Source organism: Neobacillus rhizosphaerae (assembly GCF_050477885.1).
GTDB classification, from domain to species: domain Bacteria; phylum Bacillota; class Bacilli; order Bacillales; family Cytobacillaceae; genus Neobacillus; species Neobacillus rhizosphaerae_A.
In genome coordinates, this window is record NZ_JBCNAC010000165.1 from 1 (window position 1) to 57,671 (window position 57,671).

Here is a 57,671-nt window from a genome sequence, read left to right on the forward strand (position 1 = left end):
GGGGGACTGTCCCCTTCTCTTGTTTGTTTGTGTTACAATCTTACTATTGAATCTGATCCTCATGAGGAGGGGGAAGCACGTGAATATACCTTTAAATCATAAACTTATCAAAGAAATGTGCGGCACTGTCTCCTTCAAACGAGGGGATTATTTTTACCGAACGGACAGAGTGACCTTTGAGCTCTATGAACCTGAACGTTGCCAAGCGACGGTAACAGCTGATGAAGCTTTTCATGTGGTGATTGAAACAGGTACGGATGGAAAACTACAGACGGAATGCAGTTGCCCGAAGCTTGCGTCTTTTAATAAGGATTGCCAGCATATTGCGGCTGTTTTATTGGCAATCTACGAGCATCAACAACATGGAACTACTCCAACCATATCTAGCACTTCAGGTCTAACAGAGGACTTATTCACCCTTTTCTCGGATCGGCATGTGCGCTCTAGTGGTCACCAGAACCATTTTGAAACGAGAGAGGTTCTTGATGTAATGTTTACCTGCAGACCAGTGGATCTTGGGGGTGGTCGTCACCTCTTTGGAATCGAATTAGCGGTCGAATCGACTAGCGTTACAGATATTCGTGCCTTTCTAGAACAAGTAGGAACAGGCAGGTCAGCATCCCTTTCTCAGCACTTTACGTATGACCCTAGTCAGCAATGTTTTTCAAAAGAAACCGATGCCGTCCTTCAACAGCTCATTCAAGTACATCGTGATGAACAGATTTATATGAACAGGGTGCCTGACACCAAAGAGAACCGAATATTGCCAATCCCTTCTTCGTCCTGGGAACAGTTGCTGTTGTTACTTTTAAAAGTACCGCAGGTAAAGCTTGTGTATTCCGGGCAAACCTTTGAAGGGCTAAACGTCACGCATGAATTGCCGCCATTGCAGTTTCAGTTTACAGAAACAAAAGGGAATGGGTATCAATTGTATGTGAAAGGCTTTGAGCAAGTACTTGTCTTAGATGCCTATCATTCCGTTGTGTATGACGGGAAAATCAAACAGTTAGAAGTGCAAGACTGCAAGCGTCTCTCCGAGCTAAAACAAATGCTTGCTAACACAGGAATGGAGCAAATTCCGATTCCGGAAGGCAAGATCTCGTTTTTCCTAGAAAAAGTCGCACCAGGATTAAAAAAGCTAGGACAAGTGACGATTGCGGAATCGATTAGGAAACAGGTCATGAGTACCCCATTGGTAGCTAAATTGTACTTGGACCGTGTAAGTAATCGCCTCCTTGCCGGCCTTGAGTTTCATTATGATCACATGATGATTAACCCACTGGAAAAAAGAGAATTGCCAGCTAACAGCCTAATCGTAAGAGAGGTAGATAAGGAAGAAGAAATTCTACAGCTCATGAGGGATAGCGAGTTTGCTACGACGGATGGGGGTTACTTTTTGCATAATGAGGAGCTGGAGTATGAGTTTCTTGTTCATATGCTTCCAAAACTCCAAAAGCTGGTGCGAATTTATGCAACGACCGCTGTTAGAAATCGGATTTTTAGAGGGACCACCCATCCGCATATAAGGGTGAAGGTCAAAAAAGAACGGACGAACTGGCTTGAATTCAAATTTGAGATGGACGGTATTTCTGAACACCAAATTCGCGAGGTGTTATCTGCGTTGGAGGAAAAACGGAAATATTACCGTTTGCCGAATGGATCTCTTTTTTCATTAGAATCAAGGGAAATGAATGAGATACAACGATTTATTCAATCACCTCAAATGAAGGATAAAGACTTGGCTTCGGGACTGGAGTTACCGGTCGAGCAAAGTCTACAGCTACTTGATGTGGTGGAGGTTAGTGATGCGTTTAAGCTGGAGGAATCCTTCCGCCAGTTCCAGGACCATCTCATGAACCCGGGACAACTTGATTTTGAGGTGCCAACTAGTTTAGCACACATTCTGAAAGAGTATCAAAAGCTCGGATATAAATGGATGAAAACACTGGCACACTATGGCTTCGGTGGGATTTTAGCAGATGATATGGGACTTGGAAAAACCATTCAAAGCTTGGCGTATATTGTGTCCGAGCTGCCTGAGATTCGTAAGAGCAAGGAGCCGGTCCTAATTGTCTGTCCTGCTTCCTTAACCTACAACTGGTTAAGCGAGATCCGAAAATTTGCGCCCGAGTTGGTGGCAATAGTTGTGGACGGAGATAAGGCTGAGAGGTCTGAGCTATTTAAGAGGATTGCTAATGTTGATGTGATGATTATCTCCTACCCTTTATTGCGTCGTGAAATTAGCTGGTTAGAAAAACAGACTTTTCACGCCTTATTTTTTGATGAGGCTCAAGCCTTTAAAAATCCATTAACACAAACAGCCCGAGCGGCTAAGAAGCTGAAGTCACGTCATCGCTTTGCACTAACGGGTACCCCGGTTGAAAACTCACTCGAAGAGCTGTGGTCCATTTTTCATGTGGTCTTTCCAGAGTTGTTCCTAGGATTAAAGGAGTATAGTAAGCTTTCTAGAAAAATGATTGCCCGAAGAATCCGGCCGTTTCTCCTGCGGCGCTTGAAGGAGGATGTTCTTGCAGAGCTTCCTGAAAAATTGGAGTCGCGGGAATCTATAGAGTTGTACCCTGAACAAAAGAAGCTGTATGCTGCCTATCTATCGAAATTAAGACACGATACGCTGAAGCATCTCGATAGGGATACGATTCGGAGAAATCGTATTAAAATATTGGCCGGTTTAACGCGGTTGCGGCAGCTTTGTTGTCACCCGGGATTGTTTGTTGATGACTATAGGGGTGGGTCGGCAAAGCTGGATCAGCTGATGAGGATTGTCGATGAGTCCAAGCTGTCCGGTAGAAGGGTGCTCATCTTTTCGCAGTTTACTAAAATGCTTGAGCTGATTGGCAGAAGGTTGCAAGAGAAGGGAATGCCGTTCTTTTACCTAGACGGTCAAACGCCTGCAGAGGAACGAGTAGAAATCTGCGACCGATTTAATCACGGGGAGCGGGATTTATTTTTGATTTCCTTAAAGGCTGGAGGGACAGGTCTTAATCTGATGAGTGCCGATACCGTCATTCTTTATGACACATGGTGGAATCCTGCTGTCGAGGAGCAAGCGGCGGACCGTGCGCATCGGATGGGCCAGAAAAATGTCGTCCAGGTCATCAAGCTTGTGGCACAAGGCACCATCGAGGAAAAAATGAACGAGCTACAGGATAAGAAGAGAGACTTGATCGATGAAGTGATTGATTCGGATGAAAAAGTGATGGCCACGCTTACGGAAGAGGATATTAGGGAGATTCTGATGATATAAAGGTGGGGTTACTGTCTTAGGAGCAGACTGCGCCAACTGACACTCCATTATCAATCATCCCTAGAAAAAGAACCTTGCTCCCAAGGTTCTTTTTTCTATGCATGTTTCCTAAGGGACTCTTCTAAAAACGAAGTTAAATAGTCAACATTTGTAATCTTTTTATTACATTCATCACTGTTCTGACAGATATAGTTTCCTATGGCTTTGTAGTAGTCTGGGTTATTCGACATTTTAGCTTTAGTGATTGTGGAAATAAAGGCCACTTTCCCAAAGCGATTACAGAATGAGCAGATATTGTCCTTATTTATAATAGAGTATTTACATTCTATCCCCAGCATTTTCTCATCGTGCTCATAGATAATAAACTTTTTGTTGGTGCTGATATCCGTCCAGCTTAGGTAGGTCATTTTCTCGAAATCGATTGCCGATAAATTTGGTACCTTTAATTTCTTCGCTTTTGGAAACATCTTTTTCACTTGTTGCTCGGTCAGTTTCGGGAACGGGATTAAATAGTTTGCCAGCTCTTGAACATACTGGTCAAATTCAGCATCCGTTTTCCAGCTCGATAGATCCAGCTTTTCCATCTGTTCCTTTGTTGCTTGTGGAAATAGCTCAATAATTTGAGCGTTTGCCAGTTCCCTGACTGCCTTAATCACACTTGGGTCAGAATTCTTCCGATTACTATCCTTAATCAAAGCCACTTGTCGTTGTATAAAATTATATTGGTCATTCTTTATGAATTTTTCGTTCATTGTTCATCACCTCATTATCTTTATTTTAAAAAAAGTATCCAATAATTAAAATGTAGAAGATAATTTAGAAACAAATCATACATATGAAAGAATGATTTTAGGAACACTTAATAGGGCGTAAAGTATAAAAGTGAAATGGAAAGGAATGTTGAGGTGAAAAAGCCTAAGATATCTAAGAGGCACTTAGTATTTAATCTTTCTATCATAATAATTCCATGGCTATCATTGTTATTTATCGGAAAGCGGAGTCTCAAACGTTATTCAATATCAGGGGTATTTATTGTGATCTTTGAGATTATCAATCATTTGTATGGACACAGGAGAAATTGGTGGAAGTTTTACGATAGAAGAAAGTCATTTATTAAAGATGAACTCCCTTTTAGTGTGGGGCCATATATGCCTTTTTCCATGTGGTTACTTAAAATCTCGTATGGAAACTTTAAAAAATTTGTATTACTTAATCTCATATCAGATGGCCTCTTTGCATTTTTTTTCATTGATGTCCTAAAAAGATTAAAGATTATAAGTCTAAACCGAATCAATCATATTCAATTTTTTCTTTACTTACACTATAAGGCCTATCTATTATATGGTGTCCAGTATTTAGTTGAGAAAACCAAAAGATTTAGCTAGGTGAAAAACGCTCAGAGCTTTAGACTCTGAGCGTTTTTCAGTGTTTTTTATTCGAGTAAACGATTTTTTTGATCGTTTCGATGGATAAGAAATACTCATCGGCTAAATCAGACATGCTTTTTCCTTTAGTAAAAGCATGCTTGATGGAGGCATTACGGTCATCAATAGACTTTCTTGCCCCAGAACAACTTCCCCATTTCCGGTAGGTTTTCTCCGGTTTAGGAATATAAAGGGTTTCCCCTTGCACATATTTTTGAATTTCTGCAATCAGCTTTTCAGGTAAAATGTTGCTTGCGTTTACATATTTCATATTTGCCAGCCCCTTATTTGTTTTAGAAAAATAAGGTGCAAAGCCGCATATTAGAAATAAAATGAAAGCTTACCTGGGCGATTTTGTTAAATGAATGTCCGCCCCATGCAAAGTATCGCCTTTCCAATAATTGGCTTTGCATGAGTTGTTGGAGTCCCTGGTAATCTATAGTGATTTCCCAAGACTCATCACCTCCTAAAACACATAAGGTTTCGTTCCTACCTTATTTTGGTAAGGGACTACACATAATTATAATTGAAGTTTAACCTATGTGACTAGGGTGAATTTTTACCAGAGAAAATTTTTGTGAAAGTAACCGTCATATTCTCGTCCCTTGCTGCAAATACTATCCTCGTTTGTATGATTTTAGTAAGGGAGGCTTCTTGATTGGTTAAAACTATTAACATCTTACTAGTTTCAATGCTTGTCATCATTGGACAGGTTCTGCCAAATCGTGCTTTTGCGCAAAAGCCAGAAAGTACAGTCCAGCTGCGCTTGCTAGGAACGACCGATCTTCATGTTTTTTTAGCTAATTATGATTATTATCAGACAAAGCAAGACGACAAAGTCGGTTTGGTGAAAACCGCTACCCTCATCAAACAAGCACGAAATGAAGTGAAGAATTCGATGCTGTTTGATAATGGGGACGAGATTCAAGGAAATCCATTAGGTGATTATGTGGCAAAAGTAAAGGGGTTAAAGAAGGGCGAGGTGCACCCTGTTTATCGCTTGTTTAACCTTTTAGGTTACGATGCTACTACAGTAGGCAACCACGAATTTAATTACGGTTTGGACTACCTCAATGAAACACTAAATGATGCCAAAATGCCTCTTGTAAACGCCAATGTGGTGAAAGCAGGCACGAATGAACCCTATTTTGAACCATACGTTATTATTAATAAAACGCTTGTAGATGCACAAGGAAAAAAGCAAACAATAAAGGTAGGAGTAATAGGTTTTGCTCCACCTCAAATTATGGAATGGGATAAAGCTAATTTAGAAGGAAAAGTCGAGGTAAAATCCATTGTTGAGACAGCAAAGAAATATGTTCCAATGATGAAAAAGAAGGGAGCTGACGTTATTGTCGCTCTTGCTCATATGGGAATAAGCGGGGAGCCTTATCAACCTGGAATGGAGAATGCGGGTTACTATTTAACAGAAATTAAGGGTATTGATGCGATTTTTACCGGGCATCAACATAATGTATTCCCTGGCCCACTCTATAAGGTTATTCAAAATGTGAATCTTGAAAAAGGGACGATCAACGGAAAGCCTGTTGTTATGCCAGGGGCTTTTGGCAGTCATCTTGGAGTGATTGACCTCCAACTTGAGAAACAGCGTGGAAAGTGGAATGTGGTTGAAGGTAAAGCGAGTGTACGGCCTATTGTTGACGCAACGGGTAAATCCATTGTCGAAACAGACTCGCAACTCATGCAAGCAATCTTGCCAGAACATGAGGGAACGATTAAATATGTCAATCAACCAGTAGGGGAAACCACCGCTCCGATTTATAGTTATTTTGCGCTGGTCCAGGATGATCCTTCTGTACAAATCGTGAATAATGCACAAACAGAATATTTGGCAGAGAAATTAAAAGATCCAGCGTACAGTAAGTATGCAGGTATCCCTATTCTCTCTGCTGCAGCACCGTTTAAAGCAGGTGGCCGTAACGGCCCGCAATATTACACCGACATTCCTGCGGGCACTTTGGCCATAAAAAATGTAGCGGATTTGTACTTGTATCCAAATACACTTCAAGCGAAATTAGTAACTGGGGCTCAGCTCAAAGAATGGTTGGAAATGAGTGCAGGGCAATTTAATCAGATTGAGCCATCTAATACTGGTGAGCAGCCATTGATTAATCAGAATTTCCAATCCTTCAATTTTGATGTAATTGATGGAGTGCAGTATCAAATCGATGTGACGAAGCCTGCTAAATATGATCCTAATGGGAATGTAATTAATCCGGGTACGGGCAGAGTTGTTAATCTAACCTATCAAGGGAAGCCTGTTGCAGCAGACCAAAAGTTTATTGTTGCAACGAATAACTACCGGGCATCCAGCGCGACCTTCCCTGGAGCCAGTCAGGGTGAGATTGTCCTAAAGTCACCTGATGAGAATCGTCAAATTATCACGAACTATATTCAAGAAAAGAAAACCATTAATCCAACGGCAGACCAAAACTGGTCCTTTGCTAAGTTCAAAGGTACAGTGGTTCCGGTGTTTGATTCTTCACCAAATGCTCAAAAATACCTTGGCCAGTTCCCACCGATTAAGTACATTGGGCCATCGGCTGGTGGATTTGCTAAGTATTCTATTGATTTAACTGAATAAGTGGTTGTTGCTGGTTAGTTCGGCAGGAAAAAAGCTGTCCCTGGATTAGGGACAGCTTTTTCGTTGGAGGGTGGGTGATATGCTATGGATGAAGGACAAAATGAAAGGATCGGTGAAGAGTTTTGTCTTTCATAGGGTGGATGAAGGACAAAATGAAAGGATTCGTGAGGAGTTTTGTCTTTCATAGGGTGGATGAAGGACAAAATGAGAGGGGGCATGAAGGTTTTTGTCTTTCATAGCGTGGATGAAGGACAAAAAGTAAGGATGCACAAAGTGTTTTGTCCTTCATACAGGCAGGGTTTCGCCTCGTATATGTCGAACTTGAGATAAAATTGGATAGATTTAGAAAAAGGGGTACTATATATGCGAAAACTCTTACTGTTAAGCAATATTTCAGACAATATGAATCTATATTTAGAGGAAAGAATTAAAGGAGTGATAGGCAAAGGCCATTTTAGACTAGCATACATTCCCTCCCAATCAGACCCTCAACGAAAATACTTCAACTATATTAAGGAGTATTTCCAGTCCTTAGGGGTTAGCGATTTTTTATATTTTGATGCTGATGAAGAATATGATGAGAGCTTGCTAGAAGAGTTGAAAGACTGTGACGGTATCTTCTTATCAGGAGGAAACACCTTCTATTTTTTAAAAAATCTCCAGGAAAGAAATCTGATCCCAACCATCCAAACCATGGCGGAAAAAGGCAAACTACTTATCGGCCTTAGTGCTGGAAGCATCATGATGTCTAAAACTATTAGGATTGCAGCCTACATAGACGACAATATCGATGATTTGCAAACATTAGAGTCATTGAATCTAATAAACTTTGAGTTCATGCCACATTGGGAAATACAGCAGCCTTGTCTAGAGGAACTATTAGAGTATTCTTTAACCAACCAAAACACGATTTACACCTGTTACGACGGTGATGGCATTGTTTTACAAGGAGATACAATTGAGTTTTTTGGAAAGGTAAATGAAATCCGAAATGGTAATTGGATTGAATCGACTAGAGGTGGAGAAATTGAGTAATTGGGAAAAGGCTCTATTAAAAATATGTGAAATCTATTATAACTCCGAATCCAGAACGGATTGGATATTGGTGGGGTCTGTTGGATCTGTGCTCCAAGGCTGTGACATAACTCCTGGTGACATTGATATATATGTGCAGGATAAAGAAAGTGTCGGTCAGTTTGCGAAACTTTTACTTCCATACACCCTTCATGAAAAACAGGGAGATAACCATGATGAGAATTGGTTATCTTCTGTTGAAGAGCCAACGTTTACTCAGACCTTTCCGTCTGGTTTTACATGGACAAAAGGTCGTTGGAAAATGGAAGGCGTGGATGTTGAAGTCGTCAATATCTCCAATTCAGCAGGGATTCCCGATTCGCAAACTGGAGATGGCATTTGGGAGGGTGGGAAATTTATTTGGGAATTATATAAAAATGTCTCTTTTGGGCCATACACCATCCGCACCGTCCCACTAGAAATACAATTAGAATCCAACTATAGAAGACAAAGACAAGAAAGAATTGATGCCATCATCAAGGCAATGCAAACCTATGGGTACAATAAAGAACTATTAAAGAAAGCTCTTTCTAGCAAACACCTTCTTCAGTTTTACGCAGCAAGTGGAGTTGAGAGTCCTATTTCGTGAAAAGGGGGTTAGAAGCATGAGTTACAAAGCCTTTTGGCCGGGATTAACTCTATTCATTTTTGTTATTTTATCGGCTTGCCAAAGAGAAGAGAATTCCACTCACAAACCTTATAAACCGACTGCTAATGAAATAGTAGAAACGCATGGAGGTATTGAGCATATTGAAAGATTAGACCTTTTTGTTAAAAATATGAACTATGGGAAGAAAGATAAGGTTCGCCTCATTCGATATACAATAGAAGGTGATCCCATTTATTATGACTTAACTTATGATGGGTCCCAATTCACGATTAAAAGAGACACTAGAGAAGACCAGTTTGGCCAAGGAGAAGTAAATACTTACCTTTGTAAAAGTATCCAAAAGCTAGAATCAACTACAAGTACCAAATATATAGTAGAGGAATGCCCAAAACTAGGGGATTTACTGACCATTTCACATGATGTAGACCAAGAGGACCAGTTTGATTTTGAGTTAAAATATGGTGTTGGGTTGAAAAATAAAATCAACACTAAAGACCAAGAGTTGATCAAGGATTTGCAAAATGGGGAAACAGTTGGCGTCAGTGATTTCCAGTTTTCAAAGGATGAATTGAACCAAATCTATAAACTCATGATTCTTTCAAACTATCTTGAGGAAAAAAAGCTATCGACTAAATGCAATATGAAGCCATTTGTCAGTTATGAGCTAACTGTTTGGATAAATGATGCACAGCGACATTTTGCCTGGTCCGAATGTGATAATAGTAAGGATGGAAAACAAATGTCGGCGCTAGTTTCTGATATTAAATCCATCCTAAAACAAAATCCTGTCTACCAATCGCTCCCAGAGGTTAAAGGATCTTATGAATAACAAAAGGTGGGTCAACAAAAAATGATAGATGAACAAGAAATCATTTCGATTATACAAAGTGATCCATGGATGATGGAGATATTAAAATCAGTAAAATCACTGAATTTACCTGATTGGTGGATTTGTGCTGGCTTTGTTCGTTCAAAAATATGGGATACTCTTCAGGGGTTTAGTGAAAGGACACCTATTACAGATATCGATGTCATTTATTTCGACCCAACATCTATTGATGAGTTAGAGGAAAAGAAGCTTGAAAGAAAATTGGGGGCTCTTAAGCCAGATATTCCATGGTCGGTGAAAAATGAAGCTAGAATGCATATTAGAAATAAATTGCTACCTTATACCTCCTCTGTGGATGCAATATCGAAATTCCCAGAAACAGCGACCGCTTTAGGGGTTAAAATAGATGAAAATGAACATGTCATCTTAACTGCTCCTTGGGGGATTATCGATGTAATCCAATTCAAGGTTAGACCAACCCCATTTTTTACAAAGACTGAAGAGCGAATGAAATTGTATGAAGAACGTGTTCAAAAAAAGAATTGGAAAGCAACTTGGAACAGAATAGAAGTTTAATACAATAGAGTATTATCATAATTTATTTTTATAAGAGAGTTCTTGCCTCAATTTTAAAAAGAGGGTAAGCTTTAGAAAAATAGAAAAGAGGAATTTACATGCCATTTGATACGTCAACATTAGGTTTACCGTATTACAGCTTAGATGCTGCAGCAGTCGACAAAAGCCCAAGTGAGTTGGTTATTACAGATAATAATGGAGAAACTTATTACATAGTAACAAGGGATGTATATGAGGACGGTCCGCAACAAGAAGGGTACCAAATCGTGGTAAACGAAGGAGAGTAATGTTGCTCTCTTTTTTTTGATTTTTTATAAAAAATTGTACAGGAGCCAATGTATTGAAAAAGCTAATAGCCATCATTCTACGTGTTCTGGGATTCATTGCCATCATCCTATTGTCTATTGGAATATTTATCTTAATCGCATTCATCCAAGAAGAGTTGTTTGTACCAAAGGAATATATCATTTGGATATTCAGATCACCTTATTCAGGGTTGGTTTTTATTTTTGAAGTCTATCTTTTTGGGGCATATTTTTACGTTTTCAATAAAGAATTTAGAGACGCCTGGAGATATGGAGGATTTTTTAAAAAGTATAGAAAAATACTTCTCGCTTCTATCACAGCTTTCACCATTGTATTGCTTTACACGGTCATAACACCTGTCACTGTAGTTAAAGCGGATAAAATCGTCAATTATGCCTTTTTAGCTCCAATGGGAAAGGAATATAGCTACAATGATATTGTGAAAATCCAAACTGGGGTGTATGGGAAGGGGCGCTCCTCTGTGTTCGGGCATTCAAAAGGTGACTTCTTTTATATTATTGAGCTAAATGACGGGACAAAGATAAATCTAGCTGAGGTGGGAGGGACACCGAAGGATGCAGACGAGCGTTTTATCATTGAAAAGCTTGATATCCGATTGGTGAATATGAACGTTCCAAAAGAAACTAGTATGAAAAACTTTGAGTACACGAAGAAGAGCTTAGGTAAGATATATACGGATAAGATTCGCAACATTTTAGAAAATACGAAATAAAGACGTGTTTGTTAAGACTAAAAACAGTTACGGGTGTGTATTCCTGGAGAATTATACGGTATCCCAATCGCTTAAATGAGTATTTTAATAAAGGTTTTTGACCTGTTGGAAAAAACCAAACCGGTAACGTAGAAGGGATCTACGTGCCCGGAACCCGGTAGAAAAAACCAAACGGGTAACGTAGAAGGGATCTACGTGCCCGGAACCCGGTAGAAAAAATGAAACGGGTAACGTAGAAGGGGTCTACGTGCCCGGAACCCGGTAGAAAAAATCAAACGGGTAACGTAGAAGGGGTCTACGTGCCCGGAACCGGGTAGAAAAAACCAAACGGGTAACGTAGAAGGGATCTACGTGCCCGGAACCCGGTAGAAAAAACCAAACGGGTAACGTAGAAGGGATCTACGTGTCCAAAACCCGGTAGAAAAAACCAAACGGGTAACGTAGAAGGAATCTACGTGCCCGGAACCCGGTAGAAAAAACCAAACGGGTAACGTAGAGGGATCTACGTGCCCAAAACAGGTTTGCCAAATCAAAAACGGTCGCGCAGAACTAAATACCACATTATTTTCATACTACACCAAAAGCTAACACAACTCATTTTGGTACTCTCATCTTCTATGACCCCAAAACTCATTTCAAATAACTAAAACGGATAAACCAAATAAGTCAAATACCCCACAATGATTCCAGTGATAGCTCCGAAAAACACTTCCGCTGGCTGGTGGCCGAGTAATTCCTTAAGCTTTTCACGGGATTCTGTTTTCTTTAAACTTGGATGCTTTAAGGTCTCGATAAGAACATTGAAATCAGCCAACAATGTATTTAACACTTCTGCATGGTAACCCGCATGTCTGCGAACCCCCATCGCATCATGCATCACAATAAGAGACACAATCACCGCTATGGCGAACTCATTTGACTGAACCCCCGAGGTAATCCCAATCGCCGTAGTCAAAGAAATAATGGTCGCTGTATGGGAACTCGGCATTCCGCCAGTACTAAACATTAAGCTCCATTTTAGTTCTCTTGAGGTTAAAAAGTGTATCGGAATTTTTACGAATTGAGCAATTAACATTCCTAAAAGGGCAGCGCAAATGGGAAAGGATAAGAACATGGTAATCCTCCTATGTAGTGGCTTTGTTATTGCTTTTAATATTATATTATCAGAAAAATAAAACAAAGTAATATGTTGGAGATTTTGAATGGAGGATTGAATAGAGTTATAAAGGGGAATTCATAATTAGGTCTCCCAATGTTTTTTTCCTAAATAGGAGGTTATCCATTGAAATTCTCAAGTTCAAATAGAAATGCAGTATTAGAGGAAATGGCTTTAGAAGAATTTGATGTCCTTGTCATTGGTGGAGGGATTACAGGCTGCGGGATTGCACTCGATGCTGTAACCAGGGGATTGAATACCGCGTTGGTGGAAATGCAGGATTTTGCGGCAGGAACATCTAGTCGGTCTACTAAACTAGTCCATGGCGGATTACGTTATCTCAAGCAGTTTGAGGTAAAAATGGTTGCGGAAGTCGGGAAAGAACGCGCCATTGTGTACGAAAATGGTCCGCATGTTACCACACCAGAGCGGATGCTTTTGCCAATTCACAAAGGAGGAACGTTTGGCCGATTTAGTACCTCTATTGGTCTTCGAGTCTATGATTTTTTAGCTGGTGTAAGAAAGGCGGAACGAAGATCGATGCTGTCGCCTGATCAAACCATTGAAAAAGAGCCCCTTATTAAACGAGATGGATTAAAAGGTAGCGGACTCTATGTGGAATACCGTACCGATGATGCCCGATTGACGATGGAAGTAATCAAAGAAGCAGTTTCACGAGGGGTAAAAGCCGTCAATTACACAAAAGTGAGCGAACTACTTTACCGGGACGGAAAAGTAGTCGGTGCAAGGGTGGTTAATCAACTAAGTGGAGAAGTGTTAGATATTTTTGCGAAAAAAATCATTAATGCTACTGGTCCTTGGGTCGATACAATTCGGGATAAAGATCATTCTTTGTCAGGAAAAAAACTGAGGCTCACAAAAGGGGTCCATGTAGTGATTGACCAATCGAAGTTCCCACTAAATCAGGCCATCTACTTTGATACACCTGACGGCAGGATGGTGTTTGCGATTCCTAGAGAAGGAAAAACATATGTTGGTACAACAGATACATTTTTCAATAGCAACCCGGCACATCCCAAAATGACATCTGAGGATAGGAATTACCTTATTGAGGCCATTCATTATATGTTTCCCACCATTCAGATGAAGGAAGAAGATATTGAGTCAAGCTGGGCCGGGGTGAGGCCATTAATTTACGAAGAAGGCAAGGACCCTTCTGAAATTTCCCGTAAGGATGAGATTTGGATATCCGATTCTGGATTAATCACGATTGCAGGTGGCAAACTGACAGGTTACCGAAAGATGGCGGAAACAGTGGTTGATTTAGTAGTGAAGATTCTGCAGGGAGATGTACAGAGGGATCTTAAGGCTTGTCAAACCATGCATATGCCTATCTCTGGTGGGGATTTTGGAGGTTCAAGTAATTTTCAAGCTTTTATTGAAAAATATATTGAGTACGCCATTGGCATCGGATTTACGAAGGAACAATACTTACAGCTGGTACAAAGATATGGATCAAATATTCATCGAATATTTGATATAGCTAAGAATTACGATTCCAATAACAAATACGGTTTGCCATTGGATGTATATGTGCAGCTATTGTATAGCTTGGAAGAGGAAATGACAGTTACGCCTGTGGACTTTTTTATCCGCCGGACAGGGGCCTTATATTTTAATATTCAAGGGGTACAAAAGTGGAAACAAGCTGTAATAGACATGATGGCGAAGTATCTCGAATGGACAGGCGAAGAAAAAGCAAATTACCAGGATGAGTTAGAAATCCAGTTAAACGATGCAGTGAATCCGACGGAGACTAAGTAAAAATACAGGCGGTTGCCTGTATTTTTTATGCTTTTAAGAAAAATCATTGATAATTCATTGGGACGAGGTCTAGATAGACATATTAAGTAAAAAATTACAATTTCTTAGTTGGGTTTAAAGGTTTTATGAGCGAATCGTAGAAAGCAAGGTATTTAAAACGGCAGCTAAAAAAGGCGACCGTTAACTATGTAAACGTTTAATTAAATAACTGGACCGGTGGCTTACTGAAATAAAAATTACATACAAGCGTGTCAATTGCTAAAGAATAACTATGATAAATGCTGGTGAAAGAAGGAAGGAAGAGATGTTATCATTTCGTGGGGATGCCCATAAGATTTACCTTCAACTTAACAAAGCAATACATAATGGTGAATCCATAAAAGACATGAAAGGTTTTAAAGAAATTGAAGCCATTCAAAAACTGTATTATTCACTTGATAGTGAACAGTTGCAATTGATATATTATCGAATGATTAAGGAGAAAAGTGGATCAGGCATTATACCCATTTTTGTTTCCTCCGTGCCGTGGCTATTATTTTTATTTTCCAAGCCCTTAATGGATTTCCTTTTTAAAGATGGAAGTATGCTTTGGGCACTATTTGGGTTTGGGTATTTGCTCATTTTAATAGGAAGTGTCATCCTTCATTTTCGCGAAAAAGCATGGGCTACTTTTCATATGGAAATCATCCGGGATATTCTAAAAGAAAGAAATCAAGGGGAATAGAAATGAAAAGAATGAGTATGTCATTAAGTTCCTATTTCCAAAAGAATTCAACGGCTATTACTTCCATTATCAACCATTCAATAGTTAAAAGTTTGGTGATACGACCGATGTGAAGGCTTATCTGCTAATATTCGATTGATTTTTTTATTATGAAGAAACCTAACCCTTTTGTATTTTTTTTGGATGATATTATATTATTTTACTAAATATCCCTTTTGGTGTATGATGACTAACGGCATATTTTCATAGGCCGCCAATAAAGGGTCGAAGGGGGAACGTGTATGAGAAAAATAACTTTATCTAACGGGAATACAGTAGAGGTTGAATGCTTGAGCTGTGCATTAACGAGCGGAATGATTGAGCCTGATGGGGGAGTTGTCGTGGAAACGGAACATTTCCATGCACATCAGGATGTCGCTTACCCGATAAAAGGGCTAATCATACTAGCGTCTAAGCGCCATATCATATGTTTTGATGAGTTAACGGAAGAAGAAAAGCTAGACTACATAAATCTTCTTACAAAGATTAGAAAAGCACAACGAGAAGTATTAGGGATTGAATATGTTTACTATTTTTATAATGAAGATACTACCCACCATTTCCACACCTGGATGGTCCCCCGCTATGAATGGATGTATGAGTTTGGTCGCTCCGTAGAATCGGTTCGCCCCGTCCTGCTCCATGCTAGAAATAACATGAATGATGAAGAAAATGTAAAAAGCGTAATGGAAGCTATTAAACTGCTAACAGTAGAGTTGAATAAATAGATGTAAAGGGAGGCCGCTAATCGTATAGATTCGCGGCCTGGTTTTTGGGGGAAACAGGAGATTTTTGGTCTAAAACAGAATACTAGTAATGATAAATAGGAGGGAGTTCCACTGTGAAAAAAATACTCTTGCTTTGGTTGCTGCTAGTAAGTGTTGGTTTGACATTATTAGGTTGTGATAGGGGCCACGCGGTGAAAGGAAAGGTCGATCTAAAGGGCGTTATTACACAAGTGGATTATGATAATAAACGCATTTTAATGGAAGATAAAAAAGAAGGGCTCGTCTGGGTCACCTTGCATGAAAATGGAGATATTTCTAAATATGAGGAAGGACAAGAGATAGTCGTTTGGATTAAAGGTGGAATCAAAGAATCCTCGCCAGCACAAGCAGATGCACAAAATATTGAATTTACAGCACCAAAAAATGAATAGAGAGAAGGAAAACGTGTGGATGTTATTGAAAAAGCACTAAAAACGGCTGCAAAGTCCCATGAGAAACAGTATCGGAAAGGTACTGATATTCCATATATTACTCATCCAGTAGCAGTAGGGATGATTCTAATGACGGCGGGCTATAGTGAAGAACTGGTTGCAGCAGGAATATTACACGATACGGTTATGGATACGGATCTTTCCTTACAAGATATCGAGCAATTATTTGGCAGGAATATTGCTCAAATTGTAGAGGGATGTTCAGAGCCTGATAAATCTCTTTCTTGGGAGGATCGGAAAAAGCATACGATTGAGTACCTGAAGACCGCTCCCGAAGAAATCCGAGTTGTTGCCTGTGCGGATAAACTGCATAATATCAGATCAATTGCCCGCGATATAGAACAATTCGGAGAGCAGGTTTGGGGGAAATTTAAACGGGGAAGAGAGCAACAAAAGTGGTACTATACCAATGTAATAGAAAGCATTGGCCAACAGTCTAGTTTTCAGTTGCTTGATGAATTAAAAATCGAGGTAGAACGCTTTTTTAAGAGATAGTAAAGAAACCTTATTAACCTAATCTCGTCTAGCTTATTATATAGACTCCATAAAGAGGTGAACCGAAGTGAAAATTGAAGAACTAACGTTGATTGAAGAACATCTTGATGAGCTTTCAGAGCTTTTAGTAAAAGTAGTAGATGATGGAGCCTCAATAGGCTTTTTGCCACCAATGAGAAAACAAGATGCAGCAAACTATTGGAAAACCGTTCTTAGCCCAGATGTAATTCTATTTGTGGCTAAATTAAACAATCACATTGTTGGAAGTATACAGTTACACTTATCGACGAAACAGAATGGAAGCCATAGGGCGGAAATTGCGAAATTAATGACACACCCTGATTACCGTCGTAACGGTATCGGTCGTTTACTTATGCAAAAGGCCGAGGAAACTGCAAGACAAATGGAGCGATCATTAATTGTTCTCGATACAAGAGAAGGGGATCCGTCTAATAAACTTTATACTTCACTAGAATATATTCAAGCTGGGCGAATTCCGAACTATGCAAAATCTGCTGATGGTGAATTAGCTGCAACCATTTTTTACTATAAAAATTGCTGAAAGAGCACCTCTTAATTTAAATTCCCCCTTATCGTTCGGGTGGGTAGACAAAGCCCTTGCTGCAAATTCAACAAGGGCTTTTTGTATAGAAAATGATTTTTTATGTTACGGATTTTGACTAAGCCCTCTTTTAAATGCAGCTAAATGATTTTGAGATGCGTCGCCTAGTCGTTGCATTACTACTTTTGCATCTTGGGGTAGACTTGCTACTGATGCCAACTTATTATACATTGCGATATTATCTATTTCTCCATCTATCCCTGCTTGAAAAGCTTCTTTTAAGCTGCTTGGTGTTTTTGTGTATTTTTTTGCATCGTCCTCTGGGACTTTAATATTGTACTTTTGAAATAAAGGGAGAAGGGCTGATATATGCCGCTGCTCAGCTGCTTTAATTTGAGTAAAAGGTCGAATGGCACCAAATTTAGCAATAATTGTGTCATATCTAGCTTGAGCGAGATACTCATCCTTAATTGCATAGGTTAAAGCTTCTTCTAAAGTAATCGAGGAATCCTGAAGAGCTCCTTTAGCACCATAATTTTGTGGCGTTTGTATTTCTGCATTTGCTTTCACACCATAGAAAAAAACAAACAATAAACTAATGGTAATTAAGTTAAATATTTTTCTTCCCATCTTTTTGCTCCTTTTTTTAAGACATTCACACATATTATTTTCCAGTTATTATCTTTTAATTCTAAAACTAAATGAATTTCAGCTTCGGACTAAAATTAAAGAAAGAAAACAACAAAAACACCGAAACGAGTTGGTGTTTTTGTTGTTTATATTAATTATTGTTTAATTCGCTTTATATTATTTATTCAAGCTTTCATTTGTAGTGGTGGAATGTCTTTCGACCGTGCTTTTTTTATGCAACCATTCATAAATAACAGGGATGATAATAAAGCTGTTGATGGTTGATGTAACCATCCCGCCAATGACGACAATACCGAGAGTTTGCGAAATAACGGTATCTGCATTATGTGAAAAGGCTAGTGGGATGAGCGTAAGAATCGTTGCCGCGGCGGTCATTAAGATCGGTCGAATTCTTGAAAGACTACCATTTAGGACAGCCTCATTCACAGGCATTCCCTCTTTACGGTTTCGTTCAATTTTATCAATTAGAACAATACCATTTGTAACCACAATACCAGTAAGCATAAGTATTCCAATAAGTGCGGCTAAGTTCCATTGACCGCCAAAAAGGATTAAGGCAATCACCACACCACTTAGGGCAAGCGGAATGCTTAAAAGAACAGCAAGAGGTGCTCTCCAACCTTTGAAAATAGCTGAAGTAATTAATAATACTAATAAAATCGAAAAGGCAACGGCAACAGACATATCAAAAATCATGTCTTTGATTTGTTCAGAGATTCCGCCCATTGAATACGTTACTCCGTTTGGCAACTTCATGCTACTTAAGGTTTTTTCAACTTTGGTTGACACTTTCCCAATATCATTTGATGTAATTTGTGCTGTTACAAGTGAGAACGGTTGCCCATCACGCTCACTAATCGTTGAGGAAGATGGGTCTTTAGCGATTTTTGCTATTTGATCAAATCGGACCAAGGCACCATTATTCCCATGGAAGGTCTCAGCAGCGAGAGATGCTAAAACATCATTAGCAGATGCATTTACCGTAATAGTTGAATTTGTACCTGATGCAATTTGGTCTAAATATTCGTCTACAGGCAGTGCTTTATGGTCAACCGTAATGGTTGCGTCTTTTGATTGAGCCATGTATCGGTTTATAACAGCTAGAATATCAGCGGTTTGCACTCCCTTTTCTTGAATTGCTTTCTGGTCAAAGGTTACTTTGTATTTAGGCAGACCATTGGTTAAATCAACTTTGCCATCTACACTTAAATCCGCCACTTTTGAAAGGCGAATTCTTGCTTGTTGTGCTGTTTTGTCTAAAGTGGCTTGAGCAGCACCTGTAAATAATAGTCGTATTTGTGAGTCATCCCCAGAAATACTCTGGCTTGTAACCGTATAAATGACATTCTTAGCTAATGTCGGAAGTTGGCTTTGTAGTTGCTTAATGACAGAATCTGCATCCTTATCATTTTTCAAAACAACGGAGAGGTTAGCCACATTTGGATATGTGATATATCCTCCACCTTGGTCAAACACATCATCACTTTGAGGTGTCATAGTTGAACCAAAATTAGATGAATATGCCTCAACTTTTGGATTGGTTTTTAATGCTTTTTCAATTTTTTGGACTTCAGAATCTACTTCCTTTAGTGTACTGCCCTTAGGTAATTCTGCTTTAATAGCAATTTGTCCGATTTTACCACTTGGTAATAAGCTTACTGGTAAAAAGGCTGAATAGATACCTGCACATAAGAAGACCAAAATGGACCCTATCACCATTGCTTTTTTATGCTTGAATGCTGCTTGCAATACTGGCTTCATTCGAGAATCTAACTTGACGGTTTGCTTCGTCAAGTTTCCGCCCTTCCATCCCATAAAGGCAAGAGCTGGAATGACAAGCATCGCCACAAAGAACGAAATAATAAGTGCGATAACGACGGACCAGGCAAATCCGCTATAAGAGGCACTAATAACTCCGCCAACAAACGCGATTGGAATATAAACAGCGATTGTTGTTAAGGTTGAACCTAGGATTGCTGGTATCATCTCTGCAACAGCTGAAGAAAGAAGGGATAGGAGCGATTTGTCCTTTGATTCTTCGCGTCTTCTATACATGTTGTCCAAGATAACAATGGAATCATCCACAATCCGACCCATAGCTACAATTAAACCTGACACGGTTAGGATGTTTAGTGTGACGCCCATGGATTTTAAGAAAGCTGTTGTTGCCAGTAAAGAGATCGGCAGTGAAATCGCAATGAGTAATGTTGATCTTACATTTCGGAAAAAGAAGAACACACAGATCATCGAAAATAAAGAGCCCAGTAAACCTTCTCGAACTAGTCCGTAAAGGGAGCTGTTTAATTCTTTTTCTCGGTCAAGTAAAACATGGAACGAAATATCCTTTGGATTGATTGTATCCAAGTGAAGATGAGCGATGCGATCTTTTACTTGATCGGCGACATCCGTAATATTTGCAGATGGTGTTTTGATCACATTTAAGACCACACTTGGCTTACCATTGGTTCTAGAAATGGTTTTAACATCATTTAAAGAATGCGAAATGGTACCAAAGGCTGAAACAGGAATGGCTTTTCCTAGTTTATTTTTTATTGATGCGTTTTCCATTTGCTGTTGGGTTAATGGCAATCCGTCAAAAGATACCGGTATCGATAATAGATTGTTTGCAATATTCCCCTGTGGCATGGATGGGATGGAAAGAGAAAATGCTTTATTTACATCATCCAAGGTTAAACCATTTTTCACTAGGTCTTTCATTCGAACGGTTAATACATAACCATCCTTTGCTCCCCCAAATACGGAAACATCGGCTACACCAGGGACCGATTTTAATTGTTTCACCAGTTCCTGTGTTGCGGTTGAGCGAAGGGTTGGTTCATCTAATTTTGAACTTGTGACACTGTACGTTAGAATTGGAAATGAACTAGTTGTTAATCTTGTCACTGAAGGAGTGCTGGTAATTGTCTGCGGTAAATCTGCATTTGCTAGTGCTTTGTTTACTTGATCTTCCGCAAGTTTCATATCTGTATTCATGGGAAAATAAAGACTCATAAATAATCCGCCATCATAAGAGGTGGTTTCGACATTAGCTAGTCCATCTACCATTTTAACTGCACTAGCCAAATTGTCGGTTACTTGCTGTTTTACTTGTGCGGCTTGATACCCAGGCACTCTCATACTAACCGCCAAGGTCGTATTGTTAATACCTGGCAAATAATCTCGCTGCATTTGGAAAGCTGAAATACCTCCCCAAGCTAAAATAATGACCACACATACAATCATGAGGATCGCTCTTTGCATCGTTGCCTCTACTAATCTTTTCAATCCGTTTCCTCCTTAATGAATAAAATAATAGTTTAAAAAGGCTATCTATCGTATGTCCGCTGTATAAGAATTACAAAATGATGGATACTGCCCGAAACTGGATAACCTAAGTATAGGGAATGAATCTTTTCGTACCCTGAATAAAAGATTAATATTTCATTAAGACGCAAATTTTTCTGATAGATCATGCTAAATTGGAGATAAGACATGCGTTGGAAGTTTTATTGCTATTTAGAAGGGAAGAGTGTGAAGTGAAAACACAGATTCTTGTAATCGAGGATGAAGCTCAGATTGCTCGTGTCTTAAAAATGGAATTGGAGTATGAAGGTTATCAGGTAGTAGTAGAACATGACGGTAAGGCAGGATTAGAAAAAGCGTTACAAACGGACATGGACTTAATTTTATTAGACGTTATGCTACCTGGGTTAAGTGGAATAGAAGTATTAAGGAGATTGCGAAAGGAAAGCGCAACCCCTGTGATTCTTTTAACGGCCAGGAATACAACCTTTGATAAAGTAGCGGGATTGGATCAAGGAGCAAATGACTATGTCACTAAGCCTTTTGAAATAGAAGAACTATTAGCCCGAATTCGTGCTTGTCTTCGAAATCAGCCTAATAATGGAGGCAAAAGGGAAGTAGAATCACTATTGACCGTTAAAGATTTAGTCATCAATACTGATTCAAGAGAGGTAATACGGGATGGAAAAACCATTACGTTGACACCAAAGGAATATGACTTCCTCGTATATTTAGTCACCAATAAAAATAAGGTTGTGACCCGAGAGAATATCATCATGAATGTTTGGGGATATGATTATGAAGGTGAAACCAACGTCATTGATGTTTTTATTAGGCACCTAAGGAAAAAGGTCGATGAAGGCTTTTCTTCTCAATTAATTGCTACCATTAGGGGCATTGGTTTTACGATAAAGGAGAAAACGGATGAAGATTACAACAAAAATTAATCTTATAACAACTGCTTGGATGTTGTGTATTATGATTCCTATTAATGTAGTGGTCTTTATTTTATTTATGAAAACAACGATCAATATGGAAGAAGATATGCAGAATCAAAAGGCAGCTGACATAATAAAAGACCTTGATACACTTTCATCCTCTAGTGATATGGAGAAAAAATTAAAAGATTATTTAACTTTTCATTCATACATCCGCATTATGCAACCAAAGAATAGGGTGATTTTTGAAGTAACGAATGATCGTTTACTCTCCAAAAAAATGAAGGGGAAATACACAGAAAATCCGTATGCAGAAACCCATTTGATTACGGCGGAAAATGGGGAGGAGGAAGTATTAGTTACTCGTTTTCCCATTCCAAAGGGAAACCAACTGAGTGGTAGCTTGGAAATAGGTGAACGATTAATAGGGCTAGAAGCGAGAAAAGAGCTCCTTCGTGCTATCTTAGGGTTTTGTACGGTATTAGGGGCTAGTATCTCATTACTAGGAGGAAGATGGCTGGCTAATCTAATTATGCGGCCAATCTCTAATATGATTCATACCATGGAGGAAATTGAAAAGAGCGGTGTTCCTAAGGGGATCACCATTCAAAATCAAACAAAAGATGAACTCCAAACCATGGCAAGTACTTTTAATCGGATGATAGAAAAGCTACAAGTCAATATGGAGAGGCAAAAACAGTTTGTTTCTGATGCCTCTCATGAATTAAAGACACCTTTAACCGTCATTAAGAGCTACGCCAATTTTTTAAAAAGGCACGGGCTAGAGGATAAAGAGATGGCGGAAGAAGCCATCCAAGCGATTCATGCCGAGGCAACAAGAATCCAGAAGATGACCGAGACTTTCCTTGACTTAGCTGCCTTAGAGAATGAAAACATTATAGAACTAAAAGAGGTAAACTTGGTGGTATTATGCCAAACAATTTTCAAACAATTAAAAGACGTATATAGAAGAGAAATAACATTATTTTCCACGGAGAGCCCAATCATCATCCAAGCTGATGAATTAAAGATTAAGCAAGTCATCATTATTTTGTTAGATAATGCGATAAAATATAGTCATGGTCGAATTGAAGTTTTTTTAGAAATGAATCAACAACAAGCGATTGTTCGTGTAAAAGATTATGGTATCGGAATTCCTCAGGAGGAAATTGATCATATTTTTGAGCGTTTTTACCGAGTTGACAAGGCTAGAAGCAGAGAAACAGGAGGCACTGGTTTGGGGCTGCATATCGCCAAGAGCATTATGAAACTGCACAAAGGGGAAATTGAAATAGAAAGTAAAGTAGGATTAGGGACAACAGTAAAATTGATTTTACCCGCTTAATAAGTTTATATGAAGTCTTGGTGCGACTCATCTTTTCGGAAGGGTCGTATTTTTTTGAGTATTTTTTCAAATATCTAACTATTTTTACAAATAATGATTTCAACCTCAATGCTTTTATAAAATGAAAATGCCAGCGGAGAAATTGGAAACAGGCATTTCAATGCTATGGATTAGAATTAGCCAATCCAATCGTGTGTTTCAGGATTATTCAAATCCATATGACGTGGGATTGTACCTTCGGGAACCTCGCCATATTGGTCGAGATAGTAGTGTCTGATTGGATGTAAATCGTCGTCTAACTCATAGACAAGGGGAATGCTATTAGGAATATTGAGACTCACGACTCCATCGTCGGGAATGTTGTCGAGATATTTTACTAGTGCCCTTAATGTATTCCCGTGTGCAGAAATGATGACTCGTTGATTGTTTTGCAAGTTTGGTACAATTTTACTATGCCAATACACTAAGGTTCGCTTTTCTGTATCTAGAAGACTTTCAGTGAGAGGAATATTCTCTGGATTCAATTGAGTAAATTTTGGATCTTTTTGATCTAAGGCATGACCCTCCAGTGATATGAGTGGAGGCCGGATGCTGGCTGAACGTCTCCATTCATTGACTTGTTCTTCCCCATAATGCGCGATAACTTCATCTTTATTCATCCCCTGTAAAGCGCCATAATGTCTTTCGTTTAATCTCCAGGATTTATATACAGGAATCCACATGAGATCCATCTCATGAAGCAATATCCATAACGTTCTAATGGCTCTTTTTAAAACGGAAGTATGAGCTACATCAAAGATAAATCCTTGTTTCTTTAAAATAGCTCCAGCTTCTCTCGCCTCGCTGTAGCCATTATCAGTAAGGTCAACGTCTGTCCAGCCAGTAAAGCGGTTTTCTAGATTATAAAGACTTTGCCCATGTCTAATAAAAACAATCTTTTTCAATGCTTTCACCTCAAAGTTCTCAACCTATATTCTATTAGTTTGTCCATTTCCATGGAAAACCGTGCAGGAAAGTTGAATACAATTGAGGAATTTATATGTTTTAGGTTCTTTTTTTAGAGGAAATCAAAAATGAGGTGCTTTTATGAATATAAGAAAAGCAGTTATATCCGATGCAAAAGGAATCGCCAAAGTCCACGTGGATTCATGGAAGACAACCTATGCAAACATTATTATGAGGCTCTAGGGGGTAAAAGGATAGATACCATCAAGATAGAAATGGGTGGCGAGGAGTTTAATGAACTAATTTATGGATGGGAACATATTGGTAGTCTACATTCCAGATGAAAGGAGCAGCCATGGATATTGAAAGAATCATTGGAGATTTAATCAGTAAAAGTATCATTCCCACTAGTGCCGTTAAGTGTGAACCCTTAAAGGGTGGGACGGTAAGCCAACTGTACCTGCTAAGTAACAGTAATGGGGCAAGATTTGTAGTTAAAGGTAATGAGCCCCAAATTCTTCAAGCGGAGGCTAACTTTCTAGATTTCTATAAAGACATAAACCTGTTGCCTAAACTTTTGTATGTTGAAGAGTCAAATCAATACATGGTCTATGAATTCATATCTGGTTTTACCAAATACAATAGAAATAATAAAAGGGGGCTACTTATATCAATCGTAAAGCAACTGTTGAATCAGTATAAACAGGTTCCTAATCCGATTGGTTGGGGATGGGCAGATGAACCAACCGAATCATGGCAGATGTTTCTTTTGCAAAGAGTAAAGGAAGCGACGAATATGGTAGGTTCATATTTAGAAAAAGAGGACATCAATCTGGTGGTTAAATTAGTAAATAGTCCAAACAGAAAGAGTATAACAAGTTCCCCGTTCTTTTTGCATGGAGATTTAGGTGTACATAATTTTGTGTGGAATGCGGAACAGTTGACAGGTGTTATTGACCCAGCTCCTGTGTTTGGTGAGCCTCTCTATGATTTAATTTATGCCTTCTGTTCCTCCCCGGAAGACTTAACTGCAGAGGTTATTGAATCAGCAGCGAGTCATTTAAGTAATAAAGAGAGGAAATCCGCTCATTTTTTATATGAAGAGGTCCTTATAGGCTTATACCTTAGGATAGCTTCATGTGTAAAACATCATCCACATGATCTAGATGACTATTTAAATGCATGGGGCTATTGGAAAAAACTATTAACATAATGATTGCATCAGTATTCTATTAAATGAAAGATTCTCGTATAAATGGATAAGATTCATGTTATTAGGAAGGGGTTAAAGATGCAAACACTGTTTCGATACAATTGGCAGGTTAGACAAGACTGGTTTTCTTGGTGTGAAGATGTTCCATTGGAGGAACTGCTTCGGGTGCGTACAGGAGGAATAGGGGGCATCTTGCATACACTTTTTCACATTGTTGATGTGGAGTGGAGCTGGATTCGTTTATTACAGGGAAAGCCAGATTTCCAGGAGAGTTTTGAAGAGTACCAAAGCCTAGCGCAGGTCCGTAAACTGGATACATTATTTCGGGAGGAAGTGGAGAAATTTGTGCTCTCATGGGATGAGAGTATGGAGGATCTGATTTTATATGATCCCCAACCAGATGGAAGCATTGCTACCGACACCTGGGGAGAGGTTATGCGTCATATTTTAGCCCACGAAATCCACCACGTTGGACAATTGTCCATTTGGGCAAGAGAAGTGGGAAAAAAACCGATTTCCGCGAATCTCATTGGAAGAGGACTTGCGCAAAAGGGTTAGGACTTACATCAATATCTATATTTGTTGTGTTAGAGGTAAAGATTAATAATAGTCGAACAATCTCTTGCTATGAGAAGAGTGGTTTTAGAAAAATGAAAGAGATTAATGATGACCTTCTCTTAATGGAGTGGTAAAAGGAGAAATTATGGGGTTGATTTATCGAGTGAAGGAATTTATTGATAGCCAATATAGCAAGCCTCGAGGGCTAATTGGATCCTATATCGGTGAAAAAATGGTACGGCAGCATAAACCTGAGACACTATGGACACTTGAGTTATTAAAAGTTGCACAGGGAGAAAAAGTATTAGAGCTAGGCTGTGGTGCAGGTTATGCAATGAAATTGATTCTTGAACAACCATTAGCAGCACAAGTAGTAGGCTTGGATCTTTCGCCTACTGTCATTCGGTCCGCGGCCCTTAGAAATAAAAAAGCCATAAATGAAGAAAGAGCTAAATTGGTTCAAGGAAATGTAAAAAAGCTTCCGTTTCCAAATGAACACTTTAACAAGGTGTTTAGTATTCATACTATTTATTTTTGGGATAATATCCCTGAGACGATATTAGAAATATACCGTGTATTAAAACCAGGAGGATTTTTTGTTCTTACCCTATGTGATGGGAAAGATGGTGAGGTATGGGATGGAGTAAAAAATATGGTTGAACACCAATTAATTCCTAGTGCTAACAAAAGTGGATTTCAAGGGGTAACTTTAGTAAAGGGGCCAAATTCTAGGCAATTTCGTACAGTTGCGGTTGTAGGGCACAAGAAACCAAATAATAAACTTTCACAATAGAGAGAGCTCTGGATTTCCAATTACCAAATATTTTTAACAAGGAATACACGAAGCTTGGTTTTAACCTCCCTACAATGGCAAATATGGTAGGGAGGTGATTTTTTATGAAATTCATATTAATTTTGGGAAGTATAGTGGCACCCCTACTTTTGGTTATCTTGCAAAAAGTTCAGCCAAAACTACGTTTGTTATTTAATATAGTTGCAATCTTATCTGCACTTGTTTTTGGTAATATTTCATCCGTGGCTATATACGAAATCATTAAGGATGATACGGTATTCATGACCAATATCCATGGGATATTCTTAAATCCATTATTCTTACTAACCGGAGCTTATTTGGGTATCTATTTTATTTACCGAATGGTGCTCTGGACACTAGATGAAATTTAATAAGTGATTCCTTCTTCCGACACATGGAGAATCGTATAGATGATTCCACTCATTTCTTTTAAATTGCTTAAATCGCTTAAGAAGTAGAATGCATCATACTCCCATTTATCCGGATTATAAATAACTAGAGATTCAGTATCTTCAATCGTTGGAATTTCTTCACTTATTCTATCTTTTAAGTTGTTTAGACTTTCTTGTGGCTGGATTTTCCTCGTGATGTGAAATAGGTAGTTCTTCTCTTTGATTTTAGTTGTAGTTGTATCAATAAGCGGAATACCGACATTGACGTGTTGCCAGCCAAAAGAGTTTAGTATGTTGTCATAAAATCCATTAAATAAAAACTTATTTAACCCGTTGTTCCCTTTCCAAAGATAGAATGGAGAATAACTATTTTGAAGATTACTATTGATTCCTTTTTCAGTGATTAAATATAGTTTAAACTTTAGATCCTCAAATCCATCTGTTTTATGACCATTATTCCTTACTCTCTCTTTGATTATGTTCATATCATAATCGCTTGGTAGTGTAATCTTGTATTGTGTGGCGATCATTTCATTTCATCCCCCTTATAAAAAATTAAGGTTATTTGTTCGTACCGCCAAAAGCAAGACAATAGTTATCAGGGTCAACGATGGCAAATTCTTTCCACGGTCCTGCTTGAGGGTCAATCCAGGGCTCAATAACCACTTTAGCTCCTTTTGCTTTAAACTCTTCATATAGTTCATCTAAGGCTGACCAATTCTCTACATAACAATAAATATCGGCTACAGGTAGTCGGTCTCCATTTGTCGGACTGTTAGGTTGGACATCCTCAGGTGCATTTGCTTGAAGTAATTTTAGCCCTAATCCTGTAAATCCATCGCGAATGGCCCACCAATCTGTGACTTCACAGCCCAGAATATCTGCGTAAAATTTCTTGGATTTATCCAAATCTGAAACAAGTAACACCTTTAACGAACTATGTATTTGTTTATTCATAGGTTCCCCTCATTTTATCATGTTTCTGTTTATAATGTTAAAATATCCCTTAATTGTAAAATTGATTTTATAATTAGTCCAATAACTTTTCGTTATGAAGGTATGACTATCCTGTATTACCATACCTTCTTTTTCTCCAATATGCTTAATGTAAAGTTATCGTTGGAGGAGTGTTGGATGAAGAGTAATCTTTCTTTGTTTAAAAATAAATCCTTTCTTTTCTTTTTCTTTGCTGCTTTGTTTGGGGTGCTGGGGGAAGGGATCTATGGATTAACCACTATCGTTATAGTTCTTGAAAAGACGGACTCAATCGTCGAGATTGGAAAACTGCTTGTGCTGACTTTATTGCCTTCTATGCTCCTTGCTCCATTTCTAGGTGTGTTAATTGACCGTTTTAATAAAATTAAGCTGGCATTTCTATGTAATCTTTTGCGTTTTCTTGCCATTGTCATTATCCCGGCTAGCGTAGCTTTTGGTTTTTTTTATGTATCTATTTTCTATGTTTCCATTCTATTAAGTTATATGATCTGGTTTATTATAGAACCTCTCAAAGAAAGTATCTTAAAGGAAATCCTGAGTCCGGAAGAATACAAGCAAGGAATTTCCCTCGTGCAGGGGGCTTGGCAGTTGGGACTGTTGGTATCAGCAATCATTGCAGGAATATTGATGGATAAATTAGGCACGACCGAAGCCATTTTAACAGCTAGTTTAGTTTATATTTTGGCAGGATTCTTATTTGTTGGCATCAACACTAAGGGGGACAAAGAGGCAAGCAAAATAGAGGGGAAACCTACCCTTAAGCAATATAGAGCAGAGCTGGTACAGGGGTGGAACTATATTTTTCAAAACAAAAAAGTCCTATATTTTGCCTTGGCTACTAGCATGGTGCTGCCGTTCTTCTATTCTATTAATACACTGATTGCTCCTTTTAATTATCAAGCGCTCAAAGGGGATGGAATTTCACTGGGAATCATTGATAGTGGAGCCGGAATTGGTAGTCTTATTTCTGCTATCCTATGCACCTTTTGGGTAAGAAATCATGCCATTCCAAGGGTGGTCCTAGCTGCCATTTCCTTAACGGCTTTATCAACCGTTCTATTTAGCTTAACAACCAGTGTGCCCTTTGCCTTTATCATGTATCTGATGATGGGAATGTTCATTGGGATGGTAAAGGTACTCACAAGACTACTGCTATTTGAAGAGGTGGAGGAGAAGTTGGTTGGCAGGGTGATGACATCTGTTTCGTTTGTTAGTTTAGCTGTATCGATTATGATGTCACTTTTGATTGCCTTTATTGGTGAAGTGTGCCTTACTTACGGATATCTTGTTATCAGTATGGGGTTGATCATACCCTTTGCTCTTACTTGGAAAGGGTGCAAATCCAGGAGTTTAACAAACTTTTTTGTGGAAAAGGAGAAACGTTCTGACAAGGAGGAGGGGGTTTATGATGCATACTAATCTCAATTTTCAGGATATCAAAGAGGCTCGTGATCGGATTCACCCCTACATTAGTCATACCCCGTGCGAATATAATTGGGAATTAAGTAGTTTATTTGCAGCGAAAATTTATTTGAAGTTAGAAAACCTGCAGGTAACTGGAAGCTTTAAGGCGCGTGGATCTTTTAATAAACTATTAACCTTAAACCAAGAGCAACGTGAACGTGGAGTGATTGCTCCTTCTGCTGGTAATCATGGGATTGGTTTGGCCTGTGCAGCCCATCAACTAAACATTCCCGCACTAGTGTATTTACCGAAGGACGTAGATTCTAGTAAAGTAAAGGCATTGGAACAATTTGGTGCTTTGATTACATTTTTTGATACGATCGAGGAGGCGAGGCTGGCAGCATTAGAGGCAGCGGAATCCAAGGGCTATACTTTCCTTTCTGCTTATAATGATCCATCCATGATAGCTGCAGGGGGGACAATTGGATTAGAAATTGTAGAAGACCTATCGGATGTAGATGTCGTAATCAGTTGCTTAGGTGGCGGGGGACTAACTGCTGGTTTGTGTTTGGCACTAAAAGCGGTGAATCCGAGAATAGAGGTTTGGGGAGTCCAAACAGCAAAGAGTCCTACATTTGTGGTTTGGAATGAAGCAGGTGGAGCTATTTCGGTAGATTTAGAGTCATCCATTGCAGAAGGGCTGAGTGGACCGATAGAGCCAGAGACAATTACGTTTCCGATTATTCATAGACATATTGATCGCATTCTTACGGTCTCCGAGAAAGAACTGATTGCTGCCATGAAATTGATGCTCAACTCCCAGTACTTGATTGAACCCTCTGGAGCAGCTGGAGTCGCTTGTTTACAACAAGTAGGAAGTGAATTGAAGGGCCGTAAGGTGGCAATCATCATCACCGGTCGGAATATATCTTGGTCGAGATTTAGGTGGTTGGTAAGTGAAACGGATCCTGTTATTGATTTTTGATAAAAGGATACTAAAAAAGTCTATTAGCCATAAAAGGTTATGGGACGGAGAAGAAGGTCGCATAGGAGCAGTCTACGAGCCCAAACCGGGTGAAAGAAAGAGAAGAAGGTCGCGTAGAAGGAGTCTACGCGACCAAACTGGGTGAAAGAAAGAGAAGAAGGTCGCGTAGAAGGAGTCTATGAGCCCAAACTGGCTGAAAGAAAGAGAGGAAGGTCGCGTAGGAGCAGTCTACGAGCCCAAACTGGATGCGAGAAGGAGAAGAAGGTCGCGTAGAAGGAGTCTATGAGCCCAATCTGGCTGCAAGAAGGAAAAAACAGTCGTATAGAAGAAGAGTATTAGTATAAAGGGAGAATTTATAGTGAAAATAAGCAAACAAAATGCGGAGCATTACACATGGGGGAGTCAATGTGATGGGTGGCATCTGGTCAATCAGCAGGAACTCAGTGTTATTCATGAACGAATGCCAGGCCAATCTTCAGAAGTGCGACATTATCATCAGCAAACACGACAATTTTTCTTTGTTTTAGTAGGAAGCCCGACGTTAGAAGTGAATGGGGAACGATTCACCTTAACACCACATGAAGGGATAGAAGTACCCCCACACATCCCGCACCAAATGTTTAATGAATCCAACAGCGACGTGGAATTCTTAGTAATATCCCAGCCGACTAGTAAAGGTGATCGAATTTTAGCCGAATGAGGTGCAAAATGTATATTCCGAAACATTTCAAAATACATGATCTTGAAACAATCTATAAAATCATAGAAAAAAATAGCTTTGCCACCCTTTTTTCACAGCATAACGGCAGGCCAAATGCGACACATTTACCGTTATTGCTAGAAAGAGAAGAAGGAGTCTTATACGGGCATTTTGCTCGTCCTAATGAACAATGGAAGGATATCGAAAATCAGAACGTACTCGTTACGTTTCAGGGGCCACACGCATATATTTCCCCTAGTTGGTACGAAACCAGCCAAGCCGTCCCAACGTGGAATTATGTAGCGGTTCATGTTTACGGACAAATAGAGATTCTACACGATGAACAAGAAATCTATAATGCTCTTTTTAAAATGGTTGATAAGTACGAAAAGCGAGATAGCTCCTATCGCTTCAAAGAGATTAATAGAAACTTCATCCAAGGGATGAGTAGAGGGATTGTCGCTTTTAAGATCCATATTACTGAAATAGAAGGAAAAGCCAAATTAAGTCAAAATCATTCGGTCGAACGACAGGATTTGGTGATTGAGCAGCTAGAGCTCTCTCAAGAATCCGACCAGCTGCAAATTGCTAAGTTGATGAAGAAAAACCATAAAAAGGAGTGTTAAAAATGGCATTGGAAATGAGAAAAATATGTGAGAAATGTAATAACCCCCTACAAAATGAAGGGGAGGCGTATATTTGTGTTTATGAGTGTACCTTTTGTCATAACTGTACGGAAGAGATGGACGCTGTTTGCCCTAATTGTGGTGGGGAACTTGTCAAAAGACCGCGTCCACCGAAAAAGTGATATTTGAGGAGAAGGTGAATGAATCAAGCGACACACCTGCCAACTGTTAAGCTGTTTATGACAAGAAGTTGAAGTTATAACGAAAGAAGGCATCCTACCAAAGGATGCCTTCAGGTTTTATATACTCGTTGCTTGAGAGTTTAACTCGGAAGCCGTGTTTACAATTTGTTCAAACGCCTTATTGAATGCTTCCATCTTTATTGCTTGTTCATGAGAGTCTGAAGAAATTTGTTGAATGTTGGTGATGATTTTTTCTAGATTAGCTACCATCCCTTTTAATTGTGGCTCTACACCTTCAACGGTTTCTCTATTATTTTCAGCCATTTTCTCTATTTCTTTAGCTACCACAGCAAAGCCCTTTCCATGCTCTCCGGAACGTACAGCTTCAATAGATGCATTTAGACCCAATATACGGGATCTAACTGCTGTTTTCTTTAAAATACCCAATATTTCCTCTATCTTTTTAATCTCATCTCTTAGGAAAGTAGTTTCTTCATCAAGTTCTTTTAGTTCAGTTGCGATCTGTTCCGTTACTTTTGTTACCTCTTCTGATGTTGTAGCCAATTCACCACTAACACCGGTAAGTTTTTGTGCTCCTTTTCGTAATACATCTACTTTATTGTTTGAAACAATAGTAGAAATAACGCCTATTATTTCATTGTTTTCTATAATAGGGGTTGCTGTTGAAATATAAGCAACGCCAAAAATTTCTGAATCACGTTCTTCCTTTTGTGGCTCGCCAGTAATTAAAGCATTATGAGTCACAGTCCCTTTAAAATTATCCGCAGTAGCGCCAATAGGGATTCTAATATCAATCGTTTTACCAGGGACGTAGCCTATGACCTTTTCTGTGTCTGCTAAAACGATACACGCATCTTCTGCATGTGTGGATTGAATAATTTCCAAATTATTTAGCAATTGTTGTAACCGATCCAAAGTAATTCCTCCGTTAGAAAAAGTGGTGTTAGTATAATAAATATAACATTTTTCACATAAGATAACAGACTAGTTAAAAAATATATTTAATTTAATAGACTAATATTAATGCATGATTATCGAGGCGTTTCAAAAATCGATAACCTATTTATATTTTTTAATTAATTTCCAAATGTTATTGAAAATGGAAAAAAATGATTTATAATAAAAATGACAGTGATGTCAGTGTTATTTTTAACGTAATGGAGGAACCTACTTTGTCACCAAAAATTTCTGACAGTGAAAAAGAAAAGCGTAAAAGGCACATTATCCAATCAGCAACTGAAGTGTTTAAACGCAAAGGATATGTAAACTCCACCATGCAGGACATTGTAGACGAAACAGAGATGAGCCGTGGCTGGGTGTACCTATATTTTTCAAACAAAGAAGACATCATGCTAGCAATCCTTGCAGAAAATGATCAAGAAACAGAAGCGCAAATCAATAAACTTTTAACGAGTGGACTTTCCGTCTGGCAAGGGCTAATCGGATTAATCGACATGATGGACCAGCAATTAAACCATGCATCTGACGATCTGCCAATCGTAATATATGAATATTTCATCAGCGGGTGGAAACAACCAGAACGGCGTGAATACCTGGAAGCCCACTACAAAAAGCAGCATGATTATTTAATGCTTTACTTACAAAGGGGAGTCGCACAAGGAGAATTTAAGCCAAGTGTGGACTTGGAAGTCATCATAAGAATGATTACCTCCTATTTTGAAGGACTTTTACTTCACTCAAAAGCAGCTGGCAGCAGTAACGTTCGCGTAAGCGAGCAGCTAAACATCTTCAAGTCCATGTTAAAGTCAGTATTACAAGTCGATGATCAGGATGGTGGTTTGTCATGACAATTTTTAAAAATAAGGTCTTCACCAAATTATTTTTAGCGGCATTTGCCTCCCAGCTCGGAACAACGATTGGTAATGTTGCTTTTGCCTTTTATTTATTAGATCACTTTAGCAAACAGCCATTTTATGCAACCATCGCGGAATTAATGTATTCATTGCCTATATTGCTTGTTTTCTTCTTAGTGGGGGTGGCTGCTGACAGATTCGACCGGAAGAAAATTGCGGTTAACTCCGATTGGATTCGGGCCATCTTAACAGGCTTCTTATTGGTTTCCATTTATTTCAACATCCTTTGGTTAGTGTTTGTAATTCTGTTTATTCGAAGTGCCGTATCAAAGTTTTTTGCTCCAGCAGAAATGAGTATCTTACAGGGCGTGCTTAATAAAGAGCAGTATATGCAAGCCTCTGGACTAAATCAAACCGTTCTTGGGTTATTTATGTTGTTTGGTATGGGAATGGGGGCCATTTCTTATCACTATATTGGGCTGATGGGGACTGTGATAATTGACGGAGTCAGCTTTATTATTTCAGGGATTCTCATCAGCACGTGTTCTATTCCTTTAGAGGCACGGTTACCTAATGGTAAAACACATCTGAAGGAAATTAATCTTACGACCGTACTTACTGACTTCAAAGAGGGCTTAAAATATATTCTTCATTTTAGACTGCTAAAATCTATTGTCTCTGGCTTTCTTGTGTTTGGTCTGATTAATGGAGCGTTTGCTGTGCTTCCACTGTTTACAATGAAATACAAACTAGAACCAGATCAATTTACGCAGTATGCTTCTCTGTTTTCCGTCTTTTTAGGGATTGGTTTTGTGCTTGGCAGCGGAATTGGAAGTCCACTCATTAAGCTGCTCAAAGTTCATCGAGTTATTATAGGAGGAGTCATTTTAAGTGGTGTGTTTACATTGATTATGGGGGCAGTGGAAAATGTTTGGCTCTATCTTTCCATTGTATTTATTATGGGTGTAATCATCGCACCAGTAAATGTGGCATTGTCTGGTTGGATGACGGAGCTTGTAGATCCAAAATTTATGGGGAGAGTGTCCGGCTGGGTGGATCCATTAATGATGCTGGCTCATTCTGTATCATTGGGAATCATCGCAGTTATCTTCCCGACATTCGTAAAAGTAGACACCATTTATTGGGCGGTGGGTATCCTATTAATGGTTGTAGGTTGCTATTATCTATTGGTATTGCCAAAGTTGGTTACAAAAGAATTAAAAATAGCAGACATTCAAACGGCGCCCACTTCCGCAGAATAAAGGTATAGTCTCTACGAAAAAAATTGCGGAAAGAGTGAAACTATTTTACAATGAGCATCGACTAACTAGTTAACCCCCCCTAGGGTTGTGTAAAAGGCCCGGCACTAATGCCGGGCTTAATATTTATATGTCGTAGTGCCTTCTAGAACCTTGCTATTTGTATAGCAGGGTTCTTTTTGCATTTAACAGAAATTTCTACCCTTTTTACCTATAAAAATCATGTTATTTAGTGAGGCGAAATGGGTATTACATTGAATAATTAAAAAAAACACTAGGTTTTTAGTCATTATTATCTAGAGAAAGAAAGCAGGTGCACGATTGGGAACTAGAAAAAATGGATTAATTATTGCCGGGTTTACAGGTCTCTTTGTCATTGTCGTTCTCTTTTATTTTTTTCTAACCTCTATTGGGGAAAAGGAACAGGTTGATGGAAAGCTTGCAAATAGTGAAAAGCCACCCGCAACAAAAGTGGAAGTAAAGGACCCCGCTCCTCCAGCGTTTACAAGCAAGCAACTGACATCGTTGCCAAAGGACAACTGGATTACCAATGGAGGGAATACATTTAATCAACGTTATTCTACCCTAGATAAAATTAATACATCCAATATAAAAAAATTAAAAGGGAAATGGGTTACGCATCTTGGGTCAGGGAAAGAGTTTAAATATTCTGGTGAGGCGTCACCTGTCGTTTATAACGGTGTTATGTATATCATTACCGGTGCAGACCAAGTATCTGCTATTGATGTGAAAAAAGGAGAAATCTTATGGACTTATAAACCGAACATTAGCGAATTAACAACCGTTTGCTGTGGTTGGACAAGTCGTGGTGTAGCAATCGGTGATGGGCTAGTGTATGTTGGTCTGCTCGATGCGAGGTTAGTTGCTCTCGATCAGAAAACGGGTAAAGAGGTTTGGTCAACTGTAGTCGATGATTGGAAAAAAGGCTATACGATTACAAGCGCACCTCTTTACTATAATGGAAAAATTTATACAGGTATTTCTGGTGGTGAATATGGAATTCGAGGCAGGGTTACGGCCTTTAATGCAAAAAATGGGAAGGAGCTTTGGCGGTTCTACACTATTCCAGGTCCTGGTGAAAGTGGTCACGAAACCTGGCCAAGTGACAATGATTCATGGAAGCGAGGGGGCGCACCGGTTTGGCAGACACCAGCGGTTGATCCTAAATTAGGGTTACTATATTTTTCAACTGGTAATGCAGCTCCGGACTTAGATGGAAGTGTAAGAAAAGGGAATAACTTATTTTCCTCTTCTATAGTTGCAATTGATGCTGAAACAGGAAAATATAAGTGGCACTTTCAAGAAGTTCATCATGATATTTGGGATTTAGATGCTCCGAATCCAGTGGTACTATTGGATGTTAAAATGGATGGTAAGAAGAGAAAGGCACTAGCCCAGGCGGGTAAAACGGGATGGCTTTATATCCTAGACCGAACAAATGGAAAGCCGTTGGTGGGTATTGAAGAGCAACCAGTGCCGCAGGACGATCGTCAAAAAACATCGCCTACTCAGCCGATTCCAAAGGGGGATGCTTTTGTCCCACAGGTTGTAACGGAAGAGGATCTCAAGAAAGATGTGAAAGGTTATAAAGGAAATATTGGTAAGATTTTCAACCCATATTGGGAAGAACCAATGCTTGTGAAACCATCGACGTTTGGAGGGGCCAACTGGCCACCTTCAGCATATAACCCGGATACAGAATATTTTTATGTGTTAGGAACGGATCAGTATTCTACTTTTACAAGAAGTGAAGAAGAATATAAGGAAGGCAGTATCTATCTAGGTAGTATTATCCAGCCGGTGCAGGATGCACCCGTAAGAGGAACTATAACGGCCATTGATGTAAAAACAAATAAAATTGCTTGGCAGAAAAAATGGGATTCCAGTGCGTATAGTGGCGTACTTACTACAAAGGGTGGACTTGTCTTCGTAGGACATAATGATGGAAGACTCATTGCATTTGATGCAAAAACTGGCGATCAAGTATGGGAATTTAAGACGGATGCAGGTGTGAATGCAGCGCCTATTGCCTATGAAGTAGATGGAAAAGAATATATTACTGTTCTAGCGGCAGGGAACGCATTAGCCGGTTCGAAGCATGGCGACTCTTTATGGACCTTCTCCTTAGATGGGACCATTGAATCAGGTACCGCTCCTGTAAACAATAATAATCCTGAAGATAAGGAGAATGGAGATACCACGGCAAATGTGGACGATGGTCAAAAGGTTTTTGAAGGAAATTGCTTGGCCTGCCATGGAAGAGAGGGAACAGGTGGACATAATGGACCAGACCTGCAACTTAGTCAGGTAGCGAAAGATCCGGAAAAAGTAATGGAAAGGGTCAAAAAAGGCGGAAATACCATGCCAGCCTTTGGTGAGCTTTTAACTGAAAAACAAATTAAGGATGTAACAAAATATATTACTGAGATTGTGGCGAAAAAACGAGAATAAGATACAATGGGCTGACCATTAACGTTTGGTCAGTCCTCCTTTTTGTTGGGAAAAAAAGACTAGGTGGAATTCACTATTTATCTTTTTGAATGAACATGTTATTCTAGAAAAATGAGTATACTAATCAAACGTTTAATTAAACAGTAATTATTACTGGTAATTGACGGTTGTTCCTATGGAGATGGTGGTAACCTATCTCTATATAGTTATTCTAATAGTAGTGATCATAATTGAATAAATGTTTTATCGGCAGAAAAGTATCCGGTTAAAATTGAAATAAAGAAGTTGATTATCGTATGTAATCAACTTTTTATATATAAAAAGGGGAGATGAAGATGAAAAAAATTAGCTTAGCATGGCAAATCTTTATTGGACTAGCTTTAGGTATTATTTTGGGTGCTATATTTTATGGCAACCCGCATGTGGAAACGTACTTACAACCAATTGGTACAATATTTATTCGATTAATCAAAATGATTGTCGTTCCGATTGTTGTTGCTAGTCTTATTGTTGGTGTTGCAGGCGTTGGAGATATGAAGTCTCTGGGTAAACTTGGTGGAAAAACCCTATTATATTTTGAAATCATTACAACTATTGCGATCTTTGTAGGATTACTTGCAGCAAACGTGTTTCAACCGGGAGCTGGTGTGGACCGAACACATTTAACGAAAACAGATATTAACTCATATGTGGATACAGCTGCACAAACCGAGTCACATTCTATGGCTGATACGTTTATTAATATCGTACCTACCAATATCATACAGTCATTAGCAAATGGCGATATGTTAGCAATTATCTTCTTTTCTGTCATGTTTGGACTTGGTGTAGCAGCGATTGGTGAAAAAGGTCAACCGATTATTAACTTCTTTAGAGGCACGGCGGATGCCATGTTCTATGTAACCAACCAAATCATGAAATTGGCTCCACTTGGTGTATTTGCTTTAATCGGTGTAACGGTATCAAAATTTGGAATTACGTCATTAATCCCATTAGGAAAGTTAGTATTAGTCGTTTACGGATCAATGATTTTCTTCATTTTAGTCGTTCTTGGATTAACAGCAAAGATTGCTGGGTTTAATATTTTTAACCTAATTCGATACTTAAAAGATGAATTAATCTTGGGGTACACAACTGCAAGTTCGGAAACGGTTCTTCCTAAAATTATGGAAAAAATGGAGAAGATCGGATGTCCGAAGGCGATTACTTCATTCGTTATTCCAACAGGATATTCATTTAACCTTGATGGATCGACATTATATCAAGCAATTGCAGCGTTGTTCATCGCACAAATGTATGGAATCCATATGAGTATTACTCATCAAATCACTTTAGTTCTTGTATTAATGCTTACCTCTAAAGGGATTGCCGGGGTTCCAGGTGTATCGTTTGTCGTGTTACTTGCGACACTTGGTAGTGTAGGTATTCCTGTTGAAGGACTAGCATTTATCGCTGGTATTGACCGTATTCTAGATATGGCTCGTACATGTGTAAATATTGTCGGTAACTCGTTAGCTGCCATTGTTATTACAAAATGGGAAGGCTACAAGATTGATGAGGATGCAGTAGAGAAAGCAGCGTAAATGATCCGATTACCATTTATAAATGACACTTCGCTTTAAAGGCGAAGTGTTTTTTTATGTTCACTGAAATTCCAACTCTTTTGGTCCAATTATTGGTAAACTAAAGATAATACGTTTAACTAAAACTGGGAGGGAGTCTTTAACGTGTTATCTTTTGAGGAAAAGAAGACTATTTTTCATTCATTTAATCTAAAAGAAAAGAAAATAAGTAATGGAAGAGTGAACTTCATTTATCCTGAAAGTAAACAAAAGGGACAGGTTCTTGCGACACAATTGCACCCAAGTGGAAATGGCTATGTAATCGGAAAGTATATGTCAAAGGATACCATCATGAAACATCGATACAAGGTGGATCCTAGAGGGTGGATTTCCATAAGGGATTTTTCAAAGGATGAATTAATGAGTGTCATTTCAGATGCAATGAAATCTATGAATGGGATTCAAGAAGTAACGGAAATGGTTGTTGAAAAAAAGGACAATCCCCCAATTGCAGCAAACCAAGCGCTTCAGAATTCATCTGCATTAGAAGTATACCCAGGATCCTGTCTTTTTGCTTGGCTAGGCTTAACATTATCTTCTATGGAATTCGGCTATCTAGTCTGGAAGAAAGCTCTTCGGAAATATGGCGGTATCAGTTTACTAAAATAGAACGTCTTAATTCACTATACTAAAAAAGGCATCGACTAGCTCGATGCCTTTAATTCATTCTTATTGGATATTACCAGGTCCATCGCCGCCGCCAGTAATAAAAATATACTCGCTCATAGCTAAATTCGTGTCCGCGCGATACTTTTCAATGTCTACTTTTGGGTCACTTGCCCCTTTTTTTGAGTCGAAATACATCGCTATGGGAGCAAGTATAATGATTGGAGACAGAATAAATAACCAAATCATATAATACCCTCCTTTTAAGAAAGTCTATATTCAGTAGACTATGTTTAATTGGAGAGAAAGGTTCAAGAAATACATAATAAGTCCCTTCACACAATTTTTAAGAAGGATGTTAAGTAAATTTGGCGAATTTATCTAGGATACTTTTTTCAATGAGATTAGGAGGCTTGATGTATGTTTATTAGACTTGAAACGAATGATGAGTTATTGGTTGATGGAGGTTCTTTTCTCTCTGAAGAAGTACAATATAATCTATTACATCGAATCAGTGAGGTTAGTGATGCTTTAAGCATAAAGACGGCTAATAATAGGATGATCTTTGCACAAACGCAGGGACAAAAGGCATGGTTGTGGGTATCCAAGGAGACACCATTAGAGGAACAGAAGGAAATACTTCAAAATCTAGTAAACTATTTAAACAGTAATCAGCTTCCTGGGGTATCTGGGGACCCTCAGATTGCAGAAATGTTTGCGGAGTTTTTTTCGAAAAAGAGGGGAATGGGCTACGAAACAGAAATGACCATGGAATCTTATCATTGTCCAAAGTTGATAAAACCAGTAAATGTACCAGGGGAAATTCGGAAAGCAACTTTAGAAGACATAGATACCGTGGCTGCGTATCTTGCGGGTTTTGTAGAGGATGCATTTGGTACGTCTGTGGAAGCTAGTACTCAGCAATCTAAAGCACAAACAATGATTGAGACTGGAAACCTGTATTTTTGGCTAATCAATGGAAAACCAGTGTCCATGGCAAACATTTCACACCGCTCACCTAGACATGCCCGGATTAATGCTGTATTTACTCCAATTACCCATAGGAAAAATGGCTATGCAAGTGCCTTAGTAGCGGAATTATGTGAGAACATTCATTCAGAAGGGCTGGTACCGATGCTGTATGCGGATATCAGTAATCCTGATTCCAATAAGGTGTACAAAAATATTGGTTTTATAGAAAGTGGAAAAATAGCTGAAATCAAATTTATAGAATAGCTACTTTTTTCTGTAGGAGGATAGGTTTACATGAATCCAAAAGGAAACGTCCGTACATTCTATTGGTCCGGGCAGGAGGACCCATGTATCAACCAGATAAAAATCGATTCATGTGAACAAATGGTGTTAGGGAGATATGGTGGAAATCAGCAGGCGGGAGCTTATAAAAATGAAGATGGAGCCCTGGTTATGAAGGGACTGGATTGGGAATTTGCCATGATTTTAGATGGACACAACAGCGCTGAAAGTGTGGACTTAGTGATCAACACGATTTTAAAAGAATCGGAAACACTAGCTTCCATTTTAGACCAACCTGTGGAAAGTGCCTTCCGAACCTTACAGGCTCATGTTCTATCCATTTTTCAATCCGAGCCTTTTCTAGAAGCTTGTAAACAAATTCAGGGTGAAACCGCGTGCCTGCTCTGTGCAAGAAAAGATCAATTTGTCTGGTGGTTTTCTGTAGGAGATTGTGTCATCTATCTCCTACATGAAGAATTACATAAGTTAGGGCAATACACGCTGAACCAACGGCAATTTTATGAATGGATAGGCCAAGTGAATACCTTTGCACACCATGTTCCATGCTATTCTTCCGGAGTCAGAGAACTTAGAAGGGGCATTAATCGTTTGGTAATGGTGACTGATGGGGTTTTAGAATGCGGAAATCGATACTACGAAACTCCATACCATATTTACCGGGATAGTTATGGACAGCCTTCCCTTCCTAGTGCGGAACAAAGCGTAAAGCATCTTTTGGAACATGTTCATGATCATATAGGCAGAGATAGTGCGACGATTATTTGTTGGGACTATCAAAATGATTTTCCCACTACGTATCCTAGTAATCAACCAAAGAGGTGAAGAAATGTTTCAATTTATTGAGAATCAAGTAATAAGAAATGAAAATTCAACGATTCCTTATACTTGGATCCGCAGCGAACAGCCTAGTAAAAGTATTTGTATCATGCTGCCAGGACTGGGCTATACTACGCAGCGGCCGCTTTTTCATTATGCAACTGGGATTTGTCTACATAATCAAGTGGATGTTCTACATATCAATTACAACTTTGTGAAAAACCAACAGTTCAGAGAGCTTCCTAAGGAAGATCAAGAGCAATGGATGTATGAAGATGTCAAAGCTGTGGTGGAAGCAGTATTGAATGATGCAGGATATGAACAATGTATTTTATTAAGTAAATCTATTGGAACCATTCCAATGGCAATGGAATGGACTCAAGGCACCTTCCTTCAAAATTCAGTAGGAGTATGGTTAACTCCGCTTATAAAAGAAAATCAGGTGTACCAAGCCCTATTGGAAACGGAACTGCCTTCTCTTTATGTGATCGGAGATGAAGACCATCACTTTGTAGAAGAACGACTAACAGTACTTGAGAAAAATCCTCTCATTAGCGCCGTTGTTATTCCAAAAGCAGACCATAGTTTAGAAATCAATCATGATACGTCGGCATCTATTGAAGCGATGAAGGAAATAATGGAGCATGTTGAAGCTTTTATTATGAAAAATAAAATAGTTTAAGGCTGCTATAACTGGCAGTCTTTTTTAACATTATTTATAGTGGAAATAGGAACAGATATTAATAAGGCTAAAAAAATTTTACAGGATGTGTTGATCATTTTTAAAGCAGCCATTTTATTTATACTTGCAGGATTAGCAGAAATAGGCGGCGGATACCTTATTTGGTTATGGTTAAGAGAAGGAAGACCGTTTTCATGGGGACTCCTAGGTGGCATTACTCTTGTGCTCTACGGAATCATAGCCACTTTTCAAGCCTTTCCTTCGTTTGGCAGAGTGTATGCTGCGTATGGTGGTGTCTTTATCTTGTTGTCGGTGTTATGGGGATGGCTAGTCGATAAAAAAACCCCAGATATGTACGACTGGCTTGGAGCGGCTATTTGCTTACTGGGTGCATCAATCATTCTTTGGGCACCAAGACACTAATAGCAGAATCTTTAAGGGGGAGTGGATTCAAATGATTATCAGAGAAGCAAGAGAATCCGATGCAGAAAATCTGGTTTCGCTTATTAAGCAGGTTGAAAAAGAATCTGAATTTATGCTGATGGAAGCTGGTGAACGACAGATTACACCTGAACTACAACAGCAAAGAATCCAGTCCATCCAAAGAAGCGAGAACTCCACCATTTTTGTAGCCGAAAAGGGAGAACAATTGGTTGGCTACATGTTTGCAATGGGCGGTACGGCAAAAAGAAATCAGCACTCTTTGTATGTAGTTATTGGTATTTTAAAAGATTATAGAGGGCAGGGCATTGGAACCAGGTTATTTGAGAAACTGGAAGATTGGGCAGTTGAACGGAATATCCGCCGTCTCGAGCTAACAACCGTCACACGGAATGTAGCGGGTGTCGCTTTGTATAAGAAAATGGGATTTGAAGTGGAAGGAACAAAAAAGGATTCCCTATTAATAGACGGTGAATTTGTGGATGAGTATTATATGGCGAAACTTTTATGAAAGGGAGGCAAAGTATGAACGTCAGACTATTATCTCCTGCTGATGCAGAAAAGTATTGGGAATTGAGATTAGAAGCACTAAAGGAAAATCCAGAGGCTTTTTTAACGAGCTATGAAGAGGCTATCAAACGGGAAAATCCCGTTGAACAGGTGGCTCATAATTTCATTGCAGAAGGAAACTATACCTTTGGTGCGTTCGAAGGGGAAGAACTTATCGGTGTGGTCACAGTACTTTTAGAAAAAGCAGAAAAGATTCAGCACAGGGCAAATATCTTCGCGATGTATGTCACTCCAAGAAAACAAGGTTCTGGAATCGGGGAGGCCTTGCTTACAGCAGCAGTTAATAAAGCGAAAACGATTAATGTTGTTGAAAAAATAAACTTATCTGTCACGGCGAGTAATGAAAAAGCGAAAAAACTCTATTCCAAGTTAGGGTTTCAGACGTTTGGTATAGAGGAAAAAGCCTTAAAAATAAATGGTGTTTATTATAACGATGAACATATGGTGCTGCATTTGAAATAAGTAGTGAAAGGTAGGAGTAACTCCATGATGAAGAGTGAATCGATTTATATAAGAGCGTTTCTTCCAAGTGACGCTGCCGCATTGCTTGAATTACAGCTTGAAAATCGTGATTTTTTTCAAAGATTTTCTATGGAACGAAGTGAAGATTTCTATACAGTAGAAACACAGCTTAATAGAATTAAGTTATATCAGGAGGATAGCCAAAACGACCAGTCCTATAATTTTGGAATTTTTACATATGATGATAATTTAATAGGAACAATCAATCTATTTCATGTAATGAGGGGCTCGCTCCAAAGTGCATTTATTGGTTATTTTTTAGATAAAAAGCATAATGGCAAAGGGTATACAACAGAAGCGGCTAAGCTAATGGTCGATTATGCTTTCAATGTATTGAATTTACATAGGATTGAAGCAGGCGTTATGCCTCACAATTTAGGATCCATTCGGGTGTTAGAGAAGGCTGGCTTTCATAAGGAAGGTATTGCTGTAAAAAATGTAAGGATCAACGGTAAATGGGAAGACCATCAGGTATTGGCAATTATTAATCCGCGTGATTAACTCGCCTTCTTTAATCTAAGCTCCACTATGTAAGTAATGTTTCACTTCCTATGATTTAGGGTAAACACAAATTAATCGACCAATTAGTTGATTAAAAAAGGAATCAGGGAGAGGAGCAGAAGGATGAAGGCTAAAGCGCTTGTTTCTGAGAATATGCCGTTTACTGAAATCCATTCAATCATGACAGAGCAAGGTTTTTCAATGATGGGTATAGGTGAAGCGGTAAAATATAGAGTAGCATTGCGGGATTCTTCTACTGAATCCATTTATTGGTTGGAGATTCCGGTTGAACGATATTTAGAAGATCCTGATCAAGCGAAGCTAGGAAAGCCATTCTTGTATGGGGAGGAGAGGATTCCCATTCCAGTTAGAGAGGCCGCAGATAGTAAATTAAATGAGATTGCCGATTACTTAAAAAACAATGTAGTAAATATAGATGATTTCCGCTCTAAACAGCCTCAGCCCAACGGTTCAATGGCAGCAGATGAGGATGAGGTGAAACAACTAGGGAAGGAAATGGAATCATTAAAAACCAATATGGAATTATCGGAGGAAGGCGAGGTTCCGGACCCCGTACAATTTGAAGTGGAACAGAATAATCGCTAACCACCACAAGTAAACTGAATAGACTCCAATCCGGCAACCTTTATGGGCTTGCCGGTTTTTTGCATGTGAAAGTAAACCCTGGATTTCAATCATTAGCCTCATTGAAATGTGATAAATCAATGACAACTCCCTGTAAAAACTACGTCAAATCGTAAGATATCAGATTGAAGAAGAGTAGTTTATGGTAAAATGGGAGCATGCAGGAAATGGGAGGTTGAGCACCAGTGGTTTCTTTATACAAAGTAATTGTGTTCATTCATATTTTTTCAGCTATTTTGGGAATGGGACCTGGGTTTATTCTAACAACAGTTGTTAAATCAGGTAAAAACATGACCGAATTAAGGCATTCATATAAGATCAGACATAAACTTCATATATTTGTTATGGTAGGAGGCACCCTCCTACTCATTACAGGAATAGCGATGGGACTCTTAAACCCAAGCCTGTTCCGGATGGGATGGTATGTTATAAGCCTTATTCTCTTCCTAGCAGCTCTTGCGATTGGCCCGCTTGTCTTGTCTCCAAGGTCAAGACCAGTCAAAGCTATACTCGAATCGCATAAAGGCGAAGATATTCCTGAGGAATATTGGAGACTAGCTAAAGTTCTTTTCCGATATGAAGACTTAGAAAATCTAATCTTTTTAATCATTATTGCTCTAATGATCTTAAAACCATTTTAAAAAGAACGGTATGGCGAATCAAAAGCCATACCGTTCTTTTGTGTTATAGTATCTGATTATAAATCTGAAAATAAAAATGAAAGGAAATCAGGTACTCTTTTTCTAAAGAAGGAATAGCTATGATGGGCCTCTTCAATCAACTGAAAATTGAGATTCTCTACCTTATCTTTTAAAATCTCATAGACTCGATGCGTTAAATCAAGGAAAAACTGATTCATTTCTTCATCTTCGCCTACTTCTTTTGTACCAAAGTCCATATAGAATTTTTCGATGGCTGATAAGTCTGATTCCCTTAGTAAGTTCTCAATTTCCTCCTGGTTTCTGTAAAAACCTGGGGATATAGTAGATATTCTTTTAAAAATATTCGGGTACTTGCAGGCAGCATAAGTGGATATGAGGGCACCTAATGAGATACCTGCCATTGAAGTATGGTCTGCTAGAGTTCTGTATTTACGATCTATCAAGGGCTTAAGTTCCTTAACGATGAAATCAAGGTAGTCGTCCCCTCTGCCGCCGGATGAATCGGCATAACCTAATATTTTTCTGCTTGTTTCACCATTCACCCATGGGCAGGACTCGTTAATCCTGCCTTTTCCTTCGGTATTTAAGTCAATTCCAACAACAATGATTTGTAAACCACTTGCATCTAAGTAATCCTTCATTCCTAGGGATACTCCTTGAGTAGCCTCTTCATCCTGAAAAACATTCTGTCCGTCGTGCATATATAACACAGGATAGTACTTATTTTCTGTTTCATAGTTTTCCGGAAGATATACTCTAACCATTCTATCTTGCTGAAACGCTGACATGTGAACAAGGAATTTTTCTAACAAGTTTGTCACCTACCATTCCGTTAATCTTATAAGCTTTAATTTACCATAAATTTCAATTATTGTATTATTTTTATATGATTAATTGTATTTTATATAAAACCTCAATATTAGACAAAATGGACAAAAATACTCCAATCATAGGTCAATAAAGCTATATAAAAATGACTATTTTTCGTTTAAAATGAGTGTATAGAATAAGCAAATTTCGAAGAATTTCTCCGTTTTTTGCAGGTTAAGGCTGGACTAATCAACAGGATTAGTTGGGGAGATGAAATCGATGTCTAAACAATATGAATCACTTACTGATCTTAAGAGAAGCGTATATTTGTGGGTAATCCCATGTATTCTGATTGCCCTCATATTGAATACTATTATGCAAAATGTCGATGCATCGGACAAACTTAGTTTTATTATCAATAACACAATGACAATATGGTTTGCAGTCAGCTGGGTATTAGTGTATAAAAAAAGGTTTGTGCGATTTAGCGAGTTATCTAATTTGGCGCTAGTAAGTATTTATCATGTAACAACTTTTTTCGATACCATTTACAATTACATGTTAAAAATTGATGGTTCTCTAGGCGATTTTATTGTCTGGATGCCTATTATAATCATGTTCATCTTTTTAATACTAGGGATGAGGAGAGGACTGTACTACTCTATAGGGATTTTCCTGATTACCTTATTGGGTGGAGTTGTGGTAATAAACAAACTTTCCGCAGAATCCATTGATTCTTTAATGCAGTTCTATTTTGCTAATTTGGTTTATATTATTGTCCTTTTTTATGCACAGCATATGTTTAGGGCCTATGCCAAAATGGAATTGTTTAAAAAACATGCCTATTTAGATTCGCTAACAGGAATTGCTAACCGACATCAAATTGATGAATGGCTGGAGCAAAAGTTGAGTGATTCTAGGGAAATGCACATGAGTTTTTCAATCATTTTTTTTGATATAGACTATTTTAAAAGGGTCAATGATATTTATGGGCACAAAATTGGCGACTCAGTTTTAGTAGAATTAGCTGAATTGATTCAAGAAAATCTTTCCTCGCGTGATTTTTTGGGCCGCTGGGGAGGAGAAGAATTTATTATTATCTCCGATGTTTTAGGACATAACGCTGTTGCTCTTGCAGACTACTTAAGAGAAAGAGTGGAAGAGCACGAGTTCCAATGGGTCGGCCGGTTAACTGCAAGCTTTGGAGTGGCAGAGTCTGAGCTAGAGGATACCATCGATTCCTTATTAAACAGAGCAGACGAAGGTTTGTATCAATCCAAGAATACTGGTAAAAATAAAGTAAGTATGTGTTAACTATGTGTAGAGGCTTCTATTCAAAATATAAGGGTTCCGTCTGTGGGTACTTTCTTATTAATAGACACAAGAATTGACGTATGAATTGGCATACGTTTTTTTCTATATTTATCAAGGTTTCTACGAAATTTCATTAACTTTGACATATCGATTGACATCATTGTTATGAAAGAGGATCCTCACTTATCGGTTGGGGGATCAGGTTATGCACCCGAGCTGATAAATAGACGGAGAAATTCCGCTTAATTAGAAATTTGTATTAAAAAAAGCTTAAATAGGCGGAGCAATTCCGCCTATTGACTCGAAAAATGTGAAAAAGGGGAAGTTTTACTTGGCATAAGCGGAAAAACTCCGCTTATTTACCCCGAAACGAGCTCCATTTTAAATTTAACCGGAAAAACTCCGCTTATTTACTTTTGCTGGTTACTCGATTATGAACAAAACATCTTACTTTTAAGAGGGAGTGAGTATCTCTCAAAAATCTGAGAGAACCATATCACAACTAAGTGAGGGTTTATATAAATAAGGTTTTTGAATTCCTAATAACTTTTTATTTTATATGGATTTCATGTTGTCGGTTCTTTGGTACGGGCTATTGCCAGCTCACTTTTTTTAAAATACCCCATATACTATTTATATATTGATATAGCTTTATTTGGAAAAACGCATAAAGTGTTTTGGGGGGTGAGTGTTTTGCAAAAAAGAAGAAGTGGTGGTCCATTTTCATTTTGTCTGTTTCGGGAATATAGATGGTGTGGACCCGGATGTAGTGGACCAGGCGAACCGATTAATGATGTAGATGCGTGTTGCAAGCGCCATGATCGCTGCCTGAGTAGTGGAAGAGACCGCTGTCAGTGTGATCGTGAATTTATGGAGTGTCTTTATGACAAAAGAAATAGACAGACGGATAAGGGAAGAAAAGCAGCACTTATGTACGACTTTATGAAGGTTAGGAGCTCCTTTACGTGCGGTCCACAGCGTAGAAACTGGATATAGTTATAAAAGGTGAACAGCTGTCATAGATAGCTGTTTTTTACATTCATTTTTTGTGAATTTATTCTTCATAAAGTATCCATCTAGTGTGGATACTAATGGAAAATCATTCTATCCAAAAGAAACTGAGGGTATTAACATGGAAGATAAAAATAGGATTCGTTTGACGGCAGCGGAAATGTCTGGACTATGGGCGCAATATTTGAACGATACGATTACAATCTGCATCAATAAATATTTTTTAGAGAAAGTCGAAGATGAGGAAGTACGTCCAATTATTGAATTTGTTTTAAGGGAAGCAAAAGGGAGTATTTCCATCATGGAGGACATCTTTAATAAGGAGTCCTTTCCTATTCCCATTGGCTTTACAGAGCAAGATGTGGATGTGAAAGCGCCAAGGCTCTTTTCAGATACATTTGTGTTAATGTTTTTAAGACATATGTCCATACTGGCTATGGCAGCAAGCAGTGCAGCACTGGGTGTTGCTACACGTCCGGATATGGTCGAGCTGCATAAAAGGGTTCTAAAGATTGGAGTCAAGCTTCAGGACCTTACAAGGGACTTAATGCTTAAACAAGGCACCTATATTAGGCCCCCATACATATCGGTTCCAGATAAAGTGGACTTTGTAAAAAGGCAGCATTTTTTAGCAGGATTTTTGGGGCATAAGAGACCCTTAACCTCTGTGGAAATTACTCATTTATTTCTAAATGTCCAAACGAATGCTATTGGGAAAACACTAATAACAGGTTATGCACAGATTGCACAAAAAAAAGAAGTGAAGCAATATTTAATGAGAGGAATGGAAGTTGCCCAAAAGCATGTCGACATTTTTAGTGATTTTTTAAGAAAAGAAGATTTGCCGATTCCAATGGGCTGGGATTCCGCCTTAACCGATTCGACTACTCCAGCCTTTTCAGATAAGCTGATCATGTTTAATGTCGCCGGAATGATTGCTGCTGGGGTAGGAAATTACGGGATGGCAATGGCCGCAAGTCCAAGACGAGATGTAGGAATGAAATATGCATCCTTAATTCCTGAAATAGCTCTATACGCAGAAGACGGGGCAAATATTTTGATAAAACATGGCTGGATGGAGGAACCACCACAGGCAGATGACAGAGGTAAAATAATAAAGGGGAAGTAAGGCAAGAAAAGATAACCGACCGTCAAGAAGACGGTTCTTTTTTATGGATAAAATTATTGTTTCTATCCTACACAAAGTATGAAATGATTTTTGTAGTAAAATTTGTTGAAACTTTTTGGTTGGCACTCTTCTCTAATGAGTGTGAAAGGAGGTCAGTGCATGAAAGAAATAATATTAGTAAGGAAGGCAATTAAGGGCGATAAGAACGCCTTTGAGGAACTCCTCATCTTACATAGTGATCAATTATACCGCACGGCCTATCTGTATGTTGGTAATCGTGAAGATGCATTAGATGTAGTTCAAGAAACAGCATGTAAAGGTCTTTTATCAGTAAAACAAATACGAGACGAAAAATTCTTTTTAACCTGGTTAACTAGAATTCTTATCCATTGTGCTTATGATGTTTTAAACAAGAAGAAGAAGGAAATACCTATCGAAAAATGGATAGATCATTCACCTGCCAAAAGAGTGAAGCATGTCGAGAGAATTGATTTGGTTGAGGCCATCAGTAGATTAAATGAGCATTATCGAAATGCTGTGATTCTTTTTTACTATCAGGATTTGCCGATAAGTGAAGTGGCAACTATCATGGATATTCCTGAAAACACCGTTAAAACATATCTCTTTCGTGGAAAAAGCCAATTGAAAAAACTGTTAGGGGGAGTGGAATATAATGGAGAAGAGACTATTTCATGAGGAATATGAGAAAATTGATGTACCAAGGGAGGATGTCTTACAGGCTATTAAGACAGGAGTACGGAAGGCTGGTAAAGTGAAAAATCCTAGAAAAGCGAGAGTTATTGCCAGTACGGCTGCTGCTGCTGTCATTCTCCTTTCCTCAAGCTTTATGTCCCCCTCCTTATCAAAAGTGATGGCGGATGTACCCGTAGTCGGCCAGCTTTATGTTCAATTTAACGATGCTGTTGGCAGGAGTTTAGCCTCTCAAGAATTAATAACAAAATTAAATGAAACGGCAAGTAATAATGGGATTGATGTTTCCATAACAAGTGCCTATTATGATGGGGCAGTTATTGGTGTTACTTTTAATGTGAAGGGGAATGTAAAAACCATAGCGGATGGTCAACTGATGGGGGTTTATGAAATTTTTGACGGTGATGTAGGGATAGCAGATAGCAAAGAAGTGGTCTATATGAAGCCTACTGAAGGGGGCTTTTCTGGACAAATCCAGCTAAATTATCCAAGAACTGAGTTGCCTGTTCATACAACTTTTCCTCTTGAATTCAAACGCCTTGGAGATCAAAGTGGTTCGTGGAAATTTAATGTTCCAATTAAGCAATTAGATTATAAAACAATCATAACAGATAGCGAAAGTGCGAGAGGAGATGTTGCTGTTCACTTTGATTCCATTATTTCTGGGAAGGCGTCTACTGTTATTAATTATACAGCGACGTATCCAAAGGGAGGACAGCATGACCAAATAAGGTTAGAAGTCTTTGATGATAAAGGCGAGCCTGTCCACCTTTTATCCGATGGCATTGATTTGGAGACAAAGAAGGTTCGAAATCAAATTCTATTTAAGGGAAGAACGATTATTCCACAGGCGTTAAGTGGAAAAACAGCTTTCTTAGAAATACATCCACTAGTAGCACTTTTTGCACCAGACCAATTTGTTTCTCTAAATAGTCAAACTTCCAATTTACTAATGTCTCCTCGACAAAACCTATCTGTAGCGGTGGAAAATATTAGCGTAAAGGATAAGTCGGTAACGGTTGATTTTCAAGTGAATAATGGTGAAAAAGGAAACAGGGATTTTATGTTCTTCCAAGACTTTGCCCGCAATGATGTCACACTGGTGAAAGAAACACAAAAGGACGTTTATGAAAAGCCATTAAAGCATTCCATAAAGGTGTTAGATAAGGGGAAACTGAGATTTAGAAGCACGTTTGATCTCAGTGGGGTGAAAGATTTCCACGCGGATGAATTTGTGGTCAGAGTGAGTATGAATTCACTGAGTGCAAATATGCCATTTGAATTAAATCCAATAAAAATTGATTTGAGATAAGCGCAGAAAACATGTTTCAAACATACTTTGTTATGGGTGGATGATGTTTAGATCGAGGGCTGTCATATTGACAGCCCTTTGTTAATTGAGATATGGGGGACTAGAGCTCGCTAATGCAAATTTTTGTTGGTTATGGAAACTAGTTGCGCAGATTATAAACAGAATGGGAATAATTAGTAATATAATGTTATAATGATCGTGTGCCCCACCAACATGTGAAGGAGTGCTGGCCAATGAACAACTCTTCCAATAATCTATCAAAAAAAGAGACTCAGCAGGTTTTACTAGATGAGAGGGCCCCTTTTAATGATGCAATCAAGCATGGCGATATCGTCCAAGGTTTCCAATCTCCTAAACAAATCACGCAATTACCAAAGTGGTACAGGAACCCTAAAAGAATCTTTGTATCCATCTCGGTGCTTATAATAATCGGGCTTCTAATCTACCAGATTATCCAATTTATCCTAGAAGTTGTTGCACAATAACTCCCTTTTTTCAGGGCCTTTCCGCCTATTTTTAACGAAGTGAATAATAGATTTGAAAAATATAAACTTAATTTTTCCCAACGCCATAAATGAAACAGGTGTTGGGATTTTTACTGTGAAGATGTAGTTAACTATTGGTGCCTGACACTGAATCCGCCGCTTTTTTCCCAATTATGCATTCGTATTCCTCATGTTATGATAATTTTGAAAATTCTACACAAATAAAATTATTAGGAGGCTGGGATTATGAAGAAACGCACGTCACTTGTTTTGGCATTGGGATTAACGATGGGGTCTGTTGTACCAATTACTGCTGCCGCGCAGGCGGTTCCGTACAATGTTACAGTTACAAAAGATGCAAGTCAGTTTGGTAAGGATGCAAAGGTAAACTGGAAAAAGGGACAATCTGTTCCATCCTTCGTTCATGGAAAGCTATCAACTAAAGCATATACTGATAAGGCAGCAGTAAAGCAATTTTTAAAAGAAAATAAAAGTCTATATAAATTAGATACCGATAAGGATTTGACATTACTCGATGTTCAGACGGACGAGCTAGGTAGCAAACATTACAATTTTGTTCAGTCTGTTCAAGGAATTCCTGTTGACGGGGCGAAATTCAAGGTGCATACCGATAAAAATGGAATCGTTACTGCCGTGAATGGGGATGTGTTTCCGGAAGCAGCAAACTATTTCAAAGGGGCGTTAAAAACACAGCTTTCAAAGGGAGCGGCTCTCGAGAAGGCTTGGAAATCCATTAATGTAACGAAAGAGGAAACGTTAACAAATGCAGAAGTAGGACCAACGGGTAAGAAATTTGAAGATACAGTTGAAAAGGCTGAATTAGTAGTTTACAAAAAGGCAAATGACTTTTATTTAGCCTACAAAACGAATCTTCAATTCATTCAACCTTACCCTGCAAACTGGGTTGTCTATGTGGATGCAGTTAATGGTAATGTAATAGATTCCTATAATGCTGTAGCAGATGGTGCAACAACAGGATCTGGTTATGGTGTGTTAGGAGACTATAAAACGTTTAATACCTATTATTCAAACAGCACTTATTATCTTTATGACGTAACAAAACCGATGTCAGGTGTAATTGAAACAAGAACGGCCTCAAGCCGAACAGTCCTTCCAGGTAACTATTCGGTTGATCCTGATAACCAATTCAATGCTGTTTCACAGGGTGCCGATGTAGATGCTAACTACTATGCGGGCAAGGTATATGATTACTACAAGAATACCTTTAATCGTAATAGTTTTGATAACAATGGAGCTACTATTCGTTCAACTACTCATTACAGCAGAAATTACAATAATGCCTTCTGGAATGGTTCACAGATGGTTTATGGTGATGGTGATGGGACAACCTTTATTCCGTTATCAGGTGCCCTTGATGTCGTAGCACATGAATTAACACACGCTGTGACTGAAAGAACAGCAGGTCTAGAATATCAATACCAGTCTGGTGCATTGAATGAGTCCATTTCCGATACATTTGGAGTATTCCTTGATAAAGGTGATTATTTAGTCGGTGAGGATGTATACACACCAAATAAAGCAGGGGATGCCCTTCGCAGTCTTTCGAATCCTGGCCTATATGGACAGCCAGAAAATATGAGCGGTTATGTGAACACTACATCCGATAACGGTGGCGTTCATACAAACAGTGGTATTCCAAACAAGGCGGCTTACTTAACGATTTCAAGCTTAGGTACGTCTGTTGCGGAGAAAATTTACTACCGTGCTCTTACTGTATACCTTGCTCCACAGAGTGACTTTAGCGATGCCCGTGCATCACTTCTTGCTGCAGCGGCAGATTTGTATGGTACAGGCAGTTCTCAATATAATGCCGTTGCCTCTGCTTGGTCACAGGTAGGAGTCTACTAAAAAAAATAAATTCTGGAAAATCAGTCATCACAGATTGTGTGATGACTGATTTTTTTTTCAAAAAAATAGATTGGTGTCAGGCACCAATCCAAAATGGGAAGTTTTAAGAAATGAGTTCCTCGAACTTATTTCCTAATTAAGTTACTTTTATCATAAAGAAAACATGTGAAGAACTTAGGGGGAAGTTATGTGGAAGTTGTGGAGATTTCTATCGAAAGACGTAAGGCCTGCTGATTAAATCTTCAGTGAGGTTTTTTTACAAAAAAAATAGATTGGTGTCTGGCACCAATCAAATTATGGGAAGTTTTAAGAAATGAGCTCTTCGAACCATTTCTTAATTAAGTTACTCTTATCATAAAGAAAACTTATGTAGAACTTATAGTGAAGTTGTGTGGATGTTGTGAAGATGCTAGGAAGGGATTCTACCATTCAAAACAACTTCTGCCATAAAGGGGGAGTGGGTCTTCAAGATTTGGGATGATTCTTCTGCTAACACTCCGCCATGATAATGTTGTAATCGTTTCTTAATGTATGTGCTTGAATCTATAAATTGAGCCATATCCAAATATTTATCCTCTACTGCAAAAACAACGTTTCGGATATTCGCAAGTACGAGAGTAGATAAACACATAATACAAGGTTCCACGGTTGTATATAAAATACATTCACGTGAGTGTTTTCTTAAGTAGGAAGCACATGCGTTCATGGCATTAATTTCTGCATGCTCTAGTTCACTATCCTTGGTATTAATTCTGTTAGAACCTCTCGAAATGATAATGCCATTGTGAACAATAACGGCTCCAATGGGCCGATCTCCACGTTTCCCTGCTTCTTCTGCTTCCTTTAGGGCTTCCTGCATAAAAAAATGATGGTCATATTCATGGAAATTTGTAATCAATTTGCTCCCCTGCCTTATTTTTTTCTATAGTACTAAAATACCAAATATTGAGAAAAAAGTAGAGCTAATTAGAAAAATGTATATAAAGTGGATGATTGTGGAACCTAAGTGAAACATATCGCCAAGGTTTGGAGGTACATCACGTGGATTACAAGCAGCAATGGGAGCGAATATTTGAAAAAAAAGTGGAGTTACACTCAGCATATTCTTCTTACTGGAATCAATATTCCGATTTTGGAAACTGGCAGTTCTGGCTGGTTTTTGTTTTATTTCTGTTTCCCTTAATTCTGCTGGTATTTTCAGTTGATAGGAAGAGGATATTTGAGCTGTTTTTCTTTGGATATACCGTACACATCCTATGGGCGTATACGGATATTGCACTTGGAAATAGCGGGTTCTTTGTTCATAAATATTTTTTACTTCCAGTCTTACCAAATGCGACAAATGTGACAGCGTCAGTATTACCAGTTGGCTTCTTGCTAGTATATCAATATTGTACAAATCATAAGAAAAACTTCTTTCTGTATACAATTTTATTTAGTGCGGTGTTTGCTTTTGGCTTTGCATCTATTGAGAAATATCTAGGTTTAGTGGACTTTAGAAAGGGAATGAACCAATTTTATCTATTCCTCATAGACCTTGTGATCGTGTTTATTGCTTTTTGGATTACAAAGCTACTGCTAAAGGTAAGGGACAAGGTCAGATTGTAAAAAAACAGGGTACATAGGAGCTTAAAATTGGGTTTATACGAAAATATAGGCAAAATTAATAAGGATAAAAAGGGCAGGCATCTACGCCTCTTTGTTATTGGAGACATACAATATTCCAATGACAAGCAAGGAGGCGTTCAAAAATGGAGAGACAATATCCACAACAAGGCTACCATCCTGGCCAAGGCGGTTATAATCCAGGACAAGGCTATCATCATGGCCATGGCACTTATTATCCTGGCCAAGGTTATCACCATGGGCACGGTGGCTACTATCCAGGGCATGGTTATCACCATGGGCATGGTGGTTACTATCCAGGACATGGCTATCATCATGGGCACGGCACTTACATTCCAGGGCATGGTTATCACCATGGGCATGGCGGATACTATCCCGGCCACAGAAAATCTTAGAACAAGAAATTAAAACATCATTTACGGCTCGCCTTTGGCGAGTTTTTTAATGGATTTTTAGTGAATTGGAAGGTAATTTCCAACTTTTGTAGAATTCCCCCGTGAATTTGTAGAATAAGTTGAAGTTTTGTAGAATTCCCCCTCGATTTTGTAGAATTAATTAAAATTTTGTAGAATTCCTTCCCATTTTTGTAGAATTCCAACCTCTTTGCACTTTTTTTGCTAGAAGAATAAAAGGAATATTATGTTAAAATGAGCGTAAAGTGATTGACTGAATAAAAAGGGGTGTCTTCATGATCCAAGAAAGTATAACACCAGGTACAAAAGAGGACCTAGGTTCTATCATTGATTTATTTGAAGCCTGTAAAAAGGTGCTTCTTATGAAGGGGATTTTTCAATGGGATGACCAGTATCCTAACAAAGAATATTTGGAATGGGTCGTTAATGAGAAAGAAATGTATGTCTATCGTGTAGATGGTAAAGTGATGGGGGCCATGGTCCTCAATGAATGGCAACTTCCAGAATGGCAAGAGGTGAAGTGGAGCGAACCCGAAGGCAAGGTCTTAATTCTTCACTCATTCTGTGTACAGCCTTCGGCACAACGAACCGGATACGGTGGGAAAATG

60 protein-coding genes and 2 pseudogenes (1 of these 62 running past the window's edge) are annotated in these 57,671 nt (G+C 38.7%); 50 read left to right on the top strand and 12 right to left on the bottom strand.

Going from position 1 to position 57,671, the window contains the following annotated elements; all coding sequences use genetic code 11:
- Positions 1-79 precede the first annotated feature (79 nt).
- Positions 80-3,265, top strand: a complete 3,186-nt coding sequence (locus tag ABES03_RS22375) for an SNF2 helicase associated domain-containing protein (protein ID WP_430120851.1) — start codon at positions 80-82, stop codon at positions 3,263-3,265.
- A gap of 95 nt (positions 3,266-3,360) precedes the next feature.
- On the opposite strand, the gene ABES03_RS22380 is transcribed toward ABES03_RS22375, so the two are convergent.
- Positions 3,361-4,017 (bottom strand): FusB/FusC family EF-G-binding protein, encoded by a 657-nt coding sequence (locus tag ABES03_RS22380; RefSeq protein ID WP_430120853.1) that lies wholly within the window; start codon positions 4,015-4,017, stop codon positions 3,361-3,363.
- A 135-nt stretch (positions 4,018-4,152) separates the two neighbouring features.
- Between ABES03_RS22380 and ABES03_RS22385 the strand changes: the two genes are divergently transcribed.
- On the top strand, positions 4,153-4,650 hold the full coding sequence (locus ABES03_RS22385; protein WP_430120855.1) for a hypothetical protein: 498 nt from the start codon (positions 4,153-4,155) through the stop codon (positions 4,648-4,650).
- 37 nt (positions 4,651-4,687) lie between these two features.
- On the opposite strand, the gene ABES03_RS22390 is transcribed toward ABES03_RS22385, so the two are convergent.
- Entirely contained in the window at positions 4,688-4,960 is a 273-nt protein-coding gene (locus tag ABES03_RS22390; RefSeq protein ID WP_430120857.1) for a CD3324 family protein, read from the bottom strand.
- 420 nt (positions 4,961-5,380) lie between these two features.
- Here ABES03_RS22390 and ABES03_RS22395 point away from each other — a divergent pair.
- From ABES03_RS22395 to ABES03_RS22425, 7 genes and pseudogenes are all read left to right on the top strand, one after another.
- Positions 5,381-7,291: pseudogene (locus ABES03_RS22395) on the top strand (bifunctional 2',3'-cyclic-nucleotide 2'-phosphodiesterase/3'-nucleotidase); the annotation flags it as partial.
- A gap of 366 nt (positions 7,292-7,657) precedes the next feature.
- The gene (locus tag ABES03_RS22400) at positions 7,658-8,329 is read left to right on the top strand and encodes a Type 1 glutamine amidotransferase-like domain-containing protein (protein ID WP_430120859.1); all 672 of its coding nucleotides are present in this window, start codon (positions 7,658-7,660) and stop codon (positions 8,327-8,329) included.
- Positions 8,322-8,957, top strand: coding sequence for a hypothetical protein (locus ABES03_RS22405; RefSeq protein ID WP_430120861.1), 636 nt, complete (start codon positions 8,322-8,324; stop codon positions 8,955-8,957). Before ABES03_RS22400 ends, ABES03_RS22405 begins: the two co-directional genes overlap by 8 nt.
- Before the next feature lie 16 nt (positions 8,958-8,973).
- Complete coding sequence (locus ABES03_RS22410) at positions 8,974-9,807, top strand: DUF4362 domain-containing protein (RefSeq protein WP_430120863.1); 834 nt, start codon at positions 8,974-8,976, stop codon at positions 9,805-9,807.
- 21 nt (positions 9,808-9,828) lie between these two features.
- Positions 9,829-10,383: a nucleotidyltransferase family protein gene (locus ABES03_RS22415; RefSeq protein WP_430120865.1), complete on the top strand. Its 555-nt coding sequence runs from the start codon at positions 9,829-9,831 to the stop codon at positions 10,381-10,383.
- 98 nt (positions 10,384-10,481) lie between these two features.
- Complete coding sequence (locus tag ABES03_RS22420) at positions 10,482-10,670, top strand: hypothetical protein (RefSeq protein ID WP_309867167.1); 189 nt, start codon at positions 10,482-10,484, stop codon at positions 10,668-10,670.
- Positions 10,671-10,723: 53 nt separating this feature from the next.
- On the top strand, positions 10,724-11,422 hold the full coding sequence (locus ABES03_RS22425) for a hypothetical protein (protein WP_430120868.1): 699 nt from the start codon (positions 10,724-10,726) through the stop codon (positions 11,420-11,422).
- A gap of 643 nt (positions 11,423-12,065) precedes the next feature.
- Here the strand turns inward: ABES03_RS22425 and ABES03_RS22430 are convergent.
- Positions 12,066-12,536 (bottom strand): divergent PAP2 family protein, encoded by a 471-nt coding sequence (locus ABES03_RS22430; RefSeq protein ID WP_430120870.1) that lies wholly within the window; start codon positions 12,534-12,536, stop codon positions 12,066-12,068.
- A 210-nt stretch (positions 12,537-12,746) separates the two neighbouring features.
- On the opposite strand from ABES03_RS22430, the gene ABES03_RS22435 reads away from it, so the two are divergent.
- The 6 genes from ABES03_RS22435 (at position 12,747) to ABES03_RS22460 (ending at position 17,402) form a co-directional block, all read left to right on the top strand.
- Entirely contained in the window at positions 12,747-14,363 is a 1,617-nt protein-coding gene (locus ABES03_RS22435) for a glycerol-3-phosphate dehydrogenase/oxidase (protein ID WP_430120969.1), read from the top strand.
- A gap of 304 nt (positions 14,364-14,667) precedes the next feature.
- Positions 14,668-15,087: a hypothetical protein gene (locus tag ABES03_RS22440; protein WP_430120872.1), complete on the top strand. Its 420-nt coding sequence runs from the start codon at positions 14,668-14,670 to the stop codon at positions 15,085-15,087.
- Positions 15,088-15,368: 281 nt separating this feature from the next.
- The gene (locus ABES03_RS22445) at positions 15,369-15,854 is read left to right on the top strand and encodes an HIT family protein (protein WP_430120874.1); all 486 of its coding nucleotides are present in this window, start codon (positions 15,369-15,371) and stop codon (positions 15,852-15,854) included.
- A 113-nt stretch (positions 15,855-15,967) separates the two neighbouring features.
- Complete coding sequence (locus ABES03_RS22450) at positions 15,968-16,285, top strand: DUF3221 domain-containing protein (protein ID WP_430120876.1); 318 nt, start codon at positions 15,968-15,970, stop codon at positions 16,283-16,285.
- A 15-nt stretch (positions 16,286-16,300) separates the two neighbouring features.
- Positions 16,301-16,840, top strand: coding sequence for an HD domain-containing protein (locus ABES03_RS22455; protein ID WP_430120879.1), 540 nt, complete (start codon positions 16,301-16,303; stop codon positions 16,838-16,840).
- Positions 16,841-16,907: 67 nt separating this feature from the next.
- Positions 16,908-17,402: an N-acetyltransferase family protein gene (locus ABES03_RS22460; protein WP_430120881.1), complete on the top strand. Its 495-nt coding sequence runs from the start codon at positions 16,908-16,910 to the stop codon at positions 17,400-17,402.
- Positions 17,403-17,507: 105 nt separating this feature from the next.
- Here the strand turns inward: ABES03_RS22460 and ABES03_RS22465 are convergent, their stop codons facing one another.
- Positions 17,508-18,032, bottom strand: a complete 525-nt coding sequence (locus ABES03_RS22465) for a DUF2202 domain-containing protein (RefSeq protein ID WP_430120883.1) — start codon at positions 18,030-18,032, stop codon at positions 17,508-17,510.
- A 177-nt stretch (positions 18,033-18,209) separates the two neighbouring features.
- Entirely contained in the window at positions 18,210-21,338 is a 3,129-nt protein-coding gene (locus ABES03_RS22470; RefSeq protein ID WP_430120885.1) for an efflux RND transporter permease subunit, read from the bottom strand.
- A 251-nt stretch (positions 21,339-21,589) separates the two neighbouring features.
- On the opposite strand from ABES03_RS22470, the gene ABES03_RS22475 reads away from it, so the two are divergent.
- The gene (locus ABES03_RS22475) at positions 21,590-22,303 is read left to right on the top strand and encodes a response regulator transcription factor (protein ID WP_430120887.1); all 714 of its coding nucleotides are present in this window, start codon (positions 21,590-21,592) and stop codon (positions 22,301-22,303) included.
- Positions 22,281-23,639, top strand: coding sequence for an ATP-binding protein (locus ABES03_RS22480; RefSeq protein WP_430120889.1), 1,359 nt, complete (start codon positions 22,281-22,283; stop codon positions 23,637-23,639). Before ABES03_RS22475 ends, ABES03_RS22480 begins: the two co-directional genes overlap by 23 nt.
- Before the next feature lie 176 nt (positions 23,640-23,815).
- On the opposite strand, the gene gpmA is transcribed toward ABES03_RS22480, so the two are convergent.
- Positions 23,816-24,583: a 2,3-diphosphoglycerate-dependent phosphoglycerate mutase gene (gpmA, locus tag ABES03_RS22485; protein ID WP_430120891.1), complete on the bottom strand. Its 768-nt coding sequence runs from the start codon at positions 24,581-24,583 to the stop codon at positions 23,816-23,818.
- Between the two features lie 142 nt (positions 24,584-24,725).
- Between gpmA and ABES03_RS22490 the strand changes: the two are divergent.
- The 5 genes and pseudogenes from ABES03_RS22490 to ABES03_RS22510 all read left to right on the top strand — a co-directional run.
- Positions 24,726-24,815: pseudogene (locus tag ABES03_RS22490) on the top strand (GNAT family N-acetyltransferase); the annotation flags it as partial.
- Between the two features lie 124 nt (positions 24,816-24,939).
- Positions 24,940-25,797 carry an aminoglycoside phosphotransferase family protein gene (locus ABES03_RS22495; protein ID WP_430120893.1) on the top strand — a complete coding sequence of 286 codons (858 nt, stop codon included), beginning with the start codon at positions 24,940-24,942 and terminating at the stop codon, positions 25,795-25,797.
- A 78-nt stretch (positions 25,798-25,875) separates the two neighbouring features.
- Complete coding sequence (locus ABES03_RS22500) at positions 25,876-26,355, top strand: DinB family protein (protein WP_430120895.1); 480 nt, start codon at positions 25,876-25,878, stop codon at positions 26,353-26,355.
- A 145-nt stretch (positions 26,356-26,500) separates the two neighbouring features.
- On the top strand, positions 26,501-27,148 hold the full coding sequence (locus ABES03_RS22505; RefSeq protein ID WP_430120897.1) for a class I SAM-dependent methyltransferase: 648 nt from the start codon (positions 26,501-26,503) through the stop codon (positions 27,146-27,148).
- Between the two features lie 104 nt (positions 27,149-27,252).
- The gene (locus ABES03_RS22510; RefSeq protein ID WP_430120899.1) at positions 27,253-27,540 is read left to right on the top strand and encodes a transposase; all 288 of its coding nucleotides are present in this window, start codon (positions 27,253-27,255) and stop codon (positions 27,538-27,540) included.
- Here ABES03_RS22510 and ABES03_RS22515 read toward each other — a convergent pair.
- Both ABES03_RS22515 and ABES03_RS22520 read right to left on the bottom strand, forming a co-directional pair.
- Positions 27,537-28,091 (bottom strand): DUF4865 family protein, encoded by a 555-nt coding sequence (locus ABES03_RS22515; RefSeq protein ID WP_430120901.1) that lies wholly within the window; start codon positions 28,089-28,091, stop codon positions 27,537-27,539. The two genes, ABES03_RS22510 and ABES03_RS22515, sit on opposite strands and share 4 nt — an antisense overlap.
- 31 nt (positions 28,092-28,122) lie before the next feature.
- Positions 28,123-28,518: a VOC family protein gene (locus ABES03_RS22520; protein WP_430120903.1), complete on the bottom strand. Its 396-nt coding sequence runs from the start codon at positions 28,516-28,518 to the stop codon at positions 28,123-28,125.
- A gap of 177 nt (positions 28,519-28,695) precedes the next feature.
- Here ABES03_RS22520 and ABES03_RS22525 point away from each other — a divergent pair, with 177 nt between their 5' ends.
- From ABES03_RS22525 to ABES03_RS22545, 5 genes are all read left to right on the top strand, one after another.
- Positions 28,696-29,976, top strand: a complete 1,281-nt coding sequence (locus tag ABES03_RS22525) for an MFS transporter (protein WP_430120905.1) — start codon at positions 28,696-28,698, stop codon at positions 29,974-29,976.
- Positions 29,963-30,946, top strand: a complete 984-nt coding sequence (locus tag ABES03_RS22530) for a threonine ammonia-lyase (protein ID WP_430120907.1) — start codon at positions 29,963-29,965, stop codon at positions 30,944-30,946. The genes ABES03_RS22525 and ABES03_RS22530 overlap by 14 nt, the downstream gene beginning before the upstream one ends.
- Positions 30,947-31,304: 358 nt before the next feature.
- Entirely contained in the window at positions 31,305-31,646 is a 342-nt protein-coding gene (locus ABES03_RS22535) for a cupin domain-containing protein (protein WP_430120909.1), read from the top strand.
- Between the two features lie 8 nt (positions 31,647-31,654).
- Positions 31,655-32,272: an FMN-binding negative transcriptional regulator gene (locus ABES03_RS22540; protein WP_430120911.1), complete on the top strand. Its 618-nt coding sequence runs from the start codon at positions 31,655-31,657 to the stop codon at positions 32,270-32,272.
- A gap of 2 nt (positions 32,273-32,274) precedes the next feature.
- Positions 32,275-32,454 carry a DUF1272 domain-containing protein gene (locus ABES03_RS22545; RefSeq protein ID WP_430120913.1) on the top strand — a complete coding sequence of 60 codons (180 nt, stop codon included), beginning with the start codon at positions 32,275-32,277 and terminating at the stop codon, positions 32,452-32,454.
- A gap of 117 nt (positions 32,455-32,571) precedes the next feature.
- On the opposite strand, the gene ABES03_RS22550 is transcribed toward ABES03_RS22545, so the two are convergent.
- Entirely contained in the window at positions 32,572-33,390 is an 819-nt protein-coding gene (locus tag ABES03_RS22550) for a methyl-accepting chemotaxis protein (RefSeq protein ID WP_430120915.1), read from the bottom strand.
- Positions 33,391-33,647: 257 nt separating this feature from the next.
- Between ABES03_RS22550 and ABES03_RS22555 the strand changes: the two genes are divergently transcribed.
- The 5 genes from ABES03_RS22555 (at position 33,648) to ABES03_RS22575 (ending at position 40,251) form a co-directional block, all read left to right on the top strand.
- Positions 33,648-34,283, top strand: a complete 636-nt coding sequence (locus ABES03_RS22555; protein ID WP_430120917.1) for a TetR/AcrR family transcriptional regulator — start codon at positions 33,648-33,650, stop codon at positions 34,281-34,283.
- Positions 34,280-35,551: an MFS transporter gene (locus ABES03_RS22560; protein WP_430120918.1), complete on the top strand. Its 1,272-nt coding sequence runs from the start codon at positions 34,280-34,282 to the stop codon at positions 35,549-35,551. Before ABES03_RS22555 ends, ABES03_RS22560 begins: the two co-directional genes overlap by 4 nt.
- Before the next feature lie 318 nt (positions 35,552-35,869).
- Complete coding sequence (locus ABES03_RS22565; protein ID WP_430120920.1) at positions 35,870-38,020, top strand: PQQ-dependent dehydrogenase, methanol/ethanol family; 2,151 nt, start codon at positions 35,870-35,872, stop codon at positions 38,018-38,020.
- 335 nt (positions 38,021-38,355) lie between these two features.
- A complete protein-coding gene (locus tag ABES03_RS22570; protein WP_430120922.1) occupies positions 38,356-39,603 on the top strand; it encodes a cation:dicarboxylate symporter family transporter in 1,248 nt (415 codons plus the stop codon).
- Positions 39,604-39,747: 144 nt separating this feature from the next.
- Positions 39,748-40,251, top strand: a complete 504-nt coding sequence (locus tag ABES03_RS22575) for a hypothetical protein (protein ID WP_430120924.1) — start codon at positions 39,748-39,750, stop codon at positions 40,249-40,251.
- Between the two features lie 60 nt (positions 40,252-40,311).
- Here the strand turns inward: ABES03_RS22575 and ABES03_RS22580 are convergent, their stop codons facing one another.
- A complete protein-coding gene (locus tag ABES03_RS22580) occupies positions 40,312-40,497 on the bottom strand; it encodes a hypothetical protein (protein WP_308081077.1) in 186 nt (61 codons plus the stop codon).
- A gap of 171 nt (positions 40,498-40,668) precedes the next feature.
- On the opposite strand from ABES03_RS22580, the gene ABES03_RS22585 reads away from it, so the two are divergent.
- The 9 genes from ABES03_RS22585 (at position 40,669) to ABES03_RS22625 (ending at position 46,341) form a co-directional block, all read left to right on the top strand.
- On the top strand, positions 40,669-41,484 hold the full coding sequence (locus tag ABES03_RS22585) for a GNAT family N-acetyltransferase (protein ID WP_430120926.1): 816 nt from the start codon (positions 40,669-40,671) through the stop codon (positions 41,482-41,484).
- A gap of 30 nt (positions 41,485-41,514) precedes the next feature.
- A complete protein-coding gene (locus ABES03_RS22590; RefSeq protein WP_430120928.1) occupies positions 41,515-42,345 on the top strand; it encodes a protein phosphatase 2C domain-containing protein in 831 nt (276 codons plus the stop codon).
- A 4-nt stretch (positions 42,346-42,349) separates the two neighbouring features.
- Positions 42,350-43,021, top strand: a complete 672-nt coding sequence (locus tag ABES03_RS22595) for a hypothetical protein (protein ID WP_430120930.1) — start codon at positions 42,350-42,352, stop codon at positions 43,019-43,021.
- Positions 43,022-43,108: 87 nt separating this feature from the next.
- Entirely contained in the window at positions 43,109-43,444 is a 336-nt protein-coding gene (locus ABES03_RS22600; protein WP_430120970.1) for a YnfA family protein, read from the top strand.
- Between the two features lie 31 nt (positions 43,445-43,475).
- On the top strand, positions 43,476-43,973 hold the full coding sequence (locus tag ABES03_RS22605; protein WP_430120932.1) for an N-acetyltransferase family protein: 498 nt from the start codon (positions 43,476-43,478) through the stop codon (positions 43,971-43,973).
- A 14-nt stretch (positions 43,974-43,987) separates the two neighbouring features.
- Complete coding sequence (locus ABES03_RS22610; RefSeq protein WP_430120934.1) at positions 43,988-44,494, top strand: N-acetyltransferase family protein; 507 nt, start codon at positions 43,988-43,990, stop codon at positions 44,492-44,494.
- Positions 44,495-44,518: 24 nt separating this feature from the next.
- Positions 44,519-45,055 (top strand): GNAT family N-acetyltransferase, encoded by a 537-nt coding sequence (locus ABES03_RS22615; protein ID WP_430120936.1) that lies wholly within the window; start codon positions 44,519-44,521, stop codon positions 45,053-45,055.
- 123 nt (positions 45,056-45,178) lie between these two features.
- Entirely contained in the window at positions 45,179-45,661 is a 483-nt protein-coding gene (locus ABES03_RS22620; protein ID WP_430120938.1) for a hypothetical protein, read from the top strand.
- A 224-nt stretch (positions 45,662-45,885) separates the two neighbouring features.
- Positions 45,886-46,341: a DUF2269 family protein gene (locus ABES03_RS22625; RefSeq protein WP_430120940.1), complete on the top strand. Its 456-nt coding sequence runs from the start codon at positions 45,886-45,888 to the stop codon at positions 46,339-46,341.
- Positions 46,342-46,397: 56 nt separating this feature from the next.
- Here the strand turns inward: ABES03_RS22625 and ABES03_RS22630 are convergent, their stop codons facing one another.
- Entirely contained in the window at positions 46,398-47,174 is a 777-nt protein-coding gene (locus ABES03_RS22630) for an alpha/beta hydrolase (RefSeq protein WP_430120942.1), read from the bottom strand.
- Between the two features lie 277 nt (positions 47,175-47,451).
- Between ABES03_RS22630 and ABES03_RS22635 the strand changes: the two genes are divergently transcribed.
- The 6 genes from ABES03_RS22635 to ABES03_RS22660 all read left to right on the top strand — a co-directional run bounded on the left by ABES03_RS22635 (position 47,452) and on the right by ABES03_RS22660 (position 55,024).
- The gene (locus ABES03_RS22635) at positions 47,452-48,486 is read left to right on the top strand and encodes a GGDEF domain-containing protein (protein WP_430120944.1); all 1,035 of its coding nucleotides are present in this window, start codon (positions 47,452-47,454) and stop codon (positions 48,484-48,486) included.
- 1,132 nt (positions 48,487-49,618) lie between these two features.
- Positions 49,619-50,626 carry a DUF3231 family protein gene (locus tag ABES03_RS22640; protein WP_430120946.1) on the top strand — a complete coding sequence of 336 codons (1,008 nt, stop codon included), beginning with the start codon at positions 49,619-49,621 and terminating at the stop codon, positions 50,624-50,626.
- Positions 50,627-50,785: 159 nt separating this feature from the next.
- On the top strand, positions 50,786-51,322 hold the full coding sequence (locus tag ABES03_RS22645) for a sigma-70 family RNA polymerase sigma factor (RefSeq protein WP_430120948.1): 537 nt from the start codon (positions 50,786-50,788) through the stop codon (positions 51,320-51,322).
- Positions 51,300-52,649 carry a DUF4179 domain-containing protein gene (locus ABES03_RS22650; protein ID WP_430120950.1) on the top strand — a complete coding sequence of 450 codons (1,350 nt, stop codon included), beginning with the start codon at positions 51,300-51,302 and terminating at the stop codon, positions 52,647-52,649. The genes ABES03_RS22645 and ABES03_RS22650 overlap by 23 nt, the downstream gene beginning before the upstream one ends.
- Positions 52,650-52,882: 233 nt before the next feature.
- Positions 52,883-53,134 (top strand): hypothetical protein, encoded by a 252-nt coding sequence (locus ABES03_RS22655; protein ID WP_430120952.1) that lies wholly within the window; start codon positions 52,883-52,885, stop codon positions 53,132-53,134.
- 246 nt (positions 53,135-53,380) lie between these two features.
- Positions 53,381-55,024, top strand: coding sequence for a M4 family metallopeptidase (locus ABES03_RS22660; RefSeq protein WP_430120954.1), 1,644 nt, complete (start codon positions 53,381-53,383; stop codon positions 55,022-55,024).
- Between the two features lie 409 nt (positions 55,025-55,433).
- Here ABES03_RS22660 and ABES03_RS22665 read toward each other — a convergent pair whose 3' ends face one another.
- Positions 55,434-55,922, bottom strand: coding sequence for a nucleoside deaminase (locus ABES03_RS22665; protein ID WP_430120956.1), 489 nt, complete (start codon positions 55,920-55,922; stop codon positions 55,434-55,436).
- Positions 55,923-56,065: 143 nt separating this feature from the next.
- Between ABES03_RS22665 and ABES03_RS22670 the strand changes: the two genes are divergently transcribed.
- The 3 genes from ABES03_RS22670 to ABES03_RS22680 all read left to right on the top strand — a co-directional run.
- Positions 56,066-56,632 carry a hypothetical protein gene (locus tag ABES03_RS22670; RefSeq protein WP_430120958.1) on the top strand — a complete coding sequence of 189 codons (567 nt, stop codon included), beginning with the start codon at positions 56,066-56,068 and terminating at the stop codon, positions 56,630-56,632.
- Between the two features lie 27 nt (positions 56,633-56,659).
- A complete protein-coding gene (locus tag ABES03_RS22675; RefSeq protein WP_430120960.1) occupies positions 56,660-57,058 on the top strand; it encodes a hypothetical protein in 399 nt (132 codons plus the stop codon).
- 280 nt (positions 57,059-57,338) lie between these two features.
- Positions 57,339-57,671 carry the 5' portion of a GNAT family N-acetyltransferase gene (locus tag ABES03_RS22680; protein ID WP_430120962.1) on the top strand. It continues 186 nt past the right edge of the window, so the window shows 333 of its 519 coding nt (coding positions 1-333); the start codon lies at positions 57,339-57,341; its stop codon lies off the right edge, out of view.

Excerpts from the sequence above, each read along its gene's own strand:
- ABES03_RS22380 (WP_430120853.1), bottom strand. The coding sequence starts at position 4,017 with ATGAACGAAAAATTCATAAAGAATGACCAATATAATTTTATACAACGA.
- ABES03_RS22385 (WP_430120855.1), top strand. The coding sequence starts at position 4,153 with ATGGAAAGGAATGTTGAGGTGAAAAAGCCTAAGATATCTAAGAGGCAC.
- ABES03_RS22390 (WP_430120857.1), bottom strand. The coding sequence starts at position 4,960 with ATGAAATATGTAAACGCAAGCAACATTTTACCTGAAAAGCTGATTGCA.
- ABES03_RS22400 (WP_430120859.1), top strand. The coding sequence starts at position 7,658 with ATGCGAAAACTCTTACTGTTAAGCAATATTTCAGACAATATGAATCTA.
- ABES03_RS22410 (WP_430120863.1), top strand. The coding sequence starts at position 8,974 with ATGAGTTACAAAGCCTTTTGGCCGGGATTAACTCTATTCATTTTTGTT.
- ABES03_RS22415 (WP_430120865.1), top strand. The coding sequence starts at position 9,829 with ATGATAGATGAACAAGAAATCATTTCGATTATACAAAGTGATCCATGG.
- ABES03_RS22420 (WP_309867167.1), top strand. The coding sequence starts at position 10,482 with ATGCCATTTGATACGTCAACATTAGGTTTACCGTATTACAGCTTAGAT.
- ABES03_RS22430 (WP_430120870.1), bottom strand. The coding sequence starts at position 12,536 with ATGTTCTTATCCTTTCCCATTTGCGCTGCCCTTTTAGGAATGTTAATT.
- ABES03_RS22435 (WP_430120969.1), top strand. The coding sequence starts at position 12,747 with ATGGCTTTAGAAGAATTTGATGTCCTTGTCATTGGTGGAGGGATTACA.
- ABES03_RS22440 (WP_430120872.1), top strand. The coding sequence starts at position 14,668 with ATGTTATCATTTCGTGGGGATGCCCATAAGATTTACCTTCAACTTAAC.
- ABES03_RS22445 (WP_430120874.1), top strand. The coding sequence starts at position 15,369 with ATGAGAAAAATAACTTTATCTAACGGGAATACAGTAGAGGTTGAATGC.
- ABES03_RS22465 (WP_430120883.1), bottom strand. The coding sequence starts at position 18,032 with ATGGGAAGAAAAATATTTAACTTAATTACCATTAGTTTATTGTTTGTT.
- ABES03_RS22480 (WP_430120889.1), top strand. The coding sequence starts at position 22,281 with ATGAAGATTACAACAAAAATTAATCTTATAACAACTGCTTGGATGTTG.
- ABES03_RS22495 (WP_430120893.1), top strand. The coding sequence starts at position 24,940 with ATGGATATTGAAAGAATCATTGGAGATTTAATCAGTAAAAGTATCATT.
- ABES03_RS22500 (WP_430120895.1), top strand. The coding sequence starts at position 25,876 with ATGCAAACACTGTTTCGATACAATTGGCAGGTTAGACAAGACTGGTTT.
- ABES03_RS22505 (WP_430120897.1), top strand. The coding sequence starts at position 26,501 with ATGGGGTTGATTTATCGAGTGAAGGAATTTATTGATAGCCAATATAGC.
- ABES03_RS22510 (WP_430120899.1), top strand. The coding sequence starts at position 27,253 with ATGAAATTCATATTAATTTTGGGAAGTATAGTGGCACCCCTACTTTTG.
- ABES03_RS22515 (WP_430120901.1), bottom strand. The coding sequence starts at position 28,091 with ATGATCGCCACACAATACAAGATTACACTACCAAGCGATTATGATATG.
- ABES03_RS22520 (WP_430120903.1), bottom strand. The coding sequence starts at position 28,518 with ATGAATAAACAAATACATAGTTCGTTAAAGGTGTTACTTGTTTCAGAT.
- ABES03_RS22525 (WP_430120905.1), top strand. The coding sequence starts at position 28,696 with ATGAAGAGTAATCTTTCTTTGTTTAAAAATAAATCCTTTCTTTTCTTT.
- ABES03_RS22530 (WP_430120907.1), top strand. The coding sequence starts at position 29,963 with ATGATGCATACTAATCTCAATTTTCAGGATATCAAAGAGGCTCGTGAT.
- ABES03_RS22540 (WP_430120911.1), top strand. The coding sequence starts at position 31,655 with ATGTATATTCCGAAACATTTCAAAATACATGATCTTGAAACAATCTAT.
- ABES03_RS22545 (WP_430120913.1), top strand. The coding sequence starts at position 32,275 with ATGGCATTGGAAATGAGAAAAATATGTGAGAAATGTAATAACCCCCTA.
- ABES03_RS22560 (WP_430120918.1), top strand. The coding sequence starts at position 34,280 with ATGACAATTTTTAAAAATAAGGTCTTCACCAAATTATTTTTAGCGGCA.
- ABES03_RS22570 (WP_430120922.1), top strand. The coding sequence starts at position 38,356 with ATGAAAAAAATTAGCTTAGCATGGCAAATCTTTATTGGACTAGCTTTA.
- ABES03_RS22580 (WP_308081077.1), bottom strand. The coding sequence starts at position 40,497 with ATGATTTGGTTATTTATTCTGTCTCCAATCATTATACTTGCTCCCATA.
- ABES03_RS22585 (WP_430120926.1), top strand. The coding sequence starts at position 40,669 with ATGTTTATTAGACTTGAAACGAATGATGAGTTATTGGTTGATGGAGGT.
- ABES03_RS22590 (WP_430120928.1), top strand. The coding sequence starts at position 41,515 with ATGAATCCAAAAGGAAACGTCCGTACATTCTATTGGTCCGGGCAGGAG.
- ABES03_RS22595 (WP_430120930.1), top strand. The coding sequence starts at position 42,350 with ATGTTTCAATTTATTGAGAATCAAGTAATAAGAAATGAAAATTCAACG.
- ABES03_RS22605 (WP_430120932.1), top strand. The coding sequence starts at position 43,476 with ATGATTATCAGAGAAGCAAGAGAATCCGATGCAGAAAATCTGGTTTCG.
- ABES03_RS22610 (WP_430120934.1), top strand. The coding sequence starts at position 43,988 with ATGAACGTCAGACTATTATCTCCTGCTGATGCAGAAAAGTATTGGGAA.
- ABES03_RS22615 (WP_430120936.1), top strand. The coding sequence starts at position 44,519 with ATGATGAAGAGTGAATCGATTTATATAAGAGCGTTTCTTCCAAGTGAC.
- ABES03_RS22620 (WP_430120938.1), top strand. The coding sequence starts at position 45,179 with ATGAAGGCTAAAGCGCTTGTTTCTGAGAATATGCCGTTTACTGAAATC.
- ABES03_RS22635 (WP_430120944.1), top strand. The coding sequence starts at position 47,452 with ATGTCTAAACAATATGAATCACTTACTGATCTTAAGAGAAGCGTATAT.
- ABES03_RS22640 (WP_430120946.1), top strand. The coding sequence starts at position 49,619 with ATGGAAGATAAAAATAGGATTCGTTTGACGGCAGCGGAAATGTCTGGA.
- ABES03_RS22645 (WP_430120948.1), top strand. The coding sequence starts at position 50,786 with ATGAAAGAAATAATATTAGTAAGGAAGGCAATTAAGGGCGATAAGAAC.
- ABES03_RS22650 (WP_430120950.1), top strand. The coding sequence starts at position 51,300 with ATGGAGAAGAGACTATTTCATGAGGAATATGAGAAAATTGATGTACCA.
- ABES03_RS22655 (WP_430120952.1), top strand. The coding sequence starts at position 52,883 with ATGAACAACTCTTCCAATAATCTATCAAAAAAAGAGACTCAGCAGGTT.
- ABES03_RS22660 (WP_430120954.1), top strand. The coding sequence starts at position 53,381 with ATGAAGAAACGCACGTCACTTGTTTTGGCATTGGGATTAACGATGGGG.